This is a genomic window from Hylemonella gracilis str. Niagara R (assembly GCF_000600295.1).
In the GTDB taxonomy this organism is placed as follows: domain Bacteria; phylum Pseudomonadota; class Gammaproteobacteria; order Burkholderiales; family Burkholderiaceae_C; genus Hylemonella; species Hylemonella gracilis_A.
In genome coordinates this window covers 822217-877065 of sequence record NZ_JEMG01000001.1, presented here as the reverse complement: position 1 = coordinate 877065, position 54849 = coordinate 822217, and the positions used below count along the sequence as shown (strand labels likewise).

At 63.8% G+C, this 54849-nt stretch carries 57 protein-coding genes and 2 pseudogenes (2 of these 59 cut by a window edge); 42 read left to right on the top strand and 17 right to left on the bottom strand.

Annotation, left to right across the window (positions count from 1 at the left end; genetic code table 11):
* Positions 1-384 carry the 5' end (the start) of a dTDP-4-dehydrorhamnose reductase gene (gene rfbD / locus AZ34_RS04040; protein WP_035605061.1) on the bottom strand. Its footprint begins 516 nt before the window's first position, so only the first 384 of its 900 coding nucleotides appear in the window; it begins with the start codon at positions 382-384; its stop codon lies beyond the left edge, outside the window.
* 17 nt (positions 385-401) lie between these two features.
* Positions 402-1469, bottom strand: a complete 1068-nt coding sequence (gene rfbB / locus AZ34_RS04035; RefSeq protein ID WP_035605058.1) for a dTDP-glucose 4,6-dehydratase — start codon at positions 1467-1469, stop codon at positions 402-404.
* A 100-nt stretch (positions 1470-1569) separates the two neighbouring features.
* Here rfbB and AZ34_RS04030 point away from each other — a divergent pair, with 100 nt between their 5' ends.
* The 4 genes from AZ34_RS04030 to AZ34_RS04015 are packed head-to-tail and all read left to right on the top strand — an operon-like array spanning position 1570 to position 3468.
* A complete protein-coding gene (locus AZ34_RS04030; protein WP_051509517.1) occupies positions 1570-2094 on the top strand; it encodes a phasin family protein in 525 nt (174 codons plus the stop codon).
* Positions 2095-2109: 15 nt separating this feature from the next.
* Complete coding sequence (locus AZ34_RS04025) at positions 2110-2871, top strand: TetR/AcrR family transcriptional regulator (RefSeq protein WP_081767070.1); 762 nt, start codon at positions 2110-2112, stop codon at positions 2869-2871.
* Positions 2846-3100, top strand: coding sequence for an acyl-CoA-binding protein (locus AZ34_RS04020; RefSeq protein ID WP_035605055.1), 255 nt, complete (start codon positions 2846-2848; stop codon positions 3098-3100). Before AZ34_RS04025 ends, AZ34_RS04020 begins: the two co-directional genes overlap by 26 nt.
* A 56-nt stretch (positions 3101-3156) precedes the next feature.
* Positions 3157-3468 (top strand): DUF1840 domain-containing protein, encoded by a 312-nt coding sequence (locus tag AZ34_RS04015; RefSeq protein WP_035605052.1) that lies wholly within the window; start codon positions 3157-3159, stop codon positions 3466-3468.
* Between the two features lie 63 nt (positions 3469-3531).
* Here the strand turns inward: AZ34_RS04015 and mnmA are convergent, their stop codons facing one another.
* Together mnmA and AZ34_RS04005 are read right to left on the bottom strand one after the other, a co-directional pair.
* A complete protein-coding gene (gene mnmA, locus AZ34_RS04010) occupies positions 3532-4692 on the bottom strand; it encodes a tRNA 2-thiouridine(34) synthase MnmA (RefSeq protein ID WP_035605050.1) in 1161 nt (386 codons plus the stop codon).
* A gap of 74 nt (positions 4693-4766) precedes the next feature.
* Positions 4767-5255, bottom strand: coding sequence for an NUDIX hydrolase (locus tag AZ34_RS04005; protein ID WP_035605048.1), 489 nt, complete (start codon positions 5253-5255; stop codon positions 4767-4769).
* 150 nt (positions 5256-5405) lie between these two features.
* On the opposite strand from AZ34_RS04005, the gene AZ34_RS04000 reads away from it, so the two are divergent.
* The 4 genes from AZ34_RS04000 (at position 5406) to AZ34_RS03985 (ending at position 11023) form a co-directional block, all read left to right on the top strand.
* Positions 5406-7025, top strand: a complete 1620-nt coding sequence (locus AZ34_RS04000; protein WP_051509516.1) for a Re/Si-specific NAD(P)(+) transhydrogenase subunit alpha — start codon at positions 5406-5408, stop codon at positions 7023-7025.
* Between the two features lie 21 nt (positions 7026-7046).
* Positions 7047-8468 (top strand): Re/Si-specific NAD(P)(+) transhydrogenase subunit beta, encoded by a 1422-nt coding sequence (pntB, locus tag AZ34_RS03995; RefSeq protein WP_035605045.1) that lies wholly within the window; start codon positions 7047-7049, stop codon positions 8466-8468.
* A gap of 101 nt (positions 8469-8569) precedes the next feature.
* Positions 8570-10243 (top strand): long-chain-fatty-acid--CoA ligase, encoded by a 1674-nt coding sequence (locus AZ34_RS03990; protein WP_035605042.1) that lies wholly within the window; start codon positions 8570-8572, stop codon positions 10241-10243.
* 87 nt (positions 10244-10330) lie between these two features.
* Complete coding sequence (locus tag AZ34_RS03985) at positions 10331-11023, top strand: 5'-methylthioadenosine/adenosylhomocysteine nucleosidase (protein WP_035605039.1); 693 nt, start codon at positions 10331-10333, stop codon at positions 11021-11023.
* A gap of 6 nt (positions 11024-11029) precedes the next feature.
* Here AZ34_RS03985 and AZ34_RS03980 read toward each other — a convergent pair whose 3' ends face one another.
* The 3 genes from AZ34_RS03980 to corA all read right to left on the bottom strand — a co-directional run bounded on the left by AZ34_RS03980 (position 11030) and on the right by corA (position 14488).
* Positions 11030-12466, bottom strand: a complete 1437-nt coding sequence (locus tag AZ34_RS03980; protein ID WP_035605036.1) for a mannose-1-phosphate guanylyltransferase/mannose-6-phosphate isomerase — start codon at positions 12464-12466, stop codon at positions 11030-11032.
* 271 nt (positions 12467-12737) lie between these two features.
* Complete coding sequence (locus AZ34_RS03975) at positions 12738-13502, bottom strand: hypothetical protein (protein WP_155831716.1); 765 nt, start codon at positions 13500-13502, stop codon at positions 12738-12740.
* Entirely contained in the window at positions 13499-14488 is a 990-nt protein-coding gene (gene corA / locus AZ34_RS03970) for a magnesium/cobalt transporter CorA (protein WP_035605030.1), read from the bottom strand. Before corA ends, AZ34_RS03975 begins: the two co-directional genes overlap by 4 nt.
* 308 nt (positions 14489-14796) lie before the next feature.
* Here corA and hpf point away from each other — a divergent pair, with 308 nt between their 5' ends.
* From hpf to hprK, 3 genes are all read left to right on the top strand, one after another.
* The gene (hpf, locus tag AZ34_RS03965) at positions 14797-15129 is read left to right on the top strand and encodes a ribosome hibernation-promoting factor, HPF/YfiA family (protein WP_035605027.1); all 333 of its coding nucleotides are present in this window, start codon (positions 14797-14799) and stop codon (positions 15127-15129) included.
* Positions 15130-15248: 119 nt separating this feature from the next.
* Positions 15249-15734, top strand: a complete 486-nt coding sequence (locus tag AZ34_RS03960; RefSeq protein ID WP_035605023.1) for a PTS sugar transporter subunit IIA — start codon at positions 15249-15251, stop codon at positions 15732-15734.
* Positions 15735-15786: 52 nt separating this feature from the next.
* The gene (hprK, locus tag AZ34_RS03955) at positions 15787-16731 is read left to right on the top strand and encodes an HPr(Ser) kinase/phosphatase (protein WP_035605020.1); all 945 of its coding nucleotides are present in this window, start codon (positions 15787-15789) and stop codon (positions 16729-16731) included.
* Between the two features lie 42 nt (positions 16732-16773).
* Here the strand turns inward: hprK and fur are convergent, their stop codons facing one another.
* Entirely contained in the window at positions 16774-17205 is a 432-nt protein-coding gene (fur, locus tag AZ34_RS03950; protein ID WP_035605018.1) for a ferric iron uptake transcriptional regulator, read from the bottom strand.
* Positions 17206-17355: 150 nt separating this feature from the next.
* Here fur and AZ34_RS03945 point away from each other — a divergent pair, with 150 nt between their 5' ends.
* From AZ34_RS03945 to AZ34_RS17520, 10 genes are all read left to right on the top strand, one after another.
* Positions 17356-17877, top strand: coding sequence for an outer membrane protein assembly factor BamE (locus tag AZ34_RS03945; RefSeq protein WP_081767296.1), 522 nt, complete (start codon positions 17356-17358; stop codon positions 17875-17877).
* Positions 17874-18716, top strand: a complete 843-nt coding sequence (dapB, locus tag AZ34_RS03940) for a 4-hydroxy-tetrahydrodipicolinate reductase (protein ID WP_035605015.1) — start codon at positions 17874-17876, stop codon at positions 18714-18716. Before AZ34_RS03945 ends, dapB begins: the two co-directional genes overlap by 4 nt.
* A gap of 17 nt (positions 18717-18733) precedes the next feature.
* On the top strand, positions 18734-21457 hold the full coding sequence (leuS, locus tag AZ34_RS03935) for a leucine--tRNA ligase (RefSeq protein WP_035605012.1): 2724 nt from the start codon (positions 18734-18736) through the stop codon (positions 21455-21457).
* Positions 21458-21514: 57 nt separating this feature from the next.
* Complete coding sequence (gene lptE, locus AZ34_RS03930) at positions 21515-22009, top strand: LPS assembly lipoprotein LptE (protein WP_231495454.1); 495 nt, start codon at positions 21515-21517, stop codon at positions 22007-22009.
* Positions 22010-22048: 39 nt separating this feature from the next.
* A complete protein-coding gene (locus AZ34_RS17525; RefSeq protein ID WP_081767069.1) occupies positions 22049-22609 on the top strand; it encodes an acyloxyacyl hydrolase in 561 nt (186 codons plus the stop codon).
* Positions 22610-22611: 2 nt separating this feature from the next.
* Positions 22612-23658, top strand: a complete 1047-nt coding sequence (holA, locus tag AZ34_RS03920) for a DNA polymerase III subunit delta (protein ID WP_035605009.1) — start codon at positions 22612-22614, stop codon at positions 23656-23658.
* 21 nt (positions 23659-23679) lie between these two features.
* Positions 23680-25020 (top strand): glutamate-5-semialdehyde dehydrogenase, encoded by a 1341-nt coding sequence (locus tag AZ34_RS03915; protein ID WP_081767068.1) that lies wholly within the window; start codon positions 23680-23682, stop codon positions 25018-25020.
* Positions 25021-25089: 69 nt separating this feature from the next.
* Complete coding sequence (gshA, locus tag AZ34_RS03910; protein ID WP_035605005.1) at positions 25090-26400, top strand: glutamate--cysteine ligase; 1311 nt, start codon at positions 25090-25092, stop codon at positions 26398-26400.
* Between the two features lie 46 nt (positions 26401-26446).
* Positions 26447-28327, top strand: coding sequence for a potassium transporter Kup (locus tag AZ34_RS03905; protein WP_035605001.1), 1881 nt, complete (start codon positions 26447-26449; stop codon positions 28325-28327).
* 217 nt (positions 28328-28544) lie between these two features.
* The gene (locus tag AZ34_RS17520; protein ID WP_051509513.1) at positions 28545-29498 is read left to right on the top strand and encodes a porin; all 954 of its coding nucleotides are present in this window, start codon (positions 28545-28547) and stop codon (positions 29496-29498) included.
* A 123-nt stretch (positions 29499-29621) separates the two neighbouring features.
* Here the strand turns inward: AZ34_RS17520 and AZ34_RS03895 are convergent, their stop codons facing one another.
* Both AZ34_RS03895 and AZ34_RS03890 read right to left on the bottom strand, forming a co-directional pair.
* Positions 29622-29951, bottom strand: a complete 330-nt coding sequence (locus AZ34_RS03895) for a PsiF family protein (RefSeq protein WP_081767067.1) — start codon at positions 29949-29951, stop codon at positions 29622-29624.
* A 167-nt stretch (positions 29952-30118) separates the two neighbouring features.
* Positions 30119-30727, bottom strand: a complete 609-nt coding sequence (locus AZ34_RS03890) for a 5-formyltetrahydrofolate cyclo-ligase (RefSeq protein WP_035610828.1) — start codon at positions 30725-30727, stop codon at positions 30119-30121.
* Positions 30728-30760: 33 nt separating this feature from the next.
* Between AZ34_RS03890 and AZ34_RS03885 the strand changes: the two genes are divergently transcribed.
* A complete protein-coding gene (locus AZ34_RS03885; protein WP_231495453.1) occupies positions 30761-32986 on the top strand; it encodes a lytic transglycosylase domain-containing protein in 2226 nt (741 codons plus the stop codon).
* Positions 32983-33939, top strand: a complete 957-nt coding sequence (locus AZ34_RS03880) for a complex I NDUFA9 subunit family protein (protein ID WP_035604999.1) — start codon at positions 32983-32985, stop codon at positions 33937-33939. Before AZ34_RS03885 ends, AZ34_RS03880 begins: the two co-directional genes overlap by 4 nt.
* Positions 33940-34006: 67 nt before the next feature.
* Here AZ34_RS03880 and AZ34_RS03875 read toward each other — a convergent pair whose 3' ends face one another.
* Positions 34007-34414 (bottom strand): hypothetical protein, encoded by a 408-nt coding sequence (locus AZ34_RS03875; protein WP_035604996.1) that lies wholly within the window; start codon positions 34412-34414, stop codon positions 34007-34009.
* A gap of 141 nt (positions 34415-34555) precedes the next feature.
* Between AZ34_RS03875 and AZ34_RS03870 the strand changes: the two genes are divergently transcribed.
* Both AZ34_RS03870 and AZ34_RS03865 read left to right on the top strand, forming a co-directional pair.
* Complete coding sequence (locus AZ34_RS03870; protein ID WP_051509510.1) at positions 34556-35392, top strand: helix-turn-helix domain-containing protein; 837 nt, start codon at positions 34556-34558, stop codon at positions 35390-35392.
* A 98-nt stretch (positions 35393-35490) separates the two neighbouring features.
* The gene (locus tag AZ34_RS03865) at positions 35491-36771 is read left to right on the top strand and encodes a multifunctional CCA addition/repair protein (protein ID WP_035604992.1); all 1281 of its coding nucleotides are present in this window, start codon (positions 35491-35493) and stop codon (positions 36769-36771) included.
* 98 nt (positions 36772-36869) lie between these two features.
* Here AZ34_RS03865 and AZ34_RS03860 read toward each other — a convergent pair whose 3' ends face one another.
* Complete coding sequence (locus tag AZ34_RS03860; RefSeq protein WP_035604989.1) at positions 36870-37064, bottom strand: DUF2905 domain-containing protein; 195 nt, start codon at positions 37062-37064, stop codon at positions 36870-36872.
* Positions 37065-37088: 24 nt separating this feature from the next.
* A complete protein-coding gene (locus AZ34_RS03855) occupies positions 37089-38273 on the bottom strand; it encodes a class I SAM-dependent methyltransferase (protein ID WP_051509509.1) in 1185 nt (394 codons plus the stop codon).
* Positions 38274-38370: 97 nt separating this feature from the next.
* On the opposite strand from AZ34_RS03855, the gene AZ34_RS03850 reads away from it, so the two are divergent.
* The 7 genes from AZ34_RS03850 (at position 38371) to AZ34_RS03820 (ending at position 42078) form a co-directional block, all read left to right on the top strand.
* Positions 38371-39135, top strand: a complete 765-nt coding sequence (locus AZ34_RS03850) for an SDR family oxidoreductase (protein WP_081767065.1) — start codon at positions 38371-38373, stop codon at positions 39133-39135.
* A 7-nt stretch (positions 39136-39142) separates the two neighbouring features.
* Positions 39143-39511 (top strand): dihydroneopterin aldolase, encoded by a 369-nt coding sequence (locus AZ34_RS03845; protein ID WP_035604986.1) that lies wholly within the window; start codon positions 39143-39145, stop codon positions 39509-39511.
* Positions 39512-39973: 462 nt separating this feature from the next.
* Positions 39974-40333 (top strand): hypothetical protein, encoded by a 360-nt coding sequence (locus AZ34_RS03840; protein WP_035604983.1) that lies wholly within the window; start codon positions 39974-39976, stop codon positions 40331-40333.
* Positions 40334-40417: 84 nt separating this feature from the next.
* Complete coding sequence (locus AZ34_RS03835; RefSeq protein ID WP_035604980.1) at positions 40418-40699, top strand: copper-binding protein; 282 nt, start codon at positions 40418-40420, stop codon at positions 40697-40699.
* On the top strand, positions 40696-41346 hold the full coding sequence (locus AZ34_RS03830; RefSeq protein WP_035604977.1) for a hypothetical protein: 651 nt from the start codon (positions 40696-40698) through the stop codon (positions 41344-41346). Before AZ34_RS03835 ends, AZ34_RS03830 begins: the two co-directional genes overlap by 4 nt.
* A gap of 13 nt (positions 41347-41359) precedes the next feature.
* On the top strand, positions 41360-41686 hold the full coding sequence (locus AZ34_RS03825) for a heavy-metal-associated domain-containing protein (RefSeq protein ID WP_035604974.1): 327 nt from the start codon (positions 41360-41362) through the stop codon (positions 41684-41686).
* Positions 41683-42078, top strand: coding sequence for a hypothetical protein (locus tag AZ34_RS03820; protein WP_051509508.1), 396 nt, complete (start codon positions 41683-41685; stop codon positions 42076-42078). The genes AZ34_RS03825 and AZ34_RS03820 overlap by 4 nt, the downstream gene beginning before the upstream one ends.
* A 130-nt stretch (positions 42079-42208) precedes the next feature.
* On the opposite strand, the pseudogene AZ34_RS17870 reads toward AZ34_RS03820, so the two are convergent.
* From AZ34_RS17870 to AZ34_RS17865, 3 genes and pseudogenes are all read right to left on the bottom strand, one after another.
* A pseudogene (locus tag AZ34_RS17870) lies at positions 42209-42457 on the bottom strand (ATP-binding protein); the annotation flags it as partial.
* Positions 42458-42747: 290 nt separating this feature from the next.
* Entirely contained in the window at positions 42748-43167 is a 420-nt protein-coding gene (locus AZ34_RS03815; protein ID WP_035604971.1) for a hypothetical protein, read from the bottom strand.
* A 106-nt stretch (positions 43168-43273) separates the two neighbouring features.
* A pseudogene (locus AZ34_RS17865) lies at positions 43274-43897 on the bottom strand (tyrosine-type recombinase/integrase).
* A gap of 273 nt (positions 43898-44170) precedes the next feature.
* On the opposite strand from AZ34_RS17865, the gene AZ34_RS18190 reads away from it, so the two are divergent.
* The 3 genes from AZ34_RS18190 to AZ34_RS03805 all read left to right on the top strand — a co-directional run bounded on the left by AZ34_RS18190 (position 44171) and on the right by AZ34_RS03805 (position 46688).
* Positions 44171-44506, top strand: coding sequence for a hypothetical protein (locus AZ34_RS18190; RefSeq protein WP_155831714.1), 336 nt, complete (start codon positions 44171-44173; stop codon positions 44504-44506).
* 15 nt (positions 44507-44521) lie between these two features.
* Complete coding sequence (locus tag AZ34_RS18185; RefSeq protein ID WP_155831713.1) at positions 44522-44872, top strand: hypothetical protein; 351 nt, start codon at positions 44522-44524, stop codon at positions 44870-44872.
* Between the two features lie 1027 nt (positions 44873-45899).
* On the top strand, positions 45900-46688 hold the full coding sequence (locus AZ34_RS03805; RefSeq protein ID WP_035604964.1) for a hypothetical protein: 789 nt from the start codon (positions 45900-45902) through the stop codon (positions 46686-46688).
* Between the two features lie 68 nt (positions 46689-46756).
* Here AZ34_RS03805 and AZ34_RS03800 read toward each other — a convergent pair whose 3' ends face one another.
* A complete protein-coding gene (locus AZ34_RS03800; RefSeq protein ID WP_035604961.1) occupies positions 46757-47746 on the bottom strand; it encodes an MBL fold metallo-hydrolase in 990 nt (329 codons plus the stop codon).
* Positions 47747-47849: 103 nt separating this feature from the next.
* Between AZ34_RS03800 and AZ34_RS03795 the strand changes: the two genes are divergently transcribed.
* The 7 genes from AZ34_RS03795 to AZ34_RS03765 all read left to right on the top strand — a co-directional run.
* A complete protein-coding gene (locus AZ34_RS03795) occupies positions 47850-48827 on the top strand; it encodes a LysR family transcriptional regulator (protein ID WP_269320438.1) in 978 nt (325 codons plus the stop codon).
* Between the two features lie 183 nt (positions 48828-49010).
* The gene (ttcA, locus tag AZ34_RS03790) at positions 49011-49955 is read left to right on the top strand and encodes a tRNA 2-thiocytidine(32) synthetase TtcA (RefSeq protein ID WP_035610810.1); all 945 of its coding nucleotides are present in this window, start codon (positions 49011-49013) and stop codon (positions 49953-49955) included.
* A gap of 11 nt (positions 49956-49966) precedes the next feature.
* Positions 49967-50638, top strand: coding sequence for a DUF4136 domain-containing protein (locus AZ34_RS03785; protein WP_035604959.1), 672 nt, complete (start codon positions 49967-49969; stop codon positions 50636-50638).
* A 123-nt stretch (positions 50639-50761) separates the two neighbouring features.
* A complete protein-coding gene (locus AZ34_RS03780) occupies positions 50762-51457 on the top strand; it encodes a histidine phosphatase family protein (RefSeq protein WP_035604957.1) in 696 nt (231 codons plus the stop codon).
* 226 nt (positions 51458-51683) lie between these two features.
* Positions 51684-53147, top strand: coding sequence for a glucose-6-phosphate dehydrogenase (gene zwf, locus AZ34_RS03775; protein ID WP_035604953.1), 1464 nt, complete (start codon positions 51684-51686; stop codon positions 53145-53147).
* A gap of 89 nt (positions 53148-53236) precedes the next feature.
* Positions 53237-54244: a glucokinase gene (locus tag AZ34_RS03770; protein WP_035604950.1), complete on the top strand. Its 1008-nt coding sequence runs from the start codon at positions 53237-53239 to the stop codon at positions 54242-54244.
* 51 nt (positions 54245-54295) lie between these two features.
* Positions 54296-54849 carry the 5' portion of a response regulator transcription factor gene (locus tag AZ34_RS03765; protein ID WP_035604947.1) on the top strand. The gene runs 154 nt beyond the window's last position, so 554 of the gene's 708 nt are visible here — the first part of the coding sequence; the start codon lies at positions 54296-54298; its stop codon lies off the right edge, out of view.

Below are 54849 nucleotides of genomic sequence, written 5' to 3'. Positions count from 1 at the left end.
GACTGACAACGGGCCAGTAGGCCCACCTTCCTCCCACGGACGGTCGCCGCTTCCATCAAACACATAGTCGGTGCTGTAGTGCACCAGCAATGCATTCGTGCTTGCCGCCGTGCTCGCCAGAACGCCAGGCGCCAACCCATTGACACAAGTCGCCAGAGCAGCCTCGCTCTCGGCTTTGTCCACGGCGGTATAGGCCGCGGCATTGACGATCACGTCAGGCCGCACCTCCCGAACGGTGCGCTCCAAGCCCTTCAGATCGCTCAAATCACCGCAAAGACCATTGGCGCCCTGACGGTCCAACGCAACCACATCACCCAAGGGCGCCAAACTGCGCTGTAGCTCCCAGCCGATTTGGCCGTTCTTGCCGAACAGAAGAATTTTCATCCTTGGCGACGCCTACGTCAGGCGTACTGCTTCTGCACCCAGTCCCGATAGGCACCAGATTGCACATGGGCCACCCAATCGGGGTTCTGCAGATACCACTGGACGGTCTTCAAGATCCCTGTCTCGAACGTCTCGGCAGGCTTCCAGCCCAGTTCCCGCTCCAGCTTGCGAGCGTCAATGGCGTAACGCCGGTCATGGCCTGGCCGATCCTTGACGTAAGTGATTTGCTCCGCATAGCTCTTGCCGTCACCGCGCGGGCGCAGCCCATCCAACAGACCGCAGAGGGTTTTCACAATGTCGATATTGGCCTTTTCGTTCCAGCCACCAACGTTGTAAGTCTCACCCACCCGGCCGCGGGCCAGCACCTCGCGGATCGCGCTGCAATGGTCCCGAACATAGAGCCAGTCGCGCACTTGCATGCCATCGCCGTAGACCGGCAGCGGCTTGCCGGCCAAGGCGTTGACGATCATCAGCGGGATCAGCTTCTCGGGAAAGTGGTAGGGGCCATAGTTGTTGGAACAATTGGTCGTGAGCACCGGCAGGCCGTAGGTGTGGTGGTAGGCACGCACCAGGTGGTCGCTCGCGGCCTTGCTGGCGGAATAAGGGCTGTTGGGTTCGTACCTGTGCGACTCGGTGAAGGCCGGGTCTTGCGCCGCCAAGGAACCATAGACCTCGTCGGTGGAGACATGGAGGAAGCGAAAGGCCGATCGGGCAGGCTCTTCCAGGCCATTCCAATACGCCCGGACCGCCTCCAGCAGGCGAAAGGTGCCGACGATATTGGTCTGGATGAAATCTCCGGGGCCGTGGATGGAGCGGTCCACATGGGACTCGGCCGCGAAGTTGATGATGGCGCGCGGTCGGTGCTCGACCAGCAGGCGGGCCAGCAAGGCGCTGTCGCCGATGTCACCCTGCACAAACACATGTTGCGTGTTACTTTGCAGGGAAGCAAGATTTTCCAGATTGCCCGCGTAGGTGAGCTTATCTAGGTTGAGCACCGGCTCGTCGCGATACCCGTGATCCGTCCCCAACCAGTCCAGCACGAAATTGGAGCCGATGAAACCCGCCCCGCCTGTCACCAGAATCATTCCAGCCATCCCTCGATATTTTTGACCGCTCAGATTATCGCAGCTCCTCTGGTGCTTCCCTCTCTGAAACCTTACAGTGAATACCCGCCGAGGAGACATCATGAAAAAACCCCCTGATTTCGACGAAACCGCCCGCCAGATCTGGCAAGGCGGCCTGGACGCGCTTGCCCGCGCCCAGGCCCAGGGCAGCCAGGTGCTGGATGCGCTGGTGCAGGAAGGGCTGGCCATGCAGCGCCGCACCCAGGCCATGGCCGGCTCGGTGGCGGAAAAAGCCCAGGCGGCTTTCAACCAGAAGCTGGGCGAGAACTTCGGCGACAAGCTCAGCGACAACCTGGGCCAGCAATGGAACAAGCTCGAAGGCCTGTTCGAGGAGCGCGTGGCCCGCACCCTGCAACGGCTGGGCCTGCCGACGGCGCAGGAACTGCAGGCGCTGAAGGACCGCATCGCGCGGCTGGAGGCCGAGCTCGAGGCACAGCCCGAAGCTGGCGCTGCCTCGCCCCGGCGGGCGACACGCCCACCCACGACCACGACCACGGCCACGACCCGCAAGAAAGCCGTGCCGACGGCCAAAAGCGCCGCGCGCAAGGCGCCCGCCCGCAAGACAGCCGCCAGAAAACCCCGCTGAATTCGGGCCGCTCCGATGACCCGCAAAGCTCCGCGCCGCACGGCCGAGCGCATCCTGGAAACCGCGCTGGCACTGTTCAACCGTTATGGAGAACCGCAGGTATCCATAGGTCAGATCGCGGCCGAGATGGGCATCAGCGCGGGCAATCTGCACTACCACCATCCCAGCAAGGACGGCTTGGTCAACGCCTTGTTCGACCAGCACCTTGAGGCCTTGTCTCCCCTGCTGACCGCCGCCTCGGACGCGCGCGACGCGGAAGATGCCTGGTTCTTCACGCACAGCCTGGCCGAACGCATCTGGGACTGCCGGTTTCTGTACCGCGACCTAAGTCTCCTGCTGCAGCGCAACCGCCACCTGGAGCAAGGCATGCGCCAAGTGCTGCTGGCGCAGGCCGCCGCCTTGCGCCAGTTGCTGGACAGCCTGCAGGCGCATGGCGCACTGGAGCCCAGCCAACTGGCCGACGGCCCCGAAGCAGCATCGGACTTCGCGGCGCAGCTCGACCAGTTGGCCAGCACCCAGAGCGTGCTGCTCAGCCATGGACTGAGCCACGACTACGCGCTCGACCCCCGACGGGCGCTGGAACCGGAGCAGTTGCAAAACGCCGTGCTGCGGGCAACGGCGCAGTCCCTGGCATTGCTGTTACCCTATCTGGTCCCGGCGCAACAGCCCCTGCTGCGGCATCTGCTGCGCGCTTACCAGCCCGAAGCCGCCCCGCCTCGGGCACACCAAACCCTGAACGTGGAAACCCGCCATGAGCGACCTGAAAAAACAGTTTGAAGCTGCCATCGCCCAGTCCAAGGAACTGGACGAGCGCCCCGACAACGCCACCCTGCTCAAGATCTATTCCCTCTACAAGCAGGCCACCGAGGGCGACGCGACCGGTTCGCGCCCGAGCTTCACCGACATGGTGGCCCGCGCCAAGTGGGACGCCTGGAATGCGCACAAGGGCAAGAGCGCCGATGTGGCCATGCAGGAATACATCGATCTGATCGACTCCCTGAGCTGAACCCAGCGGCCCTGCGCCCTAACCCGCGAGGCGCGCCGCTTTACCGACTGCACACCATGCTCTACAAATTCCAGTCCCGCGCTGCTTCCGACCTGCTGATGCTGGAGCCGCAGGGGCGGCGCATTCTGCAGATCATCGGCAAGCATGGTGAAGACCGGCGCGGCATCCTGCGCCCCGGCGACATGCCGGCGGCCATCACGGCGCTGGAGACCGCGATCCTGCGCGAAGAGCAGGAAGCCACCGAAGCGCAGGCCGAGGAAGAAGACGGTTCCGAGCAGGCGGTGAGCCTGCGCCAGCGGGCCGCGCCCTTCATCGACATGCTGCGCCACAGCCTGGCAGCAGATGCCGACGTGGTCTGGGGCGTCTAGCACCCAACCCGGGGCGCCATTGCGCTCGCCTGGCGGCGCAACCTTGGCAATCGCCCAAACCGCTCAGGCTTGAGCCTTGTTGATGATGCCGCCGCCCAGGCAGACATCGCCGTCGTACAAGACCGCGCTCTGCCCCGGCGTCACGGCCCACTGGGCTTCGGGGAAACGCAGGCTGAAACGCGCGTCTTCCACCCCGTCCAGCGTGCAGGCTGCGTCGGCCTGCCGGTAGCGCGCCTTGGCGTTCATCTGACCGGGCACGGGCGGCTCGCCCGCGATCCAGCTGGCGTCCAGCGCCTGCAGTTGACGGCTTTGCAGCAGCGGATGGTCGTGGCCCTGCACCACCCACAGCTGGTTTTTTTCCATGTCCTTGCGCGCAACGAACCAGGGCGCGTGCTCGCCCCCGCCTCTCTGCGCCCCTTTTTCCTTGATGCCCCCGATACCCAGACCCTGGCGTTGACCCAGGGTATAGAAGCTCAGGCCCACATGCTTACCGATCACGCGGCCGTGCGCGCGTTCAAAACCCTGACTGCCGGGCAGCGGCGTGCCGTCCTTGATGGGACCGGGCTCCTTCTGGATGTAGCGGTTCAGGAACTCACGGAAAGGCCGCTCGCCGATGAAGCAAATGCCGGTGGAGTCCTTCTTCTTGGCGTTCGGCAGGCCGATTTCTTCCGCGATGCGGCGCACCTCGCTCTTGTGCAACTCACCCACGGGAAACAGTGTCTTGCTCAGCTGCGCCTGGTTCAGGCGGTGCAGGAAATAACTCTGGTCCTTGGACGGGTCCAGGCCCTTGAGCAGCTCGTGCTTGCCCGTCTGTTCATTGAGACGCACCCGTGCGTAGTGACCGGTGGCGATCTTCTCTGCGCCCAAGCGCATGGCGTGGTCGAGGAAGGCCTTGAACTTGATCTCGGCGTTGCACAGCACGTCCGGATTGGGCGTGCGCCCGGCCTGGTATTCGCGCAGGAACTCGGCGAAGACACGGTCCTTGTACTCGGCGGCGAAGTTGACATGCTCGATTTCGATGCCGATCACGTCCGCCACGGCGGCGGCGTCCACGAAGTCGATGTTGGAGGAGCAATACTCGTTGTCATCGTCATCTTCCCAGTTCTTCATGAAGATGCCGACCACGTCGTAGCCCTGCTTTTTGAGCAGCCAGGCGCTGACTGCGGAGTCCACGCCCCCGCTCAAACCCACCACCACCCGCTGACCTTTGTTCGACTTGCCCATGATGCTTGGGATTATCCCCAGTCATCCCGATTCGCGCCGCGTTGTGGATTTGGCGCCGCACCTCGGAAGCCCCCTCAAGGCTGGAAAACGGAGGGGTCCGTGTAAACGGCATCCAGTGGATGGCGTTGGCCGCGCAAATGGTCTTCCATGCAACGCAGCACCAGGGGGCTGCGGTGGCGATCCTGGCTGGCGCGCACCTCGTCGGGCGTGAGCCAGAGCGTGCGCAGGATGCCGGTGTCGAGCACCCGTCCGGCCACGGTCTCGCCCAGTTCGCCCGTGTAAGCGAAGCGCAGGTAGGTGATGTCCTGCGCCGCCTCGCCCGGACGCTGGCGCTGGAAGCGCGAGAGGTAGACGCCCAGCAAGTGGGTCGGCGTGAAGCGGTGGGTGGTTTCCTCCAGCGCCTCACGCACGCAGCCCTCCAGCGGTGACTCGCCCGGCTCCAGGTGCCCGGCCGGGTTGTTCAGGCGCAGGCCCTCGGGCGTCTCCTCTTCCACCAGCAGGTAACGGCCGTCGCGCTCGATGACGGCCGCCACGGTGACGCTGGGATTCCAACGGTTGCTCATGGGACGGAATTCTATGAAACGCCTGGGAACGCCATAGCGTTTATTCCAGGGTGGCATGAGTTTCTCGGGTAAGCTTGCCGCCCGAAAGGCGGCGCCTGACCTAGAGCACGCGGCCGCGCCACAGGTTTCAAAACTATCCAGGAGATTTTCATGCAAGCTGGTTCGACAGCCTCGGCGGCTCCGGCGGCGCAGCGCATTGGCGTGCCGCGGGAGACCTTCCCTGGCGAAAAGCGCGTCGCCACCGCGCCCGAGGTGGTGGAAAAACTCATCAAGCTCGGCTTCAAGGTCGCGGTCGAGTCCGGGGCGGGCGAAGCCGCGAACTTCAGCGATGAGGCCTACCGCGCCGCAGGCGCCGAAGTCATCGGCGGTGCCACGGCGCTGTGGGCGGCTTCCGACATCGTGTTCAAGGTGCGTCCGCCGACCTCGGCCGAGGTCGGCCTGTTGCGCGAGGGCGGGACGCTGATCGGCTTCGTCTGGCCCGCTCAGAACCCCGAGTTGATGCAGCAATTGGCCGCGCGCAAGGCCACGGTGCTGGCCATCGACTGCTTGCCCCGCACCCTCTCGCGCGCCCAGAAGATGGACGCGCTGACCTCCATGGCCGGTGTCAGCGGCTACCGCGCCGTCATTGAGGCGGCCAATGCCTTCGGGCGTTTCTTCAACGGCCAGATCACGGCCGCGGGCAAGGTGCCACCGGCCAAGGTTTTCATCGCCGGTGCCGGCGTGGCCGGTCTCTCGGCCATCGGCACGGCCGCCAACCTGGGTGCGATCGTGCGCGCCAATGACACCCGTGCCGAAGTGGCCGACCAGGTCATCTCGCTGGGCGGTGAGTTCGTCAAGGTTGACTACGAAGAAGAAGGCTCAGGCGGCGGCGGCTACGCCAAGGTCATGAGCGAGGGCTTCCAGGCCGCGCAGCGTGCCATGTACGCGCAGCAGGCCAAGGAGGTCGACATCATCATCACCACCGCGCTGATCCCGGGCAAGCCCGCGCCCAAGCTGATCACGGCCGAGATGGTCAAGTCCATGAAGCCGGGCAGCGTGATCGTGGACATGGCCGCCGAGCAGGGCGGCAACTGCGAGCTGACCGAGCCGGGCCAGTCTGTCGTCAAGCACGGCGTGACCATCGTGGGCTACACCGACCTGGCCTCGCGCCTGGCCAAGCAGTCGTCCACGCTGTACGCGACCAACCTGCTGCGCCTCACGGAAGAACTCTGCAAGGCCAAGGACGGCGTCGCCAACGTCAACATGGACGACGACGCCATTCGCGGCCTGACGGTCATCAAGGACGGCGCGGTCACCTGGCCCGCGCCCCCCCTGAAAGCCGCTGCCGCGCCCGCGCCCAAGCCGACTGCGGCGCCCGTGGCTGAGAAGAAAGGCGGTCATGGTCACGGCAGCACGGGCCCGCTGCCCGCCAAGACCCTGGCCACCCTCTTCGCCGTCGCCGCGCTGGCCTTCTGGTTCATCGGTGCCTATGCGCCGACCGCCTTCCTGGGTCACTTCACGGTCTTCGTGCTGGCCTGCTTCATCGGCTACATGGTGGTCTGGAACGTCACGCCCGCGCTGCACACGCCGCTGATGAGCGTGACCAACGCCATCTCCAGCATCATCGCCATCGGGGCACTGGTGCAGATCGCGCCGCCTGAGGCAGGCACGGCCGGCCGACCCGACGAGTTGATCCGCTGGCTGGCCTTCGCCGGCATCGTGCTGACGGCCATCAACATGTTTGGCGGTTTCGCCGTCACGCGCCGCATGCTCGCCATGTTCCGCAAATAAGAACAAGAAGGAAGAACGACCATGTCACTCAGTCTCGCCACGGTGGCCTATCTCGGCGCCGCGATTCTTTTCATCCTCAGCCTCGGCGGCCTGTCCAACCCGGAAACCTCGCGTCGCGGCAATCTGTTCGGCATCATCGGCATGGCGCTGGCCGTGCTGGCGACCATCTTTGGTCCACGCGTGAGCACCGACGGCATCGCCTGGATCATCATCGCACTGCTGATCGGCGGTGGCATCGGTCTCTACGCGGCCAAGGTCGTGAAGATGACGCAGATGCCCGAGTTGGTCGCGCTGATGCACAGCCTGGTCGGCCTGGCCGCCTGCCTGGTCGGTTTCGCCAGCTATGTCGACACCTCGATCCAATACCAAGACGCGGAAAAGGTCATCCACGAAGTGGAGATCTACATCGGCATCCTGATCGGCGCGGTCACCTTCTCGGGCTCGTTGATTGCCTTCGGCAAGCTCAACGGCAAGATCGGCGGCAAGCCGCTGCTGCTGCCCGCGCGCCACTGGCTCAACCTCGTGGCCCTGCTGGTGGTGATCTGGTTCGGTCGTGAGTTCATCCACGCGCCCACGGTGACCGAGGGCATGACGCCGCTGATCGTGATGACCGTCATCGCCCTGCTGTTCGGCGTGCACATGGTGATGGCCATCGGCGGCGCCGACATGCCCGTGGTGGTGTCCATGCTGAACAGCTACTCGGGCTGGGCCGCCGCGGCCACCGGCTTCATGCTGAGCAACGACCTGCTGATCGTGACCGGCGCGCTGGTGGGCTCCTCGGGCGCCATCCTGTCCTACATCATGTGTAACGCGATGAACCGCAACTTCATCAGCGTCATCGCTGGCGGCTTCGGCTCCGGTGCCAGTGCCCCGGCCAAGAAGGGCAATGCAGGGGTCAGCGCCGAGCCGCAAGGTGAGGTCGTGCCGGTGACGGCCACGGAGACCGCCGAGCTGCTGCGCGAAGCCAAGAGCGTGATCATCGTGCCGGGCTATGGCATGGCGGTGGCCCAGGCCCAGCACACGGTCAACGAGATCACCAAGACCCTGCGCGACAAGGGTGTGACCGTGCGCTTCGGCATCCATCCCGTGGCGGGCCGCATGCCGGGCCACATGAACGTGCTGCTGGCCGAGGCCAAGGTGCCTTACGACATCGTGATGGAGATGGACGAGATCAATGAGGACTTCCCGGACACCGACGTGGCCATGGTCATCGGCGCCAACGACATCGTGAACCCGGCCGCCCAGGACGATCCGACCAGCCCCATCGCCGGCATGCCGGTGCTCGAAGTCTGGAAGGCCCGCACCTCCATCGTCATGAAGCGCTCCATGGCTTCGGGATATGCCGGCGTGGATAACCCCCTGTTCTACAAGGAAAATAACCGCATGCTTTTCGGAGATGCGAAGAAGATGTTGGACGAAGTGCTGGTCGCCCTGAAAATTTGACGGGCATAATTCCGCGACGGAAAAAGCACGACCGTGCTGGAATTTCCAGCACGGTCTTTTTGTTCCGCTATCGTTAGAACCGACAACACAGGAGACAAGACATGAGCGATCGCATCTGGCTTAAAAGCTATCCCGAAGGCGTGCCGCACGACCTGCCGCCACTGCCTTACAGCTCGCTGGTGGCCTTGCTGGAGGAGAGCTTCCGTAAGTACGCGGACCGCCCCGCTTACAGCTTCCTGGGCAAGGAACTGAGCTATGCGGACACCGACCGGCTGAGCCGCGCCTTCGCCGCCTACTTACAAGGTCTGGGCCTGGCCAAGGGCGATCGCGTCGCGATCATGATGCCCAACGTGCCGCAATACCCGGTGACCGTGGCCGCCATCCTGCGCGCTGGTTACGTCGTCGTGAACGTCAACCCGCTCTACACCGCGCGCGAGCTTGAGCATCAGCTCAAGGACAGCGGATCAAAAGCCATCGTCATCATCGAGAACTTCGCCGCCACGCTGCAGAAGTGCATCGCCAACACCCCCGTCAAGCATGTGGTGCTGGCCGCCATGGGTGATCTGATCGGCCTCAAGGGCCACATCGTGAACCTGGTGGTGCGCAAGGTCAAGAAGCTGGTGCCGCCCTTCGAGCTGCCGACTGCGGTGCGCTTCAACGAGGCCCTGGCTCAGGGCGCGCGCAAGACCTTGAACCAGCCCGACCTGAAGCCGGATGACGTCGCCGTACTGCAATACACGGGCGGCACCACGGGCGTGAGCAAGGGCGCGGTGCTGCTGCACCGCAACGTCATCGCCAACGCGCTGCAGTCCGAGTTGTGGAACGCGCCGGTCATGAGCAAGGTACCGGCGAACGAACAACCCACGGGCGTGTGCGCGCTGCCGCTGTACCACATCTTCGCCTTCACCGTGGGCATGATGCTCAGCCTGCGCAATGGCAGCAAGCTCATCCTCATCCCCAACCCGCGTGACCTGCCCGCCGTGCTGAAGGAACTCAGCAAGCACACCTTCCACAGCTTCCCCGCCGTCAACACCCTCTTCAACGGCCTGGTCAACCACCCCGATTTCCACACGGTGGACTGGAGCAACCTCAAGGTGTCCTTGGGCGGCGGCATGTCCGTGCAGAGCGCCGTGGCCGACAAATGGCTGAAGCAGACGCAATGCCCCATCGTGGAGGGTTACGGCCTGTCGGAAACCAGCCCCTCGACGAGCTGCAACCCGGTGACGAACAAGGAGTTCACCGGCACCATTGGCGTGCCGCTGCCCTCCACGTACATGAAGATCATCGACGACGATGGCCGCGACGTGCCCCAGGGCCAGCCCGGCGAGATCGCCATCAAGGGCCCGCAAGTGATGGCCGGCTACTGGCAGCGCCCGGATGAGACCGCCAAGGTCATGACCTCCGACGGCTGGTTCAAGAGCGGCGACATCGGCGTCATGGACGAGAAGGGCTACTTCAAGATCGTGGACCGCAAGAAGGACATGATCCTGGTCAGCGGCTTCAACGTCTACCCGAACGAAGTTGAGGACGTGGTGGCGCGCATGCCTGGCGTGCTGGAAGTCGCCGCCGTGGGCGTGCCCAACGAGGAAAGCGGTGAAGCCGTGAAGCTGGTGATCGTCAAGCGCGACCCGGCCCTGACGCAGGAACAAGTGCAGGCCTACTGCCGCGAGAACCTGACGGGCTACAAGCGCCCCAAGGTCATCGAGTTCCGCACCGAGCTGCCCAAGACCCCGGTGGGCAAGATCCTGCGGCGCGAGCTGCGGGACAAAGCATGACCCAGAGAATCATGCTTTGCGGTGTAGGCCAACTTGGCATCGCCCAGTTAAGCGCAGCGGACCGAAGCTACAGGTGAGCATGATCCGGTGAAGCTCGCCATCGTCTCCGCCATGCGCGAGGAACTCGCCGCCGTGCTCGCGAACATCGAGGACGGTGTGTCGGAGCAAGTGGCCGGGCGCGAGTTCTGGCGGGGTCGCCTGCACGGCCACGAAGTCGTGGCGGTGCAGGCCCGCATCGGCAAGGTCGCGGCGGCGGCGACGGCCGCCGTGCTGGCCGAGCGCTACCAAGTCGACGCCATCCTCTTCACCGGAGTGGCCGGCGGGTTGGCCGAGGGCGTGCGGCGCGGCGACGTGGTTGTGGCCCAGGAGTTCCTTCAACACGACATGGATGCCTCGCCGCTGTTCCCGCGCTTCGAGGCCCCACTGTACGGACGCGCCCGTTTTCCCACCGATCCAAGCTGGAGCGAGCGCCTGGCACGAGCCGTTCAGCGGGCGCTGCCACAAGCCGGCCTGCACCGTGGCCTCGTGGTCAGCGGCGACCGTTTCGTCGCCAGCGCCGCCGACAGCGCAAGTTTGCGCGCAGCGCTGCCCGATGCACTGGCGGTCGAGATGGAAGGTGCCGCCGTCGCCCAGGTCTGCCTGGACTACGGCCTGCCCTACGCCGCCGTGCGAACGATTTCGGACCGCGCCGACGATGCAGCGCATGGCGATTTTCAGCAATTCATCGATGAAACCGCCAGCCGCTATTCGGCGGCCATCGTGCAGGCGCTGCTGGTCTGACCGGCGTCAAGTACGGCCGTAGGTGTCTTCAAAGCGAACAATGTCGTCCTCACCGAGGTAGCTGCCGCTTTGCACCTCGATGATCTCCAGCGGCACCTTGCCAGGATTGGATAGGCGATGCGTCTCTCCCAGCGCAATGTAGGTCGACTGGTTCTCGCTCAGCAGAATTTTCTTTTCACCACAGGTGACTTCGGCGGTTCCGGTGACCACGATCCAGTGCTCGGCGCGGTGGTAGTGCATCTGCAAGCTCAAGGATGCCCCTGGATTGACCATGATGCGCTTGACCTTGAAGCGCTCGCCCGCGTCCACGCTGTCATACCAGCCCCAGGGACGGTGCACCTTGCGGTGCAGGGCTTGTTCCTCGCGCTTGCACTGGTCCAGCGCCAGCACGAGCTTCTTGACATCCTGGCTCTTGCCGCGGTCAGCCACGAGTATGGCGTCCGCCGTTTCGACGATGACCAGATTGTCCACTCCCACCACACCGACCAGGCGACTGCTGGCGTGGATCAAGGTATTGCATGTATCGGCGACGACAACGTCGCCTCGCAGCACATTGCCAGCGGCGTCCTGCGCGCTCACCTGCCAGACCGACTCCCAGCCCCCCAGATCACTCCATCCCGCGAGCAAGGGAACCATGAGGATGGGGATATCCGAACCCGGACATTTTTCGATGACGGCGTAATCGATGGATTCAGCGGGAACTGCGGCAAAGCCTTCCTTGCCCGGGCGGACAAAAGCGGCGTCAACCGTCCTGTCCTGCCAGGCTGCGCGCGCCGCCTGCGCCATGTCGGGTCGAAAACGCGTCAGCGCCTGCAACCATGTGCTGGCCCGGAGCACGAACATACCGGCATTCCAGTAATAGCCCCCGTGGGTCAGATACCCCTGGGCCGTGGGAAGGTCCGGTTTTTCCACAAAGGCACGAACGTCGCACACAGCGCCGATGGTGGCGCCCTCGGCCAGGATGTAGCCGTAGCCGGTTTCAGGGCGATCAGGCGTCACGCCCAGGATGACGATGGCGCCATCGGCGGCGCCGTTCAGCGCGGTCTGCAAAGCCTGCGCGTATGCGACCTCGTCCCCCACGGTCTGGTCGGCCGGAGTGACGACCAGGATGGGATCACCACCGTCCTCGGTGGCCTGCAAGGCGGCCAGGGTCAAGGCTGGCGCCGTGTTGCGTCCCGCGGGTTCCAACAAGAAGGTGGTGGTTACATCCGGCAGTTCCCTCAATTGATTCAGTGCCAGAAAACGGTGCTCTTCGTTGGTGACGACCAGAGTCGCTCCCAACGCAACATCGGAACCCGCCGCTTGCACACGCTGCACTGCTTGCTGGAAGAGGCTGCTGGTTCCAGTCAGAACAAGGAACTGCTTGGGAAACCCCGCGCGTGACAACGGCCACAGCCGGGTTCCCGAGCCACCGCAGAGAATCACCGGCGTGACGTTGTTCATGGCGCGAATTCTCGCAGCTCATCCTCAGCTCAACGCCTGCGCCAGCTAGCCGAACGGATACTTGACAAAAAGGTTGGCCCCTCCTTGCCACGCCCGATGATTCCGGCATCGGCAGGCAGCGGACAGTGCCGCCTTGGGTTCGGACGGCCTATCGACCGACTTCCTGCCGAGGAAGTACAAGCGCCTGCTGGTGATCGGGAAATCGTACGCAAAACCCGACGGTGCTTTGACCTCGCTCGGGACGAGCCGGCCAGAAGTGGTGGAACTGCGCTCAGCGAATTTCGAGCGGCATCGTCACGCCGAAGAACCACCGCCCGCCTTCGTCGGTGCCACTGACGCCCTGCTGGCGACTGATGTCGATGTTGCCATTGCGACCAACGCCAATGCGCAAACCCAGGCGCAGGTAGTCGGCCTCGAAACGGCGGAAACGCTCTCCTATGAAGGACCATTGCCCCATGTCCGTCATCATGGCGGGCAGTCGCGCGCCGTCCGGCGTCCATTCCAGGGCCACGCCCCAGCGGGAATAGTCCTCGTCGCCACCCCCATTCCTGCCATCGACGATGTCGGTTCCGATGTTGAGATGCAGGGCGTACTCACGTCGTGCCGACCACGAAGGCGTCCAGGTGAACAATCCGTTGAAGGAACTCAGCGCGTACTCGGGCGGGAAAGGACGCGCGTCCAGCCCCAGCTCATAGGACAGCCCCAGCCCCACTTCGGGATCGACGGCATGCGCCCATTTGAGCCCCAGGCCCAGGCCCGTCTGAGAGGGGTAGTCAGAGTCGGAGTTGAGCGAGCGCTCATGCTCGGCCGACAGGCCGACCTCCACCGGCCCGACGCCACAGGACGCCCCCAGGTGCAGCAACGTGGTGGCACTGTCGCCCACCCACGCATCGGCCACGCAGGCTCGGGGTGCCAGGATCGTGGCGTCATCCACCGCGTGGTGTCCGCCTGCCGCCTGTGCGCTCGAAGCCAGGACGGCCATGCCGACCAGCAGCATGCCGCGTCGAACACCCTGTTTCAGAAACTTTTTTTTCATCGTCGCAACCACCCTTTCTTGTGGAAATAGACCATGGGCACCACCGCGCTAAGGATCATCAAACCCAGGGCGAATGGATAACCCCAAGGCTGGCTCAGCTCGGGCATGTGCTCGAAATTCATGCCGTAGAGACTGGCGATCATGGTTGGCGGCAGGAAGGCCACGCTGGCCACGGAAAAAATCTTGATGATCTTGTTCTGATTGATGTTGATGAAGCCGACGGTCGCGTCCATCAGGAAGTTGATCTTGTCGAACAGGAAGGCGGTATGGCCGTCGAGCGAATCGATGTCACGCATGATCTGTCGCGCCTCTTCAAACTGCTCCGCGCCCAGCATGCGGCTGCGCATCATGAAGCTGACGGCGCGGCGCGTGTCCATCGCGTTGCGACGGATGCGCCCATTCAAGTCCTCCTGCCGCGCGATGGCCGCAAGCACCGCGCCAGCCAGCTCATCGGTGACTTCGCCGGACAACACCAGCTTGCTGGCTTTCTCCAGTTCGTCGTACACACTTTCCAGGCGATCCGCACAGTACTCCACGTCGGCATCGAAGAGCTTGAGCAACACCTCCCGGGCGTCGGCGATCAGTCCCGGCGCGCGGCGCGCACGCATGCGCAGCAGGCGGAACACGGGAAGGTCTTCGTCGTGGATGGAGAACAGCACGCCCTTGCTCTTGAGCTGGTCATTCGCGAGATTCAGGATGAAGGCCGCACGCACCGAGCGCGGCTGATCTTCGTCGGTGATCAGGAAATCGCTGCGGATGTGCAGGTCACCGTTGTCTTCTTCATAGAAACGGGCCGATTCCTCGATGTCCTCGTCCATCGCGTCCTCGGGAATCGAGAGGCCGTAATACTGCTTGACCCAGCGTTTTTCCTCGAGCGTGGGCGCCTCCAAGTCGACCCAGATGGGCTGGAATCGCGACAGTTCCTCCAGCGATTCGATCTCTTCCTGAAACAAGCGGCCATTAACGAGCGTGAAGATGTTGAGCATGGCGCCTGCGACGGGAAACGTTGAAGGAAATGCGCTCGATTATCGCACCGCACCATGGCGCGGCGCATTGTGCTCGCGACAGATGAAGCCGCTTTCAGCATTCTGCAATGAGACAAATTTCACGCACGCGCATGAATAAAAAAACAGGATGATTCGACGGGAAAAGGCATTGCATTTCAGCAAGGTCGGGCGCATAGTGAATTCGTCCGCAGCCGTGCAGCCCCGATCATTCAGCGGCGTCGCAAGGGATCGATCTCGGGGTTGCCGGGTACGGCGCTTTCTCTTCATTCAAGACTATGGAGGCGTCCATGAATTTGACGATCAGCGGCCATCATCTCGATGTCACTCCGGCCCTGCGCAACTATGTCACCAGCAAGTTGGACCGCATCACGCGCCACTTCGACCAGCTTGTCGACATCAAGGTGCTTCTGAGCGTGGAAAAGCAAAAGGAAAAGGAACGGCGTCAGCGCGCCGAATGCAATATCCACGTCAAGGGCAATGATCTCTTCGCTGAGAGCACGCACGCGGACCTCTACGCCGCCGTGGATGAATTGATGGACAAGCTGGACCGCCAGGTGGTACGCCACAAGGACAGGCTGCAAAGCCACCATGCCGCTCCCGCCAAACACCTCTTGCAATAAGCGACTCGTCCCGCGATGGCGTCCGATGGGCGCTCCACAAGCCAGCGCCTGTATGCAGATACAGGCGCTTTTTCATGACCGGCGGCCAAAGCGCTTACTTATGCATAATCAGCGCTCCCATGAACCGTCTCGCCGTCATCCTGCCCGCCGCGCAAGTGCTCACGCGCGTTGAAGCCACCAGCAAGAAGCGGGTGTTCGAGGAAGTAGGCCTGCTGTTCGAGAACCTGCACGGTCTGAACCGGGCCCTGGTGGCTGACAGCCTGTTCGCACGGGAGCGCCTGGGCTCCACCGGCTTGGGTCATGGCGTGGCCATACCGCATGGTCGCATCAAGGGACTGAAGACCCCCCTGGCCGCCGTGCTGCGATTGACGCACCCTATCGTCTTCGATGCGCCCGATGCCCTTCCGGTGGGTCTGTTCATCGTGCTGCTGGTGCCCGAGGCCGCGACGCAAAAGCACCTGGAAATCCTCTCCGAAATCGCCGAGATGCTCAGCGACACCACGCTGCGCGAACAGCTCACGGCCGACGGCGACGATACGTCGCTCCATGCGCTGATCGCCGGCTGGCGTTCGTCGCAAAGCTCCGCGCAGTCCCTCTCCGCATAGCGCCGCGCCGAACCGCGCAGGCCGTCGTCCCCCACACCCTTGAAGGAGCGCCATGAGGCCCACCGTTGTCAGCGCCGAAGTGCTGTTTGAAGAGTTCCGTGGCCGGCTCAAGTGGGAATGGGTGGCCGGTCTGGGAGCGTCAGAACGCCGCTTCGATGAGGTGGCCGTGCGGGCCGCCCGCTCGGGCGCGGACCTGGTGGGTTACCTCAACTACATCCACCCCTACCGTGTGCAGGTCATGGGTGAACGTGAAATCGCCTATTTGACCCGCGGCACGCACGAAGATTGCGCGCGCCGGGTGGCGCGTATCACCACGTTGGAGCCCCCGGTGCTGGTGCTGGCCGACAGCCAGCCCGCGCCCAAGGCTCTGGTGGACTTCTGCGAAAACGCAAACATCCCGATGTTCGCCTCGCCCGAATCGTCCGCCTACGTGATCGACGTGCTGCGCAGCTACCTGTCTCGACACTTCGCGGACCGCGCGTCCATGCACGGCGTGTTCATGGACATCTTGGGCCTGGGCGTGCTGATCACTGGCGAATCGGGCTTGGGCAAGAGTGAGCTCGGCCTGGAACTGATCTCGCGCGGGCATGGTCTGGTCGCCGACGACGCGGTGGACCTCTACCGCGTGAACCAGGACACCATCGAAGGCCGCTGCCCGGAGCTACTGCGCAACCTGCTGGAGGTTCGCGGCATCGGCCTGCTCGACATCAAGGCCATCTTCGGTGAGACCGCCGTGCGCCGCCGAATGCGGCTCAAGCTCATCGTGCACCTGGTGCGCAAGGAGACGATGGAGCGAGACTACGAGCGCATCCCGTCTGAGCCGCTGCGACAGGACGTGCTGGGCATTCCGGTGCGCAAGGCCATCATCCAGGTGGTGGCTGGGCGCAACTTGGCGGTGCTGGTGGAGGCTGCGGTGCGCAACACCATCCTGCAACTGCGCGGCATCGACACCTACAAGGAATTCACAGAGCGGCACCGCAAGGCCATGGGCGGCTAAGCGTACGTCCCATCAGCGGGAAGAAGAAGAAGGCGAAACGAATCAGCGTTGCAGCTGAGCGCCCTTGGCGCAGTCGGCACACAAGCCATAGAGCGACATGGTGTGCTCCTGCAGCAGCCACCCCTTTTCCTTGGCGATGGCCTTTTGCCGGGTCTCGATCTGTTCGTCGTAGAACTCCTCGACCTTGCCGCATTTGGTGCAGATGAAGTGGTCGTGGTGATGGCCTTCGTTCAGCTCGTAGATGGCTTTGCCACCCTCGAAATTGCTGCGGATCAGGATGCCGGCCTGCTCGAACTGTGTCAGCACCCGGTAAACGGTCGCCAGGCCCACGTCCGAATGCTCGTCCAGCAGCACGCGGAACACGTCTTCCGCGCTCATGTGCCTTTGCTTACCCTTCTGAAAAATCTCCAGCACCTTCAGGCGGGGCAGGGTCGCTTTCAGACCGGTGCTCTTGAGTTCGTCGATGGTGCTCATGGGCAGGCTCCTGGACTGAGGGATTTCGTGGGCAGGATGAGAGAAAATACAATGGTTGATGATAGCGCGTTCGCCGCTCCTGGCAGCTCGGTGCCGGGTTTCCACCCGTCACTGTCGCGCCCCACCCTTCCCGTCGCACGCATTTTTCCCATGCTCCACACATTACGCCGCCTTCATCGCGCGGCTTTCATCGCCACACTGACTTGCGCGGTCGGCGCCACGCTTGTGCTCGCAGCCTGCGCACCCTACCGCCCCACCGTTGTGCAAGGCAATGTGATCACGCGAGAGCAGCTTGGCGTGCTGCGCCCGGGCATGAGCCGCATCCAGGTGCGTGACATCCTGGGCACTCCGCTGGTCGCCGACCTGTTCCACGCCCAGCGCTGGGACTATGTCTTCACCATCAAGCAACAAGGTGTGGCGCCGCAAGCGCGCCGGCTCACGGTCTTTTTCCAGGACGATCGTCTGGAGCGCTTTGAAAGCGATGCGGAGCTTCCCAGCGAAGCCGAGTTCGCCGCCAGCCTGAGCAAACCCGTCACCAAACGGGTTCCTCTGCTGCAGGCCGATGAACAGGACCTCGCCGACTTCCCGCCGCCCGCGCCCGCCGCGCCCCCCCCGCCCGTGCCCCCTCTGCCCAGCAGCTATCCGCCCCTGGAATCCACGCCCCAGTCATGAGCCTCTCCACTTCTCTTCCCTCGCCTTCCGGCCTGCGCCGCCGCCGTATCGCCGTGGCCGGCGCTTCCGGCCGCATGGGCCGCATGCTGATCGAAGCCGTCCAGGCGGACGACGCCTTTGAACTGGCTGGGGCGCTGGACCACGCCCACAGCACTGCCCTGGGTCAGGAAGCCACGGCCTTCCTCGGCCAGGCCAGCGGCGTGACCATCACCGCCGATCTGCGCTCCGGTCTGCAGAATGCCGGCACGCTGATCGACTTCACGCGCCCCGAAGGCACGCTGGCGCACCTCGCGGTCTGTCGGGAACTGGGCGTGGCCCTGGTCATCGGCACCACGGGCTTCAACGAAGCTCAGAAGGCCGAGATCTCCGCGGCAGCCCGGGACATCCCCATCGTGCTCGCGCCCAATATGAGCGTGGGCGTCAACGTCACCCTGAAGCTGCTGGCCATGGCCGCCCAAGCCCTGTCCACGGGCTACGACATCGAGATCATCGAAGCCCACCATCGCCACAAGGTCGATGCGCCCAGCGGCACCGCGCTCAAGATGGGCGAGGTCATCGCCGAGGCCCTGGGCCGCGATCTGAAGGATTGCGCGGTCTATGAACGCTATGGTCACACGGGGGAACGCGATCCGTCCACCATCGGCTTCTCGACCATCCGCGGCGGCGACATCGTGGGCGACCACACCGTGCTCTTCGCGGGCACGGGTGAACGCATCGAGATCACACACAAATCCGCGAGCCGCGCCACCTACGCCCAGGGCAGCCTGCGCGCCGTGGGTTTCCTCGCCGACAAGCAAAACGGCCTGTACGACATGTTCGACGTGCTCGGCCTGAAATAAGTCTCTCCATCAGCACCATGCAAGAAAAATACTCGCCTCTCGAAGTCGAACACGACGCGCGGATCGACTGGCTCGCGCAGGACGCCTACCGCGTGACGGAAAACGCGCTGGATGCACAAGGTCAGCCCAAACCGAAGTTCTACGCCTGCTCCATGCTGCCCTACCCCAGCGGCAAGCTGCACATGGGCCATGTGCGCAACTACACGATCAACGACATGCTGGCGCGCAACCTGCGCATGAAGGGCTACAACGTGCTCATGCCCATGGGCTGGGACGCCTTCGGCCTGCCGGCCGAGAACGCGGCGCTCAAGAACGGTGTGCCGCCGGCCAAGTGGACCTACGAGAACATCGCCTACATGAAGGGGCAGATGCAGGCCATGGGCCTGGCCATCGACTGGAGCCGCGAGGTTGCCACTTGCGACCCCACGTACTACAAGTGGAACCAATGGCTCTTCCTCAAGATGCTCGAGAAGGGCATCGCCTACCGCAAGACCCAGGTTGTGAACTGGGACCCGGTGGACCAGACTGTGCTGGCCAATGAGCAGGTCATCGACGGGCGCGGGTGGCGCACCGGTGCCCTGGTCGAGAAACGCGAGATCCCGGGTTATTACCTCAAAATCACCGACTACGCCGAAGAGTTGCTGGACCAAGTACAGCTCGGTAACCCCAAGGCCACGCTGACCGGCTGGCCGGACAAGGTGCGGCTGATGCAGGAAAACTGGATCGGCAAGAGCGAGGGGGTGCGCTTCGCCTTCCCGCACGAGATCAAGGGCGCTGACGGCAACCTCATCCAAGGCGGCAATCTGTACGTTTTCACCACCCGCGCCGACACCATCATGGGCGTGACCTTCTGCGCCGTCGCGCCCGAGCATCCGCTGGCCACGCACGCCGCCCAGGGCAACGCCAAACTCGCCGCCTTCATCGAGGACTGCAAGAAGGGCGGCACCACCGAAGCCGAGCTCGCACTCAAGGAAAAGGAAGGCTTGCCTACCGGCCTGTTCGTCACGCACCCGCTCACGGGTGAGAAGGTCGAGGTCTGGGTCGGCAACTACGTGCTCATGAGTTACGGCGACGGCGCTGTCATGGGCGTGCCCGCGCACGACGAGCGTGACTTTGCCTTCGCCAAGAAATACGGGATTCCGATCAAGCAAGTGATCGAAGTTGAAGGCGCGACCTTCTCTACCGAGGCCTGGGCCGAGTGGTATGGCGACAAGCAAAAAGGCGTCTGTGTCCACAGCGGCGTGTTGGATGGCCTGGGCCACAAGGCCGCCGTTGACAAGGTGGCCGAACTGCTCGGGACCAAAGGTCTGGGCGAGAAGAAAACCACCTGGCGCCTGCGCGACTGGGGCGTCAGCCGCCAGCGCTACTGGGGCACGCCCATCCCCATCATCCACTGCGAGGAGCACGGCGCCGTGCCGGTGCCCGAGCAGGACCTGCCCGTGGTGCTGCCGCAGGACTGCGTGCCAGATGGCTCTGGCAATCCGCTGCACAAGCACGAAGGATTCCACGCTGGCGTGGTGTGCCCTGTCTGCGGCAAGCCCGCGCGTCGCGAGACGGACACCATGGACACCTTCGTGGACAGCTCCTGGTACTTCATGCGCTACTGCGACCCGGCCAACGCCGAGAAAATGGTCGCGGACGGCGCCGACTACTGGATGCCGATGAACCAGTACATCGGAGGCATCGAACACGCCATCCTGCACCTGCTGTACGCGCGCTTCTGGACCAAGGTGATGCGTGACCTGGGTCTGGTCAAGATCGACGAGCCCTTCACCCACCTGCTCACGCAAGGCATGGTGCTCAACCACATCTACTCGCGTCGCACCGACAAGGGCGGCAAGGAGTACTTCTGGCCCCATGACGTGGAGCATGTGCTCGACGCGACCGGCAAGATCATCGGCGCCAAGCTCAAGAACGCCGTGGAAAGTGGTGGAGTGACGCTGCCCGCGGGCACACCCATCGATTACGAAGGCGTGGGCACCATGTCCAAGTCCAAGAACAATGGCGTGGACCCCCAGGACCTGATCGAGAAGTACGGCGCCGACACGGCGCGCCTCTACACCATGTTCGCCGCGCCGCCCGAGGCCACGCTGGAGTGGAACGACACCGCAGTCGAGGGCAGTCACCGCTTCCTCAAGCGCGTCTGGGCCTTGGGGGTCAAGCTGGCGACCCTGGACAAGAGCGCCGCAGAAGCCAGCGTAGCCGGCAAGCAATCGCTGAACGATGTGGCATTCAGCCCGCAGGCCAAGGCCCTGCGCTTCGAAGTGCACAGCGTGCTCAAGCAGGTGGACTACGACTACCTGCGCATGCAGTACAACACCGTGGTTTCGGGCGTGATGAAGATGCTCAATGCCCTGGAAAGCTTCAAGGGGCAAGGCAGCGCGGGCGCGGAAGTGGCGCTGATCGAAGGTTTCGGCATCCTCTTGCGCTGCCTCTACCCCGCCACGCCCCACATCACCCACGTGCTGTGGGAAGAGCTGGGTTATGCCGCTCAGTTTGGCGGCCTGCTGGACGCGTCCTGGCCCAAGGTGGATGACCACGCCCTGCGCCAGGACGAGGTGGACCTGATGTTGCAAGTCAACGGCAAGCTGCGCGGTGCGCTGCGCGTGGCAGCGAGCGCGAGCAAGGAAGTCATCGAAGCTGCGGCGCTGGCCTCGCCCGACTTCGCCAAGTTCGCGGAAGGCAAGCCGGCGAAAAAAGTCATCGTCGTGCCAGGTCGCCTGGTCAACGTCGTGGTCTAGTAGCACATGTACGGACCCATACCGCAATTGACACGCACGGCGCGATTCGCATGTCTGTTGCTGGCAGCGACCCTCGCGGCGTGCGGCTTTGGCCTGCGCGCCAACGCCAACTATCCTTTTGCCAGCCTGTACAGCAGCACCTCGCCGTACTCGCCATTGGGCATGGAATTGCAACGCCAACTGCCCGGCAGCGGTCCCCTGGTCTACATGACGGCGCCCGCCAAGGCCCATGACGCGCAGGTGGTCCTGGACGTGTATGGCGAGCAGCGCAAGAAAACCCTTCTGGGCGGCACCATCGCGGGCCAGGCGCGCGAATTCCAATTACAACTGACCCTGAAGTTCAGCCTGCGCACGCCCCAGGGCAGGAGCATCATTCCCGAGACCACGCTGACGCAGCAGCGCACCTTGAGCTACGACGAAACCCTGGCGCTGGCCAAGGAAGCGGAGGAAGCCGCGCTCTACCGCAACATGCAGGTCGCGCTGGTGCAGCAGATCGTGCGTCGCCTCGCTGCCTTGGATGCCGAGTCCATGCAGGAACCGCCGCAGGAGTGAAGCTGCGGCACCACGAGACGGAATTCGAAATTGACAAGAATGCTGAAAAGCTGCTTAGCCCCCCTTGTGCTGCTGCCTTGCCTGCTTAGCCCTGCGCTGGCGGACAGTCCGGTGGACAACCCCATGTTCGGGGAGAAGCAAAACCAGTTCGGGCTTTATGCGGGCGGCTCCACCGGGACGGGCGCCGTGTCCCGCATGGGCAGCACCTTGCAAGTCCAGGAAGACCTGGGCGTGGTCGAATTGCAGTACGCACAACCGTCGACTTTTTTCCGTCTGCCCGCGCGCTCATCGATCCATGTCGCGCAAATCGTGGGCCAAGACAAAACGCAAGTGGTCTTCGGACTGATGCAGGAATTCCTGCTTGTACCCAACTTCGAGCGTTTCTACGCGGGCCTGGGCCTGGGCATCTACATCAAGGAACGCAGCACCGACGGGCGTGTCGACTCGGCCTTCACCTTCGGCGAAAAACTGTTCCTGGGCTATCGCTTCGATAACGACTACAGCATGGAACTTTACTGGCGGCATTTCTCCAACGGCGACATCACGCCCGTCAACAAGGCCTACAACTTCGTGGGTCTGGGGTTGATCAAAAACTTCTGACCATGCAAGTCGCCGCCGCGCAACTGGCCGCTCACCTAGGCAAGGGACTCAAGCCCCTCTACACCGTGCACGGCGACGAACCCCTGTTGCAGCAAGAAGCCGCAGACGCCATCCGAGCGGCCGCACGCGCCACAGGCTATAGCGAGCGCAGCGTGCACACGGTGTCCGGCGCGCATTTTGACTGGAGCGTCGTGCTGGCTGCGGGCGGTAGTCTGAGCCTGTTCGCGGAGCGGCAAATCGTCGAAATCCGCGTGCCCAGCGGCAAACCGGGCAAGGACGGCAGCGCCGCCTTGCAGCAGATCGCCGAGGCCGCGCAAAGCAACGACTGCACACTCACCCTGGTGCTGCTGCCCCGCCTGGACATGCAAACAAAGAAGGGCGCCTGGTTTGGCGCGCTGGAGAGCTTTGGCGTCACCGTGCAGGTGGACCCCGTGGAGCGCCGCGTGCTGCCAGCCTGGATCGCCCAGCGCCTGGGCGCCCAGGGTCAGCGCGTGACCGAGGGCGAGGAAGGCCAGCGCAGCCTGCAATTCTTCGCCGACCGGGTCGAAGGCAATCTGCTGGCCGCGCACCAGGAAATCAGCAAGCTAGCCCTGCTCTACCCCGCAGGCACCCTGAGCTTCGAGCAGATCGAATCCGCCGTGTTGAACGTCGCTCGCTATGACGTGTTCAAACTCGCGGAAGCCGTGCTGGCCGGGCAGGCCGCACGCACGCAGAAAATGCTGGACGGCCTGCAGGCCGAGGGCGAGGCCGGGGTGCTGGCGCACTACGCCATCGCCGAAGACATCCGTGGCCTCAAACGTGTCAAGGACGCCATCCGCCAGGGGCGCCCCTTGCCCATGGCACTGCGCGAACAGCGCGTTTGGGGTGTCAAGGAAAAGCTCTACGAACGTGCGCTGCCACGCCTGTCGGAAGCCCAATTGAACGATCTGCTCCACGCCGCGCACCAGGTGGACGGCATCGTGAAAGGCCTGAAGGCACCGGGCTGGCCCGCAGACGGCTGGCAAGCCCTGCACCGGCTCGCCATGGATGTCTGCCGTGCAGTGCAATAGCCCCCAGCGTAAAATGAGCCCATGAACGCGCCAGAAAAAGCCCCTTTGCTCGCCCAGGCGGCGTCCGGGGCCGCACCCGAGGCTGCCGCGGGGGACCTGACCGCGCTGATGCAGACCCTGGGCACCCAGGCCCGGACCGCCTCGGCCCTGATGGCCAAGGCCAGCTCGGCAAGCAAAAACACCGCGCTGCGCGCGCTGGCGCGGCGGCTGCGCGAACACACCGCCAGCTTGTTGACCGACAACACGGTGGATCTGGAACGCGCCAAGACCGCGGGCCTGAGCGCCCCCATGGTGGACCGGCTCAAGCTCACGCCCAAGATCCTCGACACCGTGGCACTGGGCTGCGAACAGCTGGCGGCCATGCCCGACATCATCGGCGAGATTTCCGGCCTGACCCAGCAACCCTCGGGCATCCGCGTGGGCCAGATGCGCGTGCCGCTGGGCGTGTTCGGCATGATCTTTGAGAGCCGCCCGAACGTGACCATCGAGGCAGCCAGCCTCTCCATCAAGAGTGGCAACGCCTGCATCCTGCGCGGCGGCTCGGAAGCGATCGAGTCGAACAAGGCGCTGGCTCTTTTGGTGCGGGACGCCCTGGCCGAGGCCGGTCTGCCGCAGGACGCGGTGCAGCTCGTGGCCACCACCGACCGCGCCGCCGTCGGCCAGCTCATCGCCATGCCCGAATTTGTCGACGTCATCATCCCGCGCGGCGGGCGCAGCCTGATCGAGCGCGTGAGCCGCGAGGCCAAGGTACCGGTGATCAAGCACCTGGACGGCAATTGCCACACCTATGTCGACGCGCCGTGTGACATCGCGATGGCGGTCGCCGTGGCCGACAACGCCAAGACCCAAAAATACAGCCCCTGCAACGCCAGCGAAGGCCTGCTGGTCGCGCGCGACGTGGCCCGGGAATTCCTGCCGAAGATCGGCGCCATCTACGCCGCCAAGGGCGTGGAGATGCGCTGCGACCCAGAAGCTCAGGCCATCCTGGCCTCGGTACCGGGCGCGAACGTGACGACCGCCACCGAGCAGGACTGGTATACCGAATACCTCGCCCCCATCATCAGCATCAAGCTGGTGGACGGCCTGGACGAGGCGATCGCCCACATCAACCGCTATGGCAGCCATCACACGGATGCCATCCTGACCAGCGACCATGTCCATGCCCAGCGTTTCCTGCGCGAGGTGGACTCGGCCAGCGTGATGGTCAACGCCAGCACGCGCTTCGCCGATGGCTTCGAGTACGGGCTGGGCGCCGAGATCGGCATCAGCACGGACAAGTTCCACGCTCGCGGCCCCGTGGGCATCGCCGGGCTGACCTCGCTCAAATGGGTGGTGCTGGGGCAGGGAGAAGTCAGGACGTGACACTCCTGCGGGCCGCGCATCCTCCGGGATGCGGGCGGTCCGCGCCCCCCATCAATAAAAAGGGTTTGCATGGTTCCGCATCTCATCACCGCCCTCACCGGGCCGATCAACGAGCTAGAACAGCGCGTGCTGGACTCCATGCCAGCCATCGAACGCTGGTTCCGCCTGGAGTGGATGGAGCACACGCCGCCTTTCTACTGCTCGGTCGACATCCGCAACGCGGGCTTCAAGCTCGCGCCGGTGGACACCAACCTATTCCCCGGGGGCTGGGATCACCTCACGCCCGAGATGCTGCCCCTGGCCGTGCAGGCCTCCATGGCCGCGGTGGAGAAAATCTGTCCGGAAGCGCGCAACCTGCTGCTCATCCCCGAGAACATCGACCCCGCGAACGCCGGGCGCAATACCTTCTACCTGAGCAACATCGCGCAGTTGCAGCGCATTTTCCACATGACCGGGCTGAACGTGCGCATTGGCTCCATCAGCCCCTCGATCAAGAAGAACACCACCATCGCGCTGCCCGGCGGCGAGTCCATCACGCTGGAGCCCGTGGTGCGCAGCAAGACCCGCCTGGGGCTGAAGGATTTCGACCCCTGCACCATCCTGCTCAACAACGACCTGTCCGCCGGCATTCCCGGCATCCTGGAAGACATCCACGAGCAGTACCTGCTGCCGCCGCTGCACGCGGGCTGGAGCCTTCGGCGCAAGAGCCGCCACTTCAAGAGTTACGAAGAAGTCGCCAAACGCCTGGGCAAGCTGTTGGGCATCGATCCCTGGTTGATCACGCCGATGCATGAGCAATGCGAGGGCGTGGCGTTCTCGGACACCGACACGGACTCCGGCCTGGAATGCCTGAGTAGCAACGTGGACACCCTGCTGGCGCGCATCCGTCGCAAGTACAAGGAATACGGCATCAAGGAAAAGCCCTTTGTCGTGGTCAAGGCCGACAATGGCACGGACGGCAAGGGCATCATGACCGTGCGCGACGCCAAAGACCTGCAAGTCCTGAACGAACGCGCCCGCGCCAAGCTGCGCGCGCAGAAGAACATCCCCAGCGTCATCATCCAGGAAGGTGTGCTCACGCACGAGCGCATGCACGACGCCGTGGCTGAGCCCGTGGTCTACATGATGGACCGCTACGTGGTCGGCGGTTTCTACCGCATCCACGCCGAACGCAGCGAGGACGAAAACCTGAACGCGCCTGGCGCCAGCTACGTACCCCTGGCCTTCGACCAGAGCACCCAGTTGCCGCAGCCCGGCGCGAAGCCCGGTGCCTCCGTGCCCAACCGCTTCTACATGTACGGCGTCGTTGCCCGCCTGGGCCTGCTGGCTTCCAGTTACGAACTGGAAGCCACGGACCCCGAGGCCGAGGTCTACGCCTGAACCGGCGGCCAGCCGGACCCACCTACCAAGGCCCAGCGCCATCCCCATGAGCGCCACCAAATCATCCCTCGCCGCCCTGACGCTGGGCGCCATCGGCATCGTCTACGGCGACATCGGCACCAGCGTGTTGTACGCGCTCAAGGTCGTGTTCAGCTCGGGCCTGATCGCCTTCACGCCCGAGAATGTCTACGGCATCCTCTCGATGGTGTTCTGGACCGTGACAGTCATCGTCTCGCTCAAGTACGTCACCTTGATCCTGCGCGCCGACTACAACGGCGAAGGCGGCCTGATCGCCATGCTGACCCTGGCCTCGCAGGCAGTGAAGGACCGACCGCCCTTGCGTCGAGTGCTGCTGCTGGTGGGCATCTTCGGCACGGCCATCTTCTACGGCGACGGCGTGATCACGCCGGCAATCTCGGTGCTCTCGGCCATCGAGGGCCTGGAACTGGTGGCGCCCGGCCTGCACCCGTACATCATTCCTACCGCGCTGCTGATCCTGTTCGCCCTGTTCTTCGTGCAAAAGCATGGCACCAGTCGCATCGGCCGCTTCTTTGGGCCCATCACCCTGCTGTGGTTCATCGTGCTGGCCGTGCTGGGTGTCACGCAGATCGCGCGCCACCCGACCATCCTCTATGCAGTCAGCCCGCACTACGCCCTGGACTTCATCCTGGGCAGTCCGGGCATCGCCTTCCTGCTGCTGGGTGCGCTGGTGCTCACCGTCACCGGGGCCGAGGCGCTGTACGCTGACATGGGCCATTTCGGCAAGAAACCGATCCGCCTGGCCTGGTTCTCCGTGGTCATGCCCGCGTTGCTGCTCAATTATTTTGGCCAGGGCGCACTGTTGCTGGAAGACCCGAGCGCCGTCAGCAACCCCTTCTACCTGATGGTGCCGCCACAGTTGCGTGAGTGGACCCTGCTGCCCTTGGTGGTGCTGGCCACCGCGGCCACCGTCATCGCTTCCCAGGCGCTGCTGACTGCGGCTTTCTCCGTCACCAAACAGGCCATCCAGCTCGGTTATCTGCCGCGCATGGTGATACACCACACTTCGGTGCGGGAGGCCGGGCAGATTTACATCCCGGCGGTCAACTGGCTGTTGTTCGCGGCCATCGTGCTGGCGATGGGCTTGTTTCGCAATTCCACCGCGCTGGCCTCGGCCTACGGCATCGTCGTCACCACGGACATGCTGATCACCACGGTGCTGACGTTCTTCGTGATCCGCTACGCCTGGGGCTTGCCACTGGCGCTGTGTGTCGCCGCCACGGGCCTGTTTTTCGCGATCGACCTGCTGCTCGTCGCCTCCAACATGCTGAAGATCGTGGATGGCGGCTGGTTTCCCGTGCTCATCGGGATCGTCATCTTCACCGTGATGCTGACCTGGAAACGCGGTCGCCGCCTGCTGGCGGACAAGCAGCATGCCGACGCCATCGACCTGCGCAGCTTCCTGGACGCCGTGTTCATCAGCCCGCCCGTGCGGGTCGAAGGCACGGCAGTCTTCCTGACCTCCGAGGCTGGGGCGGTGCCCAACGCCCTGCTGCACAACCTCAAACACAACAAGGTGCTGCACGAGAACAACCTTTTCGTCACCGTGCGCAACCACGAGACGCCCTGGATCGGCCTGGACAAGCGCATCGAAATCACGCCCCTGGGCCATGACTGCTGGCAGGTCATCGTCAACTACGGCTTCAAGAACGACCCCGACCTGCCTGCCGCGCTGGAGCCGGTGCGCAACCGCGGCTGCCTGATGGACGCGATGAACACCAGCTACTTCCTCTCGCGTGACGTGGTGGTGCCCACCCTGGGCGGCGGCATGGCCGCCTGGCGCGAAAAACTCTTCGCCCAGATGCACCACAACGCCAGCGCGGCGGCCGACTTCCTCAACCTGCCGAACAACGCGGTGGTGGAGTTGGGCAGCAAGGTGGAAATCTGAGCTGCAAGCTTCGTCTCGTCCACGTATGGGGTGGCGAGGACGAGGAGATGGGCCGCACCGGCATTCCGTCCGCGTTATTCCCTGTTGCTAGAACGCAACTAGTACAGGCTCGAGGCATGCTTTTTGCATGCCGATTCACCCAGACGGCTGTGACTAGGCTGTCATAATTCCCCACGGTCTTTCGAAGACTTTGTTCAACCCCTCAAGGACTTTTCACATGAAAAAAGCTCTGATTTCCGCCGCAGCAGTGGCCGCCCTGGGCTTCGCGGGCGCCGCCCAAGCCCAAACTGCTGTTTATGGTCTGTTTGACTTCGGCGTGAAGCAAGAAGTCGCCGAAGATGCTGACACCCTCATCGGCAGCAATGGCAATTCCACCACCCGTTTCGGCATCAAGAGCAGCACCGACGTGGGCAATGGCGTGAAGGCAAACTTCAACTACCAAGGCGGCTTCAACGGCTCGACGGGCGCGCAAAGTGCTGCTGACAAGGTATTCAATCGCCAAGCCTGGGCCGGCCTGTCGGGCAGCCTGGGTGAAGTCCGTTACGGCGTGCAAGACAACGTCGCTTTCGATCACTTCATTGGCTACGACTACAACGGCTGGTCCAACACGACCAGCTCGGCTGTTCATGCTGGCACCGACATGTGGGGCCAGTCCCAGGTGTCGAACGTCCTGAAGTACATTGCACCGACCATGGGTTCGCTGAGTCTGTCGGCCAGCCTGGTTCAGGCCAAGCCCGACACCGAAGAGGAAGATATCGTTTCCGTCGGCGCCACCTTCGCCAGCGGCCCCATCAGCGTCTCCGCCGCTTTTGCCACCGCCGGTACCGAGGACGATACCGTGAAGGAAAGCGAAGACTACATGGGCGCAGCGTTCCAGTATGACTTCGGCGCCTTCAAGGCCAACCTCGGCTACCACACCCGTGGTGACTTTGCCACCGGCATCCAGCTCGGCGCCGTGACCACCATCTCCGGTGTGTCCGTCGGCTTCGGCTACGGCACGGAAACCGAGACCGAAGGTTCGTCCTATGAGCTGTATGCCAGCAAGGAAATCTTCAAGGGCGTCTACGCCTACGGTGAATTCGCTGCCGCCGACAAGAAATCTCTCACTGGCCTGAACAATGGTGGTGAAGATGTATCCGGCTTCGCTGCGGGCCTGATCCTGACCTTCTGATTATTGTTTCCAGTTCGGTTCCTTGATCTGGCGCCGACCTGAGACAGTCGAAGCAATACCCGTGCAGCTCACGCTGCACGGGTTTTTTCATGCGGCAGCCCAAAAAAGCCCGCATCTGCCGACCTACTTCTTCGCCCCCTGTGCCTCCGGCTTGTTGCTCAGGCACTGACTCATGAAGGTCTTGCGTTCATCACCCTTCAAAGTTTTGCTTTTGGCCTCGGCATTGCAGTTTTTCATGCGTTCCTGCTGCGTGTGCTTCTTCTCCGCCTCCTTGCCCGGCTGCGCCTGCGCCACGGCCGCCGGCTTGGTGGGCTTGGCTGCGGCGCCGGTCTGCGGGTTCGTGGCGGCCTGCGTCGGCGCGGCCGCCCAGACATAACTCAGCCCCACGGCCAAGCCCAGGGCCAAGCTGAGCTGAAAAGCCCAATGTGCATATTTCAAAGAAGATGATTTCATGATGAAGCCTCTTGAACGAAGTTGCTGGGGCATTCATTCCAGCACCTCTGTCCAGCCTCATCCAGTCGCTGCACGGCGCCAAAGCCAAGACCTTGGGAATCCAAACTCGGAAATCAATACCGCAGACCGAAGGCGATGGTCCAAGCGGATTTCAGGCTCGGTACGGCTCAGCCCATACCCACCGGCCAGACCACGCCCTTGTCGTTGAGGATGGCATCCAGCGGCACATCGTGGGGCTCGGGCTCGAGGTCGTCGACAAACCCCGGGGCATAACCCAGACCCACGGTATGGGGCTTGGGCTGCAGGGTTGCGAGCGTGCGGTCGTAAAACCCCCCGCCGTAGCCGAGGCGGTAGCCACCGGGGCCGTAACCCACGCAGGGCACAAAGAGCAGGGTAGGAACGATGACTTCCGTGTCCTTGGGTTTGGGAATGCCATAGGCATCTTCTTCCATCGGGCAGCCGGGGTACCAGGCGTGGAAAGTCAGCGTTTTGTGCACCTTGTCGATCACCGGCAGGCCGATGCGGCGACGCTGCGCCTGATCCAGCAACTCACCGTCCTCCTTCCAGCGGTGCAGGGCCGGCAAGGGGTCAAATTCCCCTTTGATGGGCCAGTAGGCGCCTATCACCAAATCTGGGCGTCCGATCAGCCAGATGCGCATGACCTGCTGCAAGGCCGCCGCCCGGCCCATCCGGTCAGGCAGGTTCAGGCGCTCGGCGATCAGGCGCTTGCGCAGTTCCTGTTTTTCTGACCTTAATCCTGTGGTTTTTTCTGACATATCGCGGGGCCCGGTCATGGTCATAATTTGCGCATGAAGTTTCGAGCTATTCTGACATCGACGGTCAGCCTGACCCTGGGCTGCGGTCTGCTGGCCGCAAACCAAGTTGCTTCGGCGCAGGGAGAGGCCGCGCCGGACGTCCCAGCCGCTTTCCTGCTCACCCCGCCCGCTCATGTGAGCGCAGGCACCGTGACACCAGCGTCCTCGGCCCAGCCTGCTGCAGCTTCGACGCCTCTTGTGTCCGCGCCTGCCACGCCCAACCCAGGCGCCGCTGCAACCGCGCAGACCGTGGTCGCCTCGGCGGCGCCTGTGGCAAGCTGGAGCAAGTCCCGCCAGGACGTTCTGCTGGGCGACATGGGCATGGCCTACAAGAAGTTGGACCGTCGCCGCATGGCCGAGTTGCTGCCGCAGGTGCGCGGCCACGCCCTGGAAATCTGGGCCTCGTACTGGGAACTGAGCGCCCGGCTCGAAGACGCCAAGACAGCGGACATCGAAGCCTTCCTGACCCGGTACGCGGGCACCTACCTGGAAGACCGTCTGCGCAACGATTGGCTGCTGATCCTGGGCAAACGGCGTGACTGGGCCCGGTTCGAGACGGAATATGCCAAGTTCCGCATGCACGACGACCCCGAGGTGCGCTGTCACGCCCTGCACGCGACCTATGCGCGCGAAGGCAGCAACACCCCTGCCGAAGTGAGCGAAGCCATCGCCCGACAAGTCAGCGACTTGTGGCTGGGTCAGCTGTTCACGCCCGGCGAGGGTTGCGCCGCCGCTGCCCGCCGCCTGCTGCAGGATGACAAGCTGGACCCCATGGTGGTCTGGCGGCGTGCGCGCCTGGGTTTTGAGTTCGACCAGCCGCAGATCGCCCAGCAGGCCGTGGGCCTGCTCAACCCAGCCTGGGCCGTCGGCCTGAACCAGCTGTACGCGGGTCCCAAGCGTTACCTGGACGAGAACCTCACGGCGTTCCGCCCCAAGACCCGCGAATGGGTCACGCTGGCCATCGTGCGCATGGCCTCGAACGACCCTCATGCCGCCGCCGAGGAACTGAACAAGCTGCGTTGGCGCGCCCAGCTGACCGACGAGGAACGCAACTGGATTTGGGGCGTGATCGGCAAGCGCGCCGCGCGCCTGCTGTCCGACCGGGCACTGGAGTACTACGCGCAGGGCGATGTCGCCGGCATGCACAGCGACCATCTGCTGTGGCGCGTGCGCGCCGCTTTGCGGGCCAATGACTGGCAGCAGGTGCACGACGCCATCGCCGCCCTGAGCCCCGCGCAGATGCGTGACCCGACCTGGGTCTATTGGCGCGCCCGCGCCGTGCTGGCGCTGCAGATGCCGGACGCCGAGCAGCGCGCCCGGGCCTTGCTGCAATCCATCGCCTCGCCCAGCCACTTCTATGGCCAGCTCGCGCTGGAGGAACTGGGCCAAACCATCACCGCGCCCACCGAACAGACGGCCCCCAGCGCCGACGAACTGCAGGCGGCGCGAGACAACCCAGGCCTGCAGCGCGCCCTGCTGGCCATCCGCATCGGCCTACGCGACGAAGGCGTGCGCGAATGGAACTACACCATCGGCCTGCATGTGCCGGGCGGCATGAGCGACCGTGAGCTGCTGTCGGCGTCGGCCCTGGCCTGCGAGGCCCAGGTCTGGGACCGCTGCATCAACACCAGCGACCGCACCCGCACGTTCATGAACTACGCGCAGCGCTTCCCCACGCCCTACCGCGAGGAAGTGCAGCAGCGCGCCATCCAGACTGGCCTGGAGCCGGCCTTCATCTACGGCCTGATCCGGCAGGAAAGCCGTTTCATCGCCGAAGCCCAGTCCAGCGTGGGCGCGGCGGGATTGATGCAGGTCATGCCCGCAACGGCGCACTGGACCGCGCGGCGCATCGGACTGCGCAACTACAAGCCCAAGCAGATCACCGATCGCGACACCAACATCGCCCTGGGCTCCAGCTACCTGCAACTGGTGCTCGAAGCCTTCGACGGCTCCATGCCCATGGCCGCCGCCGCCTACAACGCGGGGCCGAGCCGTGCCCGCCTCTGGCGCGGCGATGCCAGCGACCCCGTGCTGGAAGCCGCCATCTGGATCGAGAACATCCCCTTTGGCGAAACCCGGGACTACGTGAAGAAGGTGTTGCCCAACACCGTCAACTACGCTGCCGTGCTCAGCGGTCAGCCCCAGTCGCTCAAGGCCCGGTTGGGTTATGTCGGACCGCAGGGCGTGGCCAAGCCCGAACCGGTGGAAGAACTGCCATGAAACGCGTGCTGCTGCTCGGTGGCACCGGCTTTGTCGGCCGGCATGTCTGTGAACACCTGATCCGACTAGGCTGTGGCGTCACGGTGCTGACGCGCCGTGCCGAGCATGCACGCTCCGTGCAGCACTTGCCCGGCCTGACCGTGCTGGAGGGCGACGCGCACGATGAAGCCACCCTGCGCCGCCTGCTGCCCGGCCACGACGCCGTGGTCCATCTGGTGGCCATCTTGCAGGGGCGCGAGGCCGATTTCGAACGCGTGCATGTGGAATTGCCACGCAAGCTGGCCAGGGCCTGCCTGGCCTCGGGTGTGCAGCGCATCGTGCACATCAGCGCGCTGGGTGCCGACCCGGCGACCGCCACCACCGCGCCTTCTCGCTACCTGCGCAGCAAGAGCCGGGGCGAAGCCGTTCTGCAGGAAGCAACCCAGGCAACAGACGGAGCCGGCCTGCAACTCACGGTGCTGCGCCCGAGCGTGATCTTCGGCGCGGGCGACCGTTTCCTGAACCTGTTTGCCGCGCTGCAGCGCGTCTTTCCCTTGGTCCCGCTGGCCGGCGCCGAGGCGCGCTTCCAACCAGTCTGGGTGGTCGACGTGGCCGAAGCGGTGGCCCGTTGCCTGTTCGACCCGCGCACGGTCGGCCAGACCTATGAACTTTGCGGCCCCTCGGTCCTGAGTCTGCGCGATCTGGTTCGCTTGGCCGGCCGCGCGGCCGGCGTGCCGCGCCCGGTGATCGCGCTGCCGGCGCCGCTCGGCCGGCTGCAGGCTCTGCTGATGGAATGCGCGCCCGGCGAGCCGCTGATGAGCCGGGACAACCTGGACTCGATGAAAGTACCCAATGTGGCCACCGGGCGCCTGCCTGGCCTGGACACGCTGGGCATCACCGCGACCTCGCCAGCAGCGATCGCCCCCACTTATCTGGGACAAACCGACCGACTGCAGACCCTGCGCGCCCGCTGACGCAGCGCGAGGCGCTGAGCGTTCAGACACGGCTGACGCGCCCTTTGACACCCTGCAGCACAGGGACTCAGCCACGCGCGGAGGTGAGGCGCCGCCAGCCCATGTATTCCAGCTCGGTCAACAGCACGACTGCCACTGCCTGGCCCGCCAGGAACACCTGCCCCAGACCGGTCAGCGGCAGCACGAATCCAAGGTAGACGCTGCCCAGCACCCAGCCGACATTGCCCAGCAACACCAGCCAGACCAGCGCCGCCGGGGGCCGTGCGCTGCGGGCGGCCAGCAGCATCAGGGCCGCGAAGGGAAACAGCGCCAGCCCACAGGCCAGCAGCAGTTGCGCGGGCATGCCCAGCCAGACAGCCAGGGGATCGGCCCAGGCCACCAGGGGCAGGCCCATGGCAATGCCGCTGACCGCATCGCCGCGCAGCGCGAGGTGGAGAAGGCGGGGCGAGGAGAGCACGGAAGTGAGAGAGGACATGGTGAAACTCCTTTGCGTCGTTGATGACGCTGTCAGTGTCCGTCCCGAGACGCGGCACGTCGATGACCTCCGAGGTCATGGAAACGCTGCGCACAATGCCGCAAGCTGAGTACCTTGAGTGCTCCACACAACGCCGTCCCCATGAACACCTTGCATCCAACCGCCACACCTTCGAGCCACGCCCCAACCAGCGGCATTGGCACCCTCATCCGCGAATGGCGTCAGCAACGGCGCCTGAGCCAGATGGACCTGGCGCTGGACGTAGGCATCTCGACCCGCCATCTGAGCTATGTGGAAACCGGACGTGCCCGGCCCGGTGTCGAGGTGCTGCTGGCCCTGGCCGAGCGCCTGGCCCTGCCGCTGCGCACCCGCAATGTGTGGCTGCTGGCGGCAGGTTACGCGCCGCGCTACACCGAGCAGCCCCTGGCCTCCGATCAGATGGCACAGATCCACGCCGCCCTGGACAAGTTGCTGCACGCGCACGACCCCTACCCCGGCGTCGTGCTGGACGGCGGCTGGAACGTGGTGCGGGCCAACAGCGCCGCACAGCGCCTGATCGCCCTGCTGCCACCCGCATTGCGCGAACCGGGCGTCAACATGTTTCGCGCCAGTCTGCACCCCGAAGGCTACGCGGCACACACCCGAAACCTGCACGAATGGGGCGGTTATCTCTTGCGCACGTTGCGCCGGCAGGTGCAGGAATCGCGCGATCCTCAGTTGAGGGCGCTGGAGCAGGAAGTGTTGGCTTACCCGCAGGTGGCTGCGCTGCTGGAAACGCCAGGCCCCGCCAGCGGCGCGCCCGAGCTGCTGATCCCCTGCGAGATGGAAATCGGCGGCCATCGGCTCTCGCTGTTCACGACCATGACAGCCTTCGGCACGCCGCGCGACATCACCCTGGCCGAACTCAGCATCGAACTTTTCTACCCTTCGGACCCTGCCACCGACGCGCTGCTGCACCAGTTCGCCGCAGCGGACTGAACCCTAACGACCGAACACCCAAGGCGCCTCGCCCGCCGCACATCGAGGGGCAGACCATGGTCCGCGTGGCCACGGGCACAAGCGGCTAGACTGTCCCCATGCAGATTTACATGGTGGGCGGCGCGGTGCGCGACGCCCTGCTCGGCCTGCCGGTCAAGGACCGGGACTGGGTGGTGGTAGGCGCCACCCCCGAGGCCATGGCCGCCCAGGGTTTCACGCCGGTGGGCAAGGACTTCCCGGTCTTCCTCCACCCCGAGACGCACGAAGAACATGCGCTCGCGCGCACCGAGCGCAAGACCGCGCGCGGCTACAAGGGCTTCGCCGTCCACGCCGCGCCCGACGTGACGCTGGAGGAAGACCTGGCCCGGCGCGACCTGACGCTCAACGCCCTGGCCGTGCCGCGCGAGCATTGCCGACCCGACGGCGGCTTCGACGCCGCGCAGGTCGTCGACCCCTGCCAGGGCCGACGCGACCTCGACCACAAAATCCTGCGCCATGTCACCCCGGCCTTCCGCGAAGACCCGGTGCGCATCCTGCGCGTGGCGCGCTTCTCGGCACGCTTCACGGAATTCAGCGTCGCTCCCGAGACGATGGCGCTGATGCGGGAGATGGTCGAGGACGGTGAAGTCGACCACCTGGTGCCCGAGCGCGTCTGGCAGGAGCTCAGTCGGGGCCTGATGGAAGCGAAGCCCTCGCGCATGTTCGAGGTGCTGCGCGCCTGCGGCGCCCTCAAGCGCCTGCTGCCCGAAGTGGACCGGCTCTGGGGTGTGCCCCAGCCCGTCGAGCACCATCCCGAGGTGGACACAGGTTTGCACCTGATGCTGGTGCTGGACCAGGCCGCCGAGTTGCACGCCCCCCTGCCCGTGCGCTACGCCTGCCTGGGCCACGACCTGGGCAAGGGCACCACGCCTGCGGACCTGCTGCCACGCCACCTCGGCCACGAGGGGCGCAGCGCGCGACTGTTGCAAGGCATCTCCGAACGCCTGCGCGTGCCCGTGGACTGCCGCGAGCTGGGCGAGGTGGTGGCACGCGAGCACGGCAACATCCACGCCAGTGGCAAGCTCAACGCCGAAGCCGTGCTGCGCCTGCTGGAGCGCTGTGATGCACTGCGCAAGCCCGATCGCTTCAGCCAAGCGCTGCTGGCTTGCGCCTGCGACGCGCGTGGGCGCGGTCTGCCTGAGGACGGTCTGCGAGAGCGTCCCTACCCTCAGGCCGTGCGCCTGCAGTCGGCGCTGGACGCCGCGCTGGCCTTGCCCACACAGGACATCTCGGCGCTCGCGATGGCGCAAGGTCTGAAGGGCCCGGACGTGGGTCGACGCATCCATGCGGCGCGTGTGCGCGCCGTCGAACAGGCCCTGACCGCGATACAGACGGGGTAAGCCGCGCGGGCCAGACAAGCCGAAGTCGATTCGTCGAGGGCTAAGCGTCGAACCCAGTGGACTCTGGGATGGGCGCCGCAGGACGACGCCTGAGCGCCTCAGATCAGGCGCGCGATCAGTGCCGCCGCCACGCTCAGCAGAATGGTGCTCATGAATGGCAGGTTGAAACGCCGACCGAAGAGCGTGAAGTTGAAGTCACCCGGCAAGCGGCCGAAACCGATGCGCTGGAACCAGGGCGTCAAGGCATTGACGATCAACACGATGATGAAAACAGCCAGCAACCAACGCCACATGACTCGTCCTTGTTCCCTGTCCTGTCAGAGGGCGTGCGTGCGATCGCCAGAGGCAAAACCCAGCGCGGCGGCATCCCCCCAGGGCGACCGCCCCACCGCGTCGGGCGTGGCGAAACCGATCACCTTGAACAACTCGCCCATCTCATGCTCCATCACCAGCTTGCTGGCCTGCGCGCGCCGGGCCAGCGCCTCAGGCGTATCGTCCGCGGTGCGGGCCAGCGTCATCAGCCGCGCCAGACCGCAGTTGAACAGAAAGCGGCCCTGCGAGGTGTACCCCAGCACGTCCAGCCCGGCCTCCTGCCCGGCCAGGGCGATGCCCGTGAAATTCACATGGGCGGTGATGTCCTTCAGGCCCACGTCGCTCAGCGGATCGGTGTCGGACTGATGGGCACGGTGGCACATCACCGTGCCCATGTGGCGCTGGGGATGGTAGTACTCGGACTCGGGGAAGCCGTAGTCGATGAAAAAGGCCGCGCCATGGCGACCCTCTTTGGCACCATGCAACAGCTTGCCCGCCACTGTGCGCATGAAGGCTTCGGCCTGTGCGTGCGTTTCGGTGAGGTAATCGTGCTCGCCGGCGATCGCCACCGGTGGACGCAACTCCGTGGGACGGTCGGCCCAGACGAAATGCCCTCGGTCCTCGGCCACGCCGCGCTCATGCCAGACACCATGCTTGCGCGCCAGCAACTTGACTGGCATCGCGTCCAGCACCTCGTTGCCAACCACGATGCCATGCATCGCCTCGGGCAGGGTCGCAGCCCAGTCGATGCGCACATCGGCTTGATCGGCAAACTCTTGCAAGGTCTGCTGCTGTCGGGCGCGCAGGGCGCCCGACAAGTCCACGATGGTGTAGCGCCTGACCTTGCCTCGCAGGGCGCGCAACAGTTGCAAGGCCAGCGCCCCGGAACCCGCGCCGAATTCCCAAATTTGGTCCGTCGCCGTGCGCTCGAGCGCTTCACCAATCTGGGCCGCCAACGCCTGTCCAAACAACGGCGAGAGTTCGGGGGCAGTCACGAAATCACTGCCACCCCCACTGGCGCCGGGCATCAGGCCGAGCTTGCGCAGATCGTTGGCGTAGTAGCCCAGACCCGGCGTGTACAAGGCGCGCGCCATGAAATCGTCAAACCCCAGCCAGCCGCCCGCCTCCGCCAGGGCCTGCGCCAGATGCGCGGACAGATGGGTCGTTAAACTCTGCGTCGTATTGCTCACGCGCGGATTGTCTCCGAAGCGATGCCATGAACGGAAAATGGAGACGGCTGCGAACCGCCAACACTCTGACCCCGCGCGACAAGGACAGCCACTCCCCATGATCACGTCTGAACCCAAAACGGTCCTCGTCACAGGCGGAGCCAGGCGCCTCGGCAGGGAAATCGCCCTCGCGCTGGCGCAAGTTGGTTGGCACGTGGCCATCCATTATCGGGGCTCGGAAACGGAAGCTCGACACACGGTGGCAGACTGCCGTCGATTCGGAAGCGATGCAGAGACTTTTGATGCCGACCTTACAGACGAAATTGCGGTGCGGGCGTTGCTGCCCCGCGTGATCTCGGCGTTCGGCAGCGTCGATGCCGTCGTCAACAGCGCCGCCTTGTTCGAACATGACACCGCAAGCGACTTCAGCTATGCCGCCATGGAACGGCATTTGCGAGTGAACACGGGCGCTCCCATCCTTCTGGCCCAGGCGCTGCACGCCCATGCGCAGGAACGACAGGCGCCGGGCGTGATTGTCAACATGCTAGATCAGAAGCTCTGGAACCCCAATCCAGACTTCCTCAGCTATACGCTGGCCAAGGCCGCGCTAGAAACCGCGAACACCCTGCTCGCGCTGGCACTTGCACCGCAAATCCGAGTGGTGGGCGTGGCACCTGGGCTGACGCTGAACAGCGAATACTTGAGTGCGGAAAAGTTCGCCGCCCTGCATCGGCTCTCGCCCCTGGGTCGCTCCTCCACGCCGGCCGATGTGGTCGCAACAGTCAAATTCGCGCTGGAGAACTGCTCCATCACCGGCACAACCCTGCTGGTCGATGGCGGTCAGCATCTGCAACGCTTCGATCGTGATTTTTCAATGATGTGAGGCGCACATGCTGAACAAAGGCACGCAAAAACTCTCACTGACCGGCCTGCGCTTCCAGGCCAACCTGGGCATCCTGGACCATGAAATCAGCGCTTCCCAACCCATCGCAGTCGATGTGGAGCTCAACCAAGGCTCGCAACCGCTGCAGCCTGTCGATGACCACATTCACAGCGTTCTGGACTATAGGAAGGTGCATGACATCGTGATCGCTGAATGCACAGAACGGCATGTGAATCTGTTGGAAAGCTTGACGGGGAAACTCGCCAATCGCCTGCTGCAGCTACCCGGCGTAATCGGCGTGCGCGTCAAAATCGTGAAGTTGGAAATCTTCGACGATTGCGAAGTCGCGATTGAACAACTCGTGGGTCAGTGGTAAATCATGTGTCGGGAACAATTGAATCTGCAATCCGACAATTGAGTCTGCAATTTGTGTCATTCAAAATCAATGAGTTACGCAACTTGACTCACAAGGTTTGCAATTTCGATTCCTCACTAGCATGCTGACGCCGACCTGAGCGGGCATCAGTCAAAGTAGAAACTGCAAGCATTAGCCAACTGGCAGCTTCAGGCTGGTGCTGCCGTTCCAATTTGGCGACCTGAGGGCCGCTAGCGTCGATACCGGTCATTGAAGTTGGAGAGCCACACCGTTCGATCCAGCGACAGCTGTTGCATCGACCGGTTGAATCCGCCCATCTCAGCCGTCGTCTCTTGGGAAACCTTTTCTGACAAGGCTGCAAACCCCAACGGTTCTTCGGCCAAGCTGCCTGCAAAGGCGCGAGAGCCGGGACCAGCAGGCACTTGTCCAGCCCGCTTGGTGCAAGGCCGAACGACTCTGGCTATGATCCAGCCCGTGTGCCGTCTTTTCATCCTCGTCCTGATCGCCTTGTTGCCCCTGCGCGCCTGGAGCGTGGAGCGCATGGCCGTGCACATGGCGGCCAACGAAGTGGCGGCAGCGACAGGCGAAGCCGCTGCGGGCATGCCGGCCGACTGTCCCATGCGCATGACGGCCGTCGAGGACAACACGGAGCCCCAGACCGAACGCGGCTGCCAGAGCTGCCAGCTCTGCATGTCGCTGAGCCCGGCCCCTCTGCCCCTGCTGAAGGCCCCCGGACTGCGTCTGCCGGCGGAGGCCAGCCCGCTCGCCGACCGCTACGCCAGCGCCGAACTCGCGCGCCTGGTCAAGCCTCCCATCACCTGACCTGACAGCCCCCGTCCGCCTGCAAGCCACGTTTGCGGGCGGGTTTTTCACGAGCCCCTGTGGCTCGCTGTCCGGAGTGATTGCATGAAATTTCTGATCGCCATCGCCGCGCTCGCCTGCGCGGGCTTGGCCTGGGCCGCGCCGCCCTGGGTGCACGCCACCGTGGTCCGGGTGGACACGGAGCGCTCCCGTGTGGTGCTGGAGCACGAACGCATCCCGCGCATCGACATGGATGCCATGACCATGCCCTTCAAGGTGGACAACAGCGTACCACTGGCCGGGTTCAAGCCTGGTGACAAGGTGCGTTTCACCTTTGTGGAGCGCGACGACCATCTGGTCATCGACGCGCTGGAGCGCAAACCATGAGCGTGCGTCGTCTACGCAGCGCCCTGGGCGCGCTGGCCTGGATGGCGGCACTGCCCGCGCTGGCTGGCCCCATGGGGTTCAAGGAGAGCTGGATGGCCATGGGGGACTTCGGCCCCAACTGGCGCGAAGCCTACATCAACTACGCGCCCACGGCGCGCGATGCGGTCGGCGTGTCCTCGGTCTACATGCGTTCGGACGACAAGTCCCGCTCGCGTCTGCTCAACGAGGCGACCTACACCCGGCTGCTCCAGCGCTGGAACGCACCGCATTCACAGGCCAATCTGTGGTTCATCGGTGGCCTGGGTTCGGTGAGCGGCAACGACTACGCGGGTGCCCGCCCCATGGCCACACCGGGCCTGCAGGTGGACTACGAGACCACGCGGATCTACCTGTCGGCCACGGCGCGTCTGTACCGGGCCGAAGGCCTGAAGCACGACTACGGCTCGGCGCGCGCGGGTTTCTCTCTCTACGAGGTGGACTACGACCAGGTCCAGCCCTGGTTCATCCTCGAAGCCCGTCGCATGAAGGGTCTGTCGGACGAGACCGAGATCACGCCCATGCTGCGCCTGATCCACAAGCGTTATTTCATCGAGCTGGGCGTCAACACCATGTCGCAGGCCCGTGCCAACTTCATGTACATCTTTTGATTCGGAGCACATCATGAACAACTTCATCCTCACCCTCGCTTTGTCCCTGGGCGCATTGCCCGCCTACGCCGCGTCCACGCTGAAGGTCACGGTCAACGGCATGGTCTGCGCCTTCTGCGCGCAAGGCATCGAGAAACGCGTGGGCAAGATGCCCGCCACCCAGGAAGTCTTCGTGGACCTCAAGAACAAGGTCGTGGCGGTGCAGCCCAAGCCTGGCCAGACCCTGGACGCGCAGGCCATTAGCGCGGAGATCGTGGACTCGGGCTACGACGTGGTCAGGATCGAGACAGTGTCGCAATCGGTCGCTGACATCAAGGCCGAACTGAAAGCGCGCAAATGAGCGCCGACGGCCTGAGCGAGACGCGCGGTGGCCTCTGGTCCTCGTTGGTGGCGTTGTTCGCCAGCACCAGCACACTGGTGTGCTGTGCGCTGCCGGCGATGCTGGTGGCCCTGGGCGCAGGGGCGGCGCTCTCCAGCCTGATGGCGGTGTTTCCGCAGATCGTCTGGCTCAGCGAACACAAGGAGGGCCTCTTCCTCTTCGCCGGCCTGATGCTGCTGGCCAGCGGCGCCTGGCAATGGCACCACCGCAGCGCCCCCTGTCCCACCGACCCGGCCCTGCGCGGTGCCTGCCTGCGCACCCGCCGCATCGCCTGGCGCGTGTGGCTGTCCAGCGTGGGGCTGTACTTTGTGGGCGGCTTGTTTGCCTTTGTGCTGCCCTGGATGGGCGTCTGATTTCTCAGATTCCCAACGGTCCATCAGGTGAAGGCTTGCGGCACCAGCAGATGCCGAAAGAACTGCTCCTTGCATGTGTACGGGATTTGCAGATGCGTCGCGTGCGCAAAGATGCCACTGGTGTTTGCGCTCATGTCGGGCGCACTTTGATGAAAACCAACGTAAATCTCGTGCGGCCCTGAGCGGATGAAACTTCGATCTTGCCTCCGTGCGTCTTTATGATGGCTCGCGTGATGGCAAGGCCGAGCCCGGCACCTTCTAAGTCGGGCTGTGCCCGCGATGGATTTGCTCGATAGAAGCGGTCGAACAGCCGGAGCATGATTTTCGGATCGATCTCATCGACCGTGTTTTCGACGGTGACACTTGGCGTCCAGCACGCAAACACTTATCACGAAAAGCGGCAGCGCTTGGCAAGGTAGCGAGGTTTGATAAGCTAGGCAATGGGCCGTTGTCACCGTTAATTGCTCCACTGAAACCGGTCAATGGGGTGGCGAACATGGCGGTACCCGAATGGCCGCTCTTTGGCTATGACCGCGCCTTTACGCAGTGACGACGACCGCCAGCAATCGCTGCACAGCCGCCGTCCAAAGCGCGAGGTCCGGTTCAGGCTGATTGCAGTCCCTCACCTCTAGCAGTTTGAGGGACGGCTTCGGGCCCGAAGCGGACGCCCTACCCCGAGCGAGCAGCCGTGTTGGTGAAGCGGTCCGGCATGAGGCGACTCGCGGTATAGCAACCAATGGCGAATCCAAGGCCCAGAGCCAGAAAGTACAAAGCCTGCGTTGGACTTGATAGGCCGAAACCAATCGCCAGAGCGACGCCCCAAATACCCGTGAAGGTAAAGGTCAGGCCAATGAAAACCATCAAGCCTATCGGCAAATCCCACGGCTTGAGACGTAACGAGGGTGCGGGAAGTTTCCGACTCTTGATCCCTCTCGACTCCCACCAGGTGAACGCCATAGCCATAGCCATTGCTACCGGGAATGGGACGAGAGATTGGGAGAGCGGCGGCGCGGCTTCGGCAGGAAATGTCGCTACAAGGTAGCCCCAGCCGGAGCAGAAGAAAAACCAAAACATGTAGAAGATTCGCATGATCGATGTCCGCTTCTGGCCGTTTTCGCCAGTCTAGCGTCGTGCCCTGTAGCGGACAACAGGGGTGTCAGCACGACCCCGCAGTCGCGCCAACACCACCACTACTTCAGATCTCCGTCTGTTCAGAGATTTCCAGGGCGTCGTCGACTTCGATGCCCAGATACCTCACGGTTGACTCCAGCTTGGAATGCCCGAGGAGCAACTGGACGGCGCGAAGATTCTTAGTCCGCCGGTAGATCAACGTGGCCTTGGTTCTGCGCATCGAATGCGTTCCGTAGTCAGCCCGGTCCAGTCCCAGCTCGTCCACCTAATGTCTGAGTATTCGGGAGTACTGTCGAGTGCCGAGATGAGGCGACTCGTGAAGCCTGCTGGGGAATAGGAAGTTGTCCGGCTTCAACCCGGCATGCCTGATCCACGCCGCTAAGGCTTCTCGGGTGGCTGCGGTGATTTCGAATTGAACCGGTCGTTGGGTTTTTTGCTGCATGACGATGGCGCGGCTCGCCACCTGGTCGCCATGGCATACGTCGCGAACTTTGAGTGCGACCAGGTCACACCCACGTAACTTGCTATCGATGCCCAGATTGAGAAGTGCAAGTTCCCGCGTACGCCCTTGCATTTGGAGTCGAACACGGAGTGCCCAGATGTCCTTTGGCTTGAATGGTGCCTTCTGGCCAACGATTTTTCCCTTGTTCCACGGCTCATGATGAGTGGCATTTCCTACTGCTTCCATGATGGTCTCCCATCGAGTTGAGGGAGCCGTAGGATGCTCTTTCCATATCTATAGTGGATGTACCGAACCCGCTTGCGCAACTGGTCCAGAATCCGTGTGGACTGCAGCACAGGAGTGCTGGTTTTCGTCGGATTCATATAGCTGGACATATATCCAGCGCATTGAGTGTCAAGCCACGTTGCAAGCCAATCTCAGGAGGGACACATGACCAACTTATGGAGCAGCGCTCAACTTATAGAGCAGACTTTGCTCCGGACATTACGTTAAAACGCTATGGCGCCTATATTCTCAGCATTGGTTGTCCTTCCCGGCGCAGTAGTTCTTCTGGTCATTGCGTTTGCGGGTGCTCGCTTCTCTCAGCCAACCTCAATTGCCATTCGGATAACTTTCGTTTTCGTTATCGGTTCTACTGTTGGTGGCATCGCCACGGTGCTCACGATTGCATTTTTTGGTTTCGCCACTTTGAGTGCAACATGGCAGGTCATTGCCTACCTAACCTCGCTTGCAGTCGGTGCATTTCTTGGCGGTGTGTTGCTGGTCGTGTTCTGCATCAAGCTCCACGTTCTAACCCTGCGCTCAAGCAGACCGCCGCAAGCGGCGGCCGCTTAGCTCCACGTTAGCGATATGAAAATTGTTGCCGCTCTTCTCGGAACAATGATTGCCAGTTCCTCTGCTGCCGAAGCATCCCGTGGACACTTATATGTTGGCCCGGAGAATGAAGCTTTTTATCCTTGCGGGAGCAAGACCGGTTACTGGTTCTTAGCTCCAAAGAAGGTAAGAAATTTACTCATTTCCGAGGGGCTAAAAAAATCCTCCGCTCTTTCTGAGCATGGGGTGTTCGTTGAATTAGATGGCGAGCTTGGAAGAAAAACAAAAACTACCGATGGTGAGTTCATCTCAGCATATCCAGCTTTCTTTCATATCAAGAAAGTTGCAAGCATTCGCGAGGTATCCCCAAGTGACTGCAGTCGCTAACCCTATGCTCAAGCTCGCTCCCTCCGGTCGCTGGAACGCGCTTACGACGTGCCCCTTCGCTTCACGTTAGGCATCACAGGAACCGCTATGGAGTACTCGTGGGGAACGCAGCGGGGCCGCAGCGTTCACGGAATGCCAAACAATGTCGCCGTTGAGTGTCCGCGCTGCACCAGCGAGGCTAGCTTTCAGCCACCTTTTGAGTTCCATCGTGAAGGAACGCCCGGCACTAGTGACCTCGTCAGGTGGAATAACTGCTTCGTACGAGAACGATTCCCCTCAGTCTTTGCATGGGGGGACCCAGATAACCCGTTCAAGGGCTTGTTCTGGGGAACACCAAAACGCCGACTCAGTCAGTATCCGATTTGGGGCGTTATCTCATGTCGGCGCTGCACACTTCTAAGAAAGCATCAACTCCAATGGCCGAGAGATGCCTATTACGCCATCGCGGTTAAGGATCAAGTGCTTTGGGCATGGGATCGAGCCACGCTCATCGAAGTTCGGGAACACGTGGCCTCGGTCATCCGTGCCAAGCGCAGTCACCCACTCTTGAAGTATCTGCCCCGCCACTTTCTCATAGGCAAGCACAGGGCTGCGGTGGTCAAAGCAATCAACTCGAAGCTTGTCCCCGGTGATGCCTGCCTCCACGGGCCGGTTAGCTCGAAACGTTAAAGGCCCAACTGTCCAGGTGCTGAGCGACCGCTATGTAGCCGCAACAGGTCAGTCAGGCTTCCGTAGCGACCGGCTGCAACCGCTGCGGGGCTGTCATTGACAGCCACTTCATGAATCTGTCCTAACAGGTTGCATTGGAAGAACGGCTATTCTCTGAGCGGCCAACTTATGTGCGAGCTCGGCGTGTTCGATATTGTTTGGACAGATGCCAATAAAAGCAGCAATTGTCGAAAGGACTTTCCGACAATTGAATTGCAAATGAGATTGCAGACTCCGCGTGAAATTCTGGGACTTCTAGAGCACCATAAGTCTTTGATTTATATAGCACATAATTGCCAACTCAATTGTCATCGACATCATGCGCGACAGCCTTGCTCAACCAAACAACTTGGATGCCCAACAGATCATCTTTTTGCCACTCTGGGCACGGATCGCGCTATTGGTTCTGTTGGCACTACTTGGCCTCTGCGCGATTGGCGCGGGCCTCCATTTCCTTTTTTCCACGCCCCAGGCGAGTGAACGCGTGGTTCCATTGATGGCGATCGCTCAAACCGCCATCGGCGCTTTCGCCATCATGGTCTTCGTGCTGTTCGCGGAGAGACAGCTCAGCACGACAAGGCTCTATGAGAAGACCAACCTGTTCCTTGATCGACACCTGGTCGAGAGTCTGTCACGCATCGAAATACCTCAGCTGCAGGCGGAGCAGACGGTCACCGTCATGCCGGTTACTCGGGCCTCGACCGTGCATGGACGCCGCAAGGACATCTTTGGCTGCAACTACCACCTCACCTTGGCGGACTTCCAAATGAAGTTCTGGATCGGTCTCAACGTCAAACGTTTGAGCGTCATCTATTTCGTGAAAGTCAGCGGCCCGGACGACATCGAAAAGCTCAAGGAGGTCTTCAGGTTCACTTTCTCTGGCGCCGAGAAAGTCGGTTATCACACCAACTTCGAGCATGCCCAACTGGGCGACGAGCATATAGTCTCGATGTGGTCGACAGTGTTCGCCGAACATGCCATCCTGGGCAATCCAGCCGAACAATTGTTCTGGACACAAGACATCGCGATGATGACGCAATCGCTGGCGCGAACGGCGGTCAGATACAAAATTGACTTGAATCCCAGCGCTGAGCCTGGGCCGCTTTGAGGGAATTCCTCGTCTGATGCGGCCCAAGCCTGGGGCGACCTGTGACCCTCGCGCCCCGAGCCGTTGGTTTATTTCGCCTGGTAGTAGTCGTTCAGATACGGCAGGGGGACAAAACGATAACCCTTGCCATCCCGACGCAGATGCCCGACGCCAGGGAACGACATATGGGCCGGGGCAATCAGATAACCTTGTTGGGCGGCCTCGGCAAATGCGCGCGCCCGCGCGGCGGCGGCGGCGGTCGGGTCCACATCGAACTGGATGGTGACGTCTGGGTGTGGCAACTGCACCTCCGCCACATGCAGGATGTCGCCCCAGAAGGCGATTTTTTCGCCTAGGCTTTCGAGCACATAAAAGGAATGCCCAGGCGTGTGACCGTAGGCAGGGACGGAGCGAATGCCCGCAAACAGTTCGGTGGCGCCATCAAAGACCTTTACCTTCCCAGCGGCGACGGAAGGTCCGAACTTCAGTTGTGCTTGGTCGAAATACTGCTGCATCTGCGCCGGGGCCTGGGCGCGCTTTTCGGGTGACAACCAGTACTCCACTTCTCGCCGATCGACGTGGATGGTGGCGTTGGGGAACACGCGGGTGTTGCCATCCATCAGGCCGCCGGTATGGTCGGTGTGAATGTGGGTGACCAGGATGTCCGTGATCTGTTCGGGCGTGTAACCCACCGCCTTGAGCGAGGCCGGGAGTTTATTGAGCGTGGGGCCATACAGCTCGCCCGTGCCTGCATCCACCAAGATCAAGCGCTCCCCTTGCTTGATGAGGTAGGCGTTGACCGAGGCATTGAGCAGGGGGCCGACGTAAGACTGCTTCAGCACCGACTGCACCTGCTCTGGCGGCATGCGGCTCAAGAGCTCGGAGTTGAGGGTCACGGTGCCGTCGGACAGCGCAATGATGTCGATCGCGCCGACTTTGAGCCGGTAATAACCCGCCTGGCTTTCGGACAGCTGGGGCTGCGGGGCATGGGCGTAAGCAGCCGGCGCAGTGAGGAACTGGACGGACAGGATGGACAAGGCGGCCAGGGCGGCGGCGACGGGGAAACGATAAGCTGGCATACAAGCTCCTGGAAATGGACAGAGCCCAGGATTCTGATAATTTCCACCAAAGAGATAAACTGGCCATCTGCTGAATTTGAATCAATGGAAAATTGATAATCCCGTGATCGACAACCTGCAAGACCTGCGCATCTTCGACCGTACCGTGGTGACGGGGAGCATGTCTGCCGCAGCACGGGAATTGGGGCTGTCCCTGGCCGTGGTCAGCAAACGCCTCGGGGCGCTGGAAGGACGGCTGGGCCTGCGCCTCTTGCAGCGCACCACCCGCAGCCAGTCCCTGACACCCGAAGGCCGCGACTTCCATCTGCGCTGTGTGCGCATCCTGGCCGAGGTGGGCGAAACGGAAGCCTTTGTCGCGGGCCGGCGTGAAACGGTGAGCGGTCAGCTCAGCATCACCGCGCCGCGCATCTTCGGGCGCCAGTACGTGGTTCCCTTGGTGAGCACGTTCCAGGCGCAGCATCCGACGCTGTCCGTGCGCCTGCTGCTGCGTGACGAGATCGTCGACTTGGTCGACCAGCAGATTGACCTGGCCTTTCGCTTCGGCGCGCTGATGGACTCCAGCCTGAGCGCGCGCTTCATCGCCCCCCACTACCAGGTGCTGTGCGCGGCACCCACCTACATTGCCCGGCATGGCGCGCCCTCGTCCTTGGCGGCCTTGCCCGAGCATGCCTGCATCGTCTACGGCGCACGTCCCTCGGCCCATTGGATGTTTCAGGTGGACGGCGCCCCTGTCGCGGTCAAGGTTCGTGGCAGCTTCATGGCCAGCGATGGTGAGGCCGCATTGGCCTTGGCGCTGTCAGGCGCGGGGATTCTCTATAAATCAGTTTGGGATGTGGGCGCCTACCTGGATGCGGGCCAGCTTGTCAGGGTGCTGCCCACGATCAACGTGCCCTCTGAACCCCTGCACGCGGTCTTCGGACATGCGCAGCAGCTCGCGCCCCGCGTGCGTCAGTTCTTGGACTTTGCACTGCCGCGCCTGCGCGCGTCTTGGCGCTGGGAATTGCCAGCCGTGTCTGGCGCCGCTGAGGTGAATGCTGGTCCTGCCTCCGGCCACAGGTTGGAAAAGCAAGCCGCCATGTGATGCACTGAGGAAATTGCAATCTCTCCATGAGGTTTTGCGATCCCTGGTGCGGCCTAAGCCCTTGATTTGCATGGTGCAGAATGGACCGCCGGGTTGCCGGCACCAGAAGCGGGCAGGAAGTCAGCCTGCACCGGATAATTCAGCCCCTTGACGCTCGCGCATCCCCTCACGCCACCCCAGCCCATGACCACCCCCTGGACCGAAGCCGAAACCGCCGCCCCCGAGATCAGCCACGAGAAGGCGCTGAAGATCGAGCGCGAGACGCACAAGCTTGAAAAGCGCCTGTGCCGCGAGGTGGGGCGCGCCATCGTGGACTACAACATGATCGAGGAAGGCGACCGTGTCATGGTCTGCATGTCCGGCGGCAAGGACAGCTACGGCATGCTGGACATCCTCATGAAGCTCAAGAGCCGCGCACCGGTGAACTTCACCCTGGTGGCCGTCAACCTGGACCAGAAGCAGCCCGGTTTTCCCGACCACATCCTGCCCGCCTACCTGAAGCAGCTCGGCATCGAGTTCCACATCGAGACGCAGGACACCTATTCCATCGTCAAGAAGAACATCCCCGAGGGCAAGACGATGTGCAGCCTGTGCAGCCGGCTGCGCCGCGGCATCCTCTACCGGGTGGCGCGCGAGCTGAAGTGCAACAAGCTCGCGCTGGGCCACCACCGCGACGACATGCTGCAGACCTTCTTCCTCAACATGTTCTTCGGCGGCAAGTTGAAGGGCATGCCACCCAAGCTGGTCAGCGACAACGGCGAGTTCATCGTGATCCGCCCGCTGGCCTACGTGGCCGAGAAAGACCTGATCCGCTGGGCCGCGCACCGCCAGTACCCCATCATTCCCTGCACGCTCTGCGGCAGTCAGGAGCATCTGCAGCGCAAGCAGGTCGGCGAGATGCTGCGCGACTGGGACAAGAAGCACCCGGGCCGCCTGGCCACCATGTTCAGCGCGCTGCAAAACGTCGCCCCCACGCACCTGATGGACGCGACGCTGCACGACTTCAAGAACCTCCAGACGACAGGCGTGCCGGACGCCAACGGCGACCTGGCCTTCGACGAGGAAGAGTTTCCCGAACCCACGCCTGCGGCGGGCAGCCTGCCCGGCATCCAGGTCGTCACCCTCTGAGGCCTTGCGCCATGCCACACCGGATCGCCGCGCTCATTTGCACCGTCCTGCTGGCGCTGCTGGCGACGGCTTGTTCTGGACTGCGCACGATCGAATCCCAGGTGCAGGCCACCGTGCCAGCAGGAGGGGCATCGTCATCCGCGGCCGCCACGACCACGGCTGCTGCGGCGCCCCTCGGCCCCGGTGCCCGCTACCGCTACGAGCGCCTGCCCTCGCAGGCCGAGGACCCGGCCCGGGCCGAAACCATCGAGGCCATGGCCGATGCGGCGCTGAAGGCCGTGGGCATGGTGAGGGACGACCAGCAGCCTCGCTACAGCGTGCAGATCCAAACCAGCGTCGAAGCTTTTTACGTCGATGATTGGGGCCGCCGCTACCCCGGCATGCCTCCCTACAGCCCGGGCTTTTTCGGTGAACTTGGCGTGTTCGTCGGCCCGGGCCGCATCGGCCCCGGCACCCGCATCGGCATGGGTTGGACCAGCTGGCCGCCCTCGGTTCGGCATGCCTATGGCGTTTCCCTGCTGATGCGTGACCTGGAGAGCCAGCGCATCGTCTATGAAACCCGTGCCAGCCATGAAGGCCCCTGGGGAGACAGCGACCGGGTGCTGCCGGCCCTGCTGAAGGCCGCACTGCAGGACTTTCCCGCGCCGCACACCGGTCCCGTGAAAATCCAGATTCCCCGCTAAAAATAAGGCCCCCACGGTCGCTCACTGCGTGTAGCTCCCTGCCCCCCGAGGGGGCCGCGTTTCGGCTTGGGACGGCCCGGCGCCGAAACCGAGCCCCCACGGGGCTAAAACTAAAATCGACCCATGCAGCAACCCACCCGCATCATCGCTGTGCGCCACGGTGAAACGGCCTGGAACGTGGACACGCGCATCCAGGGCCACCTGGACATCCCGCTCAACGACACCGGCCGCTGGCAGGCGCAGCGCCTGGGACAGGCCTTGGCCGAGCGCCATTCAGCGGACGCGGAGGCGGGCCGCATCACCGCCATCTACAGCAGCGACTTACAGCGCGCGCGTCAGACCGCCGAGGCCATCCGCCTGGCCACGGGCGCGCCGCTGAACCTGCACCCCGGTCTGCGCGAACGGGGTTTCGGCGCCTTTGAAGGTCTGACCTACGCCGAGATCGAGCAGCGCTGGCCTCAGGACGCCCTGCACTGGCGCAAACGGGTCCCGGACTGGGCGCCTCCACCGGCCGCCCCCGACCGCGCCGTGGTCGCGCCCGGCGAATCCCTGCTACAGGTACGCGAGCGCATCACCCACACCCTCGCGGCCCTGGCCGCGCCGCATGCGGGGCAACTCATCGTGCTGGTGGCGCATGGTGGCGTGATGGACCAGCTCTACCGGCTCGCCACCGCGCAGGACCTGCAGGCCCCGCGCAGCTGGCAACTGGGCAACGCAGCCCTGAACCACCTGCTGTGGACGCCCGAGGGCATGAGCCTGGTGGGCTGGGCTGACACCTCGCACCTGGAAGGCCAAGGCCTGGATGAAACCAGCGCCTGAAAGGCACCACCGCGGAACCGCCGTGCAGCCCATGGACGGACGTGCAGGCCCGATTCAACGGCCAGTCCGTTGAATTACAGTATTATTAAAAGACTTGCCGAGACCGCCGGACACGGCAAGACTCCCACAAAAGACCCAGAGACAAGGGCAACACGGGCCATGCGCCAGGTCGCGGAACTCCCACCCGACCGATTCATGCCTGCATGCCGCACCATTCAAGACACGCATGAACGCAGACGCGACACCCGGCAGGCTGGACATCGTCATCTTTGGCGGCACGGGGGACCTGGCCTGGCGCAAGTTGCTGCCGGCGCTCTACATGGCCCATCTGCACGGGCGACTGCCCGAGCGCACCCGCATCATCGGCATCGGCCGCGAGGACTGGGACCGCGATGGCTACCTGCAGTTCATCCAGACGCGGTCCGCCGGTGTGATCGCGCCCGCAGCGTGGTCAGAAGTCCATTGGCAAGGCTTTCTGAACTGCCTGGACTATGTGCCGCTGGACCTGGGGCAGGCCAAAGGCTGCGGACGGCTGGGCCAGGCCCTGAGCCCGGACGCCCTGCGCGTCTTCTACCTGGCCACGGCACCCGCGCTGTTCGCGCAGATCTGCGCGCGCCTGCACGACGATGGCCTCATCGACGCCCAAGCCCGCGTGGTGGTCGAAAAGCCGTTGGGCACCGACCTGGCCTCGGCCCAAGCCATCAACGCCGAGATCGCGCGACATTTCCGCGAAGACCAGATCTACCGCATCGACCATTACCTGGGCAAGGAAACGGTGCAAAACCTCATGGTGCTGCGCTTTGGCAACGCCATCTTCGAACCCTTGTGGCGCGCGCCCTTCATCCGTAGCGTGCAGATCACCGTGGCCGAATCGGTGGGCGTGGGCAGCCGAGCTGGCTTTTATGACCAGACCGGGGCGCTGCGCGACATGGTGCAGAACCACCTGCTGCAGCTGCTGTGCATCGTGGCCATGGAGCCCCCCATCTCGATGGACCCCGACGACGTGCGCGACGAAAAGCTCAAGGTGCTGCGCTCGCTGCGCAAGCTGAGCCCAGCCGACGTCAAGCGCGACACGGTGCGCGGGCAGTACACGGCCGGCGTGAGCGAGGGCGCCGCCGTGCCCGGTTATCTGCAGGAAGCCGACGTGCCCGCGCAAAGTCGCACCGAAACCTTCGTCGCGCTGCGCGCGCACATCGACAACGCGCGCTGGGCCCAGGTGCCTTTTTTCCTGCGCACCGGCAAGCGCATGCAAAAGCGCCAGTCCGAGATCATCATCGAGTTCGCCGAGCAGCCCTTCTCCCCCTTCGGCCAGAGTCCGGGCCAACAGGCCAACCGCCTCATCATCAGTCTGCAGCCCGAGGAATCCATCGAGCTGGCCATGATGGTCAAGGAGCCCGGCTCGGGCATGAACCTCCACCCGGTGCGCCTCAGCCTGGACCTGCAAGTAACCTCACGCCAGCGCCGGGCCGAAGCCTACGAGCGGCTGCTGATGGACGTGATCAAGGGCCGTCTGACCCACTTCATGCGCCGCGATGAGCTGGAAGCCGCCTGGCGCTGGATCGACCCCATACTCGCGGGCTGGCGCGAGTGGGACGAGCCGCCGCGCAACTACCCAGCGGGCAGCTGGGGGCCGGCGGCCTCCTCGGCACTGATGGCGCGCGAGCATGGCGCCTGGTTCGAGGCCGCCTGAGCCTGCGCACCAGCTCGATGGCCCCCTAGACCCCACGCCACGATTTCCTGACCTTCCGACAGACAGCCCCACGGGTTTCAGCGCACACCATGTTCGAATCGATCGCCCCAGCCAGCACGCCCCAGGCCGCCTACCCGCGCTGGCTGGGCGACATCGGCGGCACCAATGCGCGTTTTGGCTGGCAGGACAGCGCCGACACGCCCATCCGCCACGTGCAGGTGCTGCCCTGTGCGGAACACGCTTCCCTGGTCGACGCTGGCCTGGCCTACCTGCAAGCCCAGGGCCTGAGCCGGCCGGCCTGCGCCGCCTTTGGCATCGCCAACCCAGTCACGGGTGACCAGATCGCGATGACCAACCACCACTGGAAGTTTTCCATTGCGGCCACGCGCGAAGCCCTGGGCTTGCCGCGCCTGCTGCTGCTCAACGACTTCACGGCCCTGGCCTTGGCCTTGCCCGATCTGCCGCGTGAGCAACTGCGCCAGGTGGGCGGCGGTCAGGCCGCGCCCCTGGCGGCCATCGGCCTGATCGGCGCGGGCACGGGCCTGGGGGTATCGGGCCTGCTGCCCCTGGGGCACCAGGACAAGTGGCTACCCATCGCGGGCGAGGGGGGGCACGTCACGCTGAGCGCCGGCAACGCGCAGGAATACGCCGTCATCGAGCACCTGCGGGTGCGCTACGGCCATGTCTCGGCCGAGCGCGTGCTGTCCGGTCCGGGCCTGGTCGACCTCTACCACGCCCTGTGCGTGCTGCAGGACGGACAGGGCCGGGAGATCACCACGCCAGCCGAGGTGATGGAGCGCGCCGAGGCCCTGCCCCAATCCAAGGCGGCACAAGCCCTGGACATGTTCTGCGGCCTGCTGGGCAGCGTGGCCGGTGACCTGGCCCTGACCCTGGGTGCGCGCGGCGGCATCTACATCGGCGGGGGCATCGTGCCCCGCCTGGGCGAGCGCTTCGACCGCTCGCCTTTCCGCCCGCGCTTCGAGAACAAGGGACGCTTTCGCGCCTACCTGGCCGCCATTCCGACCTGGGTGATTCACAGTCCGGTCTCGCCTGCCTTGCAGGGTGCCTCGAAAGCCTTGAACCTCACCCAGTGGTGAGCGCACGCCCTCGGGAACGGCCGCGCCCCGCTTCACGGCACAATCCCAGGCATGGCACTCATCCTCATCGTCGAAGACGACGAACTGCTGCGCGACAGCGTGTCGGACCTGCTGGCCCAGGCCGGCCACCGCACCCTGGCCTGCGCCGACGGACTCGGCGCGCAGCAGCAGCTCTCGACCCAGGCGGTGGACGCCGTGCTGCTGGACCTGGGCCTGCCCGGCATCGATGGCATGCGCCTGCTGCGCTGGATCCGTGAACGCTTCGAGAGCCTGCCGGTGCTGATCCTGACGGCGCGCGACAGCATCGACCACCGCGTCGAGGGACTGATGGCCGGCGCCGACGATTACCTCACCAAGCCCTTCGGCAATGCCGAGCTCAGCGCCCGTCTACAAGCCCTGCTGCGCCGCGCGCGTCTGCCGGCCTTCGAAGCGCGCGGCGCCGAAGCGAGCACGGGCGCCGCCGCCTCGACGTCCACGCCCGGCCTGCAGTTCGACACCGAGCAACCCCGCGTCTGGGTCCGGGGGCAGCCCATCCTGCTGACCCAGCGCGAATACGAACTGCTGGGGGTGCTGCATGCCCAGATCAACCAAGTTGTCAGCCGCGA

Excerpts from the sequence above, each read along its gene's own strand:
- rfbB (WP_035605058.1), bottom strand. The coding sequence starts at position 1,469 with ATGATTCTGGTGACAGGCGGGGCGGGTTTCATCGGCTCCAATTTCGTG.
- AZ34_RS04030 (WP_051509517.1), top strand. The coding sequence starts at position 1,570 with ATGAAAAAACCCCCTGATTTCGACGAAACCGCCCGCCAGATCTGGCAA.
- AZ34_RS04025 (WP_081767070.1), top strand. The coding sequence starts at position 2,110 with ATGACCCGCAAAGCTCCGCGCCGCACGGCCGAGCGCATCCTGGAAACC.
- AZ34_RS04020 (WP_035605055.1), top strand. The coding sequence starts at position 2,846 with ATGAGCGACCTGAAAAAACAGTTTGAAGCTGCCATCGCCCAGTCCAAG.
- AZ34_RS04015 (WP_035605052.1), top strand. The coding sequence starts at position 3,157 with ATGCTCTACAAATTCCAGTCCCGCGCTGCTTCCGACCTGCTGATGCTG.
- mnmA (WP_035605050.1), bottom strand. The coding sequence starts at position 4,692 with ATGGGCAAGTCGAACAAAGGTCAGCGGGTGGTGGTGGGTTTGAGCGGG.
- AZ34_RS04005 (WP_035605048.1), bottom strand. The coding sequence starts at position 5,255 with ATGAGCAACCGTTGGAATCCCAGCGTCACCGTGGCGGCCGTCATCGAG.
- AZ34_RS04000 (WP_051509516.1), top strand. The coding sequence starts at position 5,406 with ATGCAAGCTGGTTCGACAGCCTCGGCGGCTCCGGCGGCGCAGCGCATT.
- pntB (WP_035605045.1), top strand. The coding sequence starts at position 7,047 with ATGTCACTCAGTCTCGCCACGGTGGCCTATCTCGGCGCCGCGATTCTT.
- AZ34_RS03990 (WP_035605042.1), top strand. The coding sequence starts at position 8,570 with ATGAGCGATCGCATCTGGCTTAAAAGCTATCCCGAAGGCGTGCCGCAC.
- AZ34_RS03980 (WP_035605036.1), bottom strand. The coding sequence starts at position 12,466 with ATGAACAACGTCACGCCGGTGATTCTCTGCGGTGGCTCGGGAACCCGG.
- AZ34_RS03975 (WP_155831716.1), bottom strand. The coding sequence starts at position 13,502 with ATGAAAAAAAAGTTTCTGAAACAGGGTGTTCGACGCGGCATGCTGCTG.
- corA (WP_035605030.1), bottom strand. The coding sequence starts at position 14,488 with ATGCTCAACATCTTCACGCTCGTTAATGGCCGCTTGTTTCAGGAAGAG.
- hpf (WP_035605027.1), top strand. The coding sequence starts at position 14,797 with ATGAATTTGACGATCAGCGGCCATCATCTCGATGTCACTCCGGCCCTG.
- AZ34_RS03960 (WP_035605023.1), top strand. The coding sequence starts at position 15,249 with ATGAACCGTCTCGCCGTCATCCTGCCCGCCGCGCAAGTGCTCACGCGC.
- hprK (WP_035605020.1), top strand. The coding sequence starts at position 15,787 with ATGAGGCCCACCGTTGTCAGCGCCGAAGTGCTGTTTGAAGAGTTCCGT.
- fur (WP_035605018.1), bottom strand. The coding sequence starts at position 17,205 with ATGAGCACCATCGACGAACTCAAGAGCACCGGTCTGAAAGCGACCCTG.
- AZ34_RS03945 (WP_081767296.1), top strand. The coding sequence starts at position 17,356 with ATGCTCCACACATTACGCCGCCTTCATCGCGCGGCTTTCATCGCCACA.
- dapB (WP_035605015.1), top strand. The coding sequence starts at position 17,874 with ATGAGCCTCTCCACTTCTCTTCCCTCGCCTTCCGGCCTGCGCCGCCGC.
- leuS (WP_035605012.1), top strand. The coding sequence starts at position 18,734 with ATGCAAGAAAAATACTCGCCTCTCGAAGTCGAACACGACGCGCGGATC.
- AZ34_RS17525 (WP_081767069.1), top strand. The coding sequence starts at position 22,049 with ATGCTGAAAAGCTGCTTAGCCCCCCTTGTGCTGCTGCCTTGCCTGCTT.
- holA (WP_035605009.1), top strand. The coding sequence starts at position 22,612 with ATGCAAGTCGCCGCCGCGCAACTGGCCGCTCACCTAGGCAAGGGACTC.
- AZ34_RS03915 (WP_081767068.1), top strand. The coding sequence starts at position 23,680 with ATGAACGCGCCAGAAAAAGCCCCTTTGCTCGCCCAGGCGGCGTCCGGG.
- gshA (WP_035605005.1), top strand. The coding sequence starts at position 25,090 with ATGGTTCCGCATCTCATCACCGCCCTCACCGGGCCGATCAACGAGCTA.
- AZ34_RS03905 (WP_035605001.1), top strand. The coding sequence starts at position 26,447 with ATGAGCGCCACCAAATCATCCCTCGCCGCCCTGACGCTGGGCGCCATC.
- AZ34_RS17520 (WP_051509513.1), top strand. The coding sequence starts at position 28,545 with ATGAAAAAAGCTCTGATTTCCGCCGCAGCAGTGGCCGCCCTGGGCTTC.
- AZ34_RS03895 (WP_081767067.1), bottom strand. The coding sequence starts at position 29,951 with ATGAAATCATCTTCTTTGAAATATGCACATTGGGCTTTTCAGCTCAGC.
- AZ34_RS03890 (WP_035610828.1), bottom strand. The coding sequence starts at position 30,727 with ATGTCAGAAAAAACCACAGGATTAAGGTCAGAAAAACAGGAACTGCGC.
- AZ34_RS03885 (WP_231495453.1), top strand. The coding sequence starts at position 30,761 with ATGAAGTTTCGAGCTATTCTGACATCGACGGTCAGCCTGACCCTGGGC.
- AZ34_RS03880 (WP_035604999.1), top strand. The coding sequence starts at position 32,983 with ATGAAACGCGTGCTGCTGCTCGGTGGCACCGGCTTTGTCGGCCGGCAT.
- AZ34_RS03875 (WP_035604996.1), bottom strand. The coding sequence starts at position 34,414 with ATGTCCTCTCTCACTTCCGTGCTCTCCTCGCCCCGCCTTCTCCACCTC.
- AZ34_RS03870 (WP_051509510.1), top strand. The coding sequence starts at position 34,556 with ATGAACACCTTGCATCCAACCGCCACACCTTCGAGCCACGCCCCAACC.
- AZ34_RS03865 (WP_035604992.1), top strand. The coding sequence starts at position 35,491 with ATGCAGATTTACATGGTGGGCGGCGCGGTGCGCGACGCCCTGCTCGGC.
- AZ34_RS03860 (WP_035604989.1), bottom strand. The coding sequence starts at position 37,064 with ATGTGGCGTTGGTTGCTGGCTGTTTTCATCATCGTGTTGATCGTCAAT.
- AZ34_RS03850 (WP_081767065.1), top strand. The coding sequence starts at position 38,371 with ATGATCACGTCTGAACCCAAAACGGTCCTCGTCACAGGCGGAGCCAGG.
- AZ34_RS03845 (WP_035604986.1), top strand. The coding sequence starts at position 39,143 with ATGCTGAACAAAGGCACGCAAAAACTCTCACTGACCGGCCTGCGCTTC.
- AZ34_RS03840 (WP_035604983.1), top strand. The coding sequence starts at position 39,974 with ATGATCCAGCCCGTGTGCCGTCTTTTCATCCTCGTCCTGATCGCCTTG.
- AZ34_RS03835 (WP_035604980.1), top strand. The coding sequence starts at position 40,418 with ATGAAATTTCTGATCGCCATCGCCGCGCTCGCCTGCGCGGGCTTGGCC.
- AZ34_RS03830 (WP_035604977.1), top strand. The coding sequence starts at position 40,696 with ATGAGCGTGCGTCGTCTACGCAGCGCCCTGGGCGCGCTGGCCTGGATG.
- AZ34_RS03825 (WP_035604974.1), top strand. The coding sequence starts at position 41,360 with ATGAACAACTTCATCCTCACCCTCGCTTTGTCCCTGGGCGCATTGCCC.
- AZ34_RS03820 (WP_051509508.1), top strand. The coding sequence starts at position 41,683 with ATGAGCGCCGACGGCCTGAGCGAGACGCGCGGTGGCCTCTGGTCCTCG.
- AZ34_RS03815 (WP_035604971.1), bottom strand. The coding sequence starts at position 43,167 with ATGCGAATCTTCTACATGTTTTGGTTTTTCTTCTGCTCCGGCTGGGGC.
- AZ34_RS18190 (WP_155831714.1), top strand. The coding sequence starts at position 44,171 with ATGGCGCCTATATTCTCAGCATTGGTTGTCCTTCCCGGCGCAGTAGTT.
- AZ34_RS18185 (WP_155831713.1), top strand. The coding sequence starts at position 44,522 with ATGAAAATTGTTGCCGCTCTTCTCGGAACAATGATTGCCAGTTCCTCT.
- AZ34_RS03805 (WP_035604964.1), top strand. The coding sequence starts at position 45,900 with ATGCGCGACAGCCTTGCTCAACCAAACAACTTGGATGCCCAACAGATC.
- AZ34_RS03800 (WP_035604961.1), bottom strand. The coding sequence starts at position 47,746 with ATGCCAGCTTATCGTTTCCCCGTCGCCGCCGCCCTGGCCGCCTTGTCC.
- ttcA (WP_035610810.1), top strand. The coding sequence starts at position 49,011 with ATGACCACCCCCTGGACCGAAGCCGAAACCGCCGCCCCCGAGATCAGC.
- AZ34_RS03785 (WP_035604959.1), top strand. The coding sequence starts at position 49,967 with ATGCCACACCGGATCGCCGCGCTCATTTGCACCGTCCTGCTGGCGCTG.
- AZ34_RS03780 (WP_035604957.1), top strand. The coding sequence starts at position 50,762 with ATGCAGCAACCCACCCGCATCATCGCTGTGCGCCACGGTGAAACGGCC.
- zwf (WP_035604953.1), top strand. The coding sequence starts at position 51,684 with ATGAACGCAGACGCGACACCCGGCAGGCTGGACATCGTCATCTTTGGC.
- AZ34_RS03770 (WP_035604950.1), top strand. The coding sequence starts at position 53,237 with ATGTTCGAATCGATCGCCCCAGCCAGCACGCCCCAGGCCGCCTACCCG.